Origin of the sequence: Vibrio sp. 1731, from assembly GCF_033339955.1 — a bacterium.
In the GTDB taxonomy this organism is placed as follows: Bacteria; Pseudomonadota; Gammaproteobacteria; order Enterobacterales; family Vibrionaceae; genus Vibrio; species Vibrio alginolyticus.
This window is the reverse complement of sequence record NZ_JAWOVO010000004.1, coordinates 228113-285783: the sequence shown is the minus strand read 5'-3', so window position 1 is coordinate 285783 and position 57671 is coordinate 228113. Positions and strand designations below refer to the sequence as shown.

The following is a 57671-nucleotide window of genomic DNA, read 5'->3' as shown; positions in this document are numbered from 1 at the left end:
GCTAACCACAGCCAGCGAACTCCAGATTGCTTTAACGTCAGTGCTTTTTCACTCATTACTTTACCTACAAACAGCCCCAGTAAATACTGGGGCTGTTAATTTTAAAAAAAGTTCAGTCGTTCTAGGCAATTACGCGAATTTACGTACTTCACCTTCGCCGTCTACGTTAGACACACAACGACCACAGATTTTCTCGTGACCTTCAATTGTGCCTACGTCTGGCGTGTGGTGCCAACAACGATCACACTTCTCGCCTTCAGCTGCTGCTACTTCAACAAATAAGCCTTCGATATCTGTGGCTTGTGCTGCATCCGTCTTCTCACCTAGAGGCTTAACTTTCGCCGCAGAGGTTAGTAGAACAAAGCGCAGTTCATCTTCAAGTTTGTTGATCTTCGCCGCTAGTGCGTCATCAGCAAATAGAGTCACTTCAGCTTGTAGTGCACCACCAATGGTTTTCTCTTTACGCGCATCTTCTAGAAGTTTGTTTACCGCACCACGAACCGCTTGGATCTCAGACCAGAATTCGTTGTTCAGCTCTTCACCTTCAGCAAGACCGAATAGACCGTCGAACCACTCACCAGTGAATACGAACTTGTCGCGTTGACCTGGCATTTCGTTCCAGATTTCATCTGCAGTGAACGACATGATTGGCGCCATCCAACGAACTAGCGCTTCTACGATGTAGTAAAGTGCAGTCTGACAGCTACGTTGAGCGTTGCCGCCACGTTTTGCTGTGTACTGACGGTCTTTAATTACGTCTAAGTAGAAAGAGCCCATTTCGATTGAACAGAATTGCATTAGACGCTGAGTTACACCGTGTGTGTTGTACTCTTCGTATGCTTTAACAATCTCTTCTTGTGCTGCTAGTGCACGACCAACTGCCCAGCGATCTAGCGCAACCATCTCTTCAACAGGAACGATGTCTGTTTCAGGGTTGAAGCCGCTCAGGTTAGCAAGGAAGAAACGCGCTGTGTTACGGATACGACGGTACGCATCTGCGCTGCGTTTTAGGATTTCATCAGAAACTGCAACTTCACCAGTGTAGTCAGTAGATGCAACCCATAGGCGAAGAATGTCAGCACCTAGCTTGTTGGTTACGTCTTTTGGCGCAACCACGTTACCGATAGATTTAGACATCTTACGACCCTGACCGTCAACCACGAAACCGTGTGTCAGTACTTGTTTGTAAGGTGCTTCGTCTTTCATCGCAATAGATGAAATTAAAGAAGATTGGAACCAACCGCGGTGTTGGTCAGAACCTTCTAGGTATAGGTCTGCACTGTTGCCGTTGTACTCTTCACGAGCATCAACAACAGAGAAGTGAGTGACACCTGAATCGAACCATACGTCTAGCGTATCTAGCACTTTTTCGTATTGGTCAGCGTCAGCACCTAGTAGTTCAGCGGCATCTACATCCCACCATGCTTGGATGCCTTTCTCTTCAACCAGCTTAGCGACTTTCTCGATCAGCTCTAGCGTGTTTGGATGAAGTTCTGCTGTTTCTTTATGAACAAACAGAGCAATTGGCACACCCCAAGTACGTTGACGAGAGATACACCACTCAGGGCGACCTTCGATCATGCCTTCGATACGGCTTTGACCCCACTCAGGCATCCACTCTACGTTCTTGATTGACTCTAGTGCTTTAGCACGTAGGCCAGCTTGGTCCATAGAAACGAACCATTGAGGTGTAGCACGGAAGATGATTGGAGTCTTATGACGCCAACAGTGTGGGTAGCTGTGCTCGTAAGCGTGGTGGTGTAGTAGTGCACCTTTTTCTTTTAGTACTTCTACTACTGCATCGTTCGCTTTAAATACGTGCTGACCAGCAAATAGCTCTGTATCTGGTAGGTAAACACCGTTTGAGCCAACTGGGTTTGCTACTTCTAGGTTGTACTTGTTACCAACCGCGAAGTCTTCTTGACCGTGACCAGGAGCAGTGTGAACAACACCAGTACCTGAATCAGTCGTAACGTGATCACCAAGGATCGCCGGTACAGTGAAATCGTAGAATGGGTGTTGGAATTGAGAGAGCTCTAGATCCGCACCTTTAGCAAAGCCAAGATTGTGGAAGTGCTCGATACCAGCACGGTCCATTACGTCTTTCGCCAGCTCAGCAGCAACGATGATACGCTCAGCGTTGTCGCCTTCTGTTTGGATAAGCACGTACTCTAGATCATCACGTAGACATACTGCGCGGTTTGCAGGCAGTGTCCAAGGTGTTGTTGTCCAGATAACGATAGATACGTCACCGTGACCTTCATGACCTTCTGTCAGTTCAAATTTAGATAGCAGTGCCGCTTCGTCAGCCGCTTTAAAACGAACGTCGATAGATGGCGATACTTTATCTTTGTATTCTACTTCCGCTTCAGCAAGAGCAGAACCACAGTCTGTACACCAGTGAACAGGTTTGAAACCTTTTAGAAGGTGACCATTGCTTGCAATCTTACCAAGAGCACGAATAATGTTCGCTTCAGTTGCGAAATCCATAGTGCGGTATGGCTTGTCCCACTCACCCATGATGCCAAGACGTTTGAAGCTCTCTTTCTGACCTTCAACCTGACCTGCTGCGTATTCACGACATTTCTCGCGGAATTCCGCTGCTGTCACTTTTTGGCCTGGCTTACCTACTTTCTTCTCTACCATTAATTCGATTGGTAGACCGTGGCAGTCCCAGCCTGGGATGTAAGGTGCGTCAAAACCTGAAAGTGTTTTGGATTTAATAATAATGTCTTTAAGAATCTTGTTTAGTGCGTGACCAATATGAATGTCACCATTTGCGTAAGGAGGGCCATCGTGCAATACGAATGACTTTTTGCCTTTCTTAGCTTTACGGATTTCACCGTAAAGATCTTCTTTGTACCAACGCTTAAGCATTTCTGGCTCACGATTGGCCAGGTTGCCGCGCATTGGAAACCCTGTTTCAGGTAAGTTCAGGGTATCTTTATACTCACTCATCGATTCTTAATTCCGTTATATTGGGCGAAAATTAGACATTATGTTGAACGGTGGAATAAACCGCTCAACGCTTAAGCTGACGCAGCCACACCCTTGCTGCTTCAGCATCCAATTCAATTTGTTGTTTAAGTGCTTCAAACGACTCAAACTTTTGCTCATCTCGAAGTTTATGCAAAAGTTCCACTTCTAGTTGCTTGCCATATAAATTGGCATGAAAGTCGAATAAGTGCACTTCTAACTGTTGGCGAACACCATTGACGGTTGGTCTTTGACCAATATTAGCAACACCACCAACTGGCTTATTTCCTAAGCCAAGCGCTTGAACAACATAGACTCCGGAAACCGGAGAAACACAGCGTTTCAAAGGAATATTTGCAGTAGGGAACCCAATGGTTCGACCTAGCTTTCTTCCATGAGAAACACGACCGCTGATGCTGTAGTTTCTTCCCAGCATCTGTTGCGCGGAATGCAAATCGTCACGCGCCAGCGCTTGACGGATAGCCGTACTGCTGACACGTAATTGTTGTAAACAAAAGCTCTGGGTACTTACGACATCAAAGCCGTATTTTTCCCCTGCTTCCTGCAGCATTGCAAAGTTACCTGTACGGCCTTTGCCAAAGCAGAAATCATCACCAACGACAAGAAACTTAACACCCAAACGCTCGACCAACAAGTCACGGATAAACTCTTCCGCGGTTAAATTTGCAAAATGGCGATTGAAATTGACACACAGTAAGCGGTCAATATCGAGCTTACTCAATTGCACGAACTTATCGCGTAATCGAGTCAACCTTGCAGGTGCCTTGTCTTTGGCAAACAACTCCATCGGCTGAGGTTCAAAGGTCATCACAACAGAAGGCAAGGATAGCCTGTCCGCTTGCTCAGACACTTGCTGCAATACTTGTTGATGGCCTTTATGGACACCATCGAAATTGCCAATAGTCAGCACACAACCATGATGTCGCGGGTTGATATTGTGAATGCCTCTAATCAGTTCCATTGGATACTGCTTTCTGCCTCTGTTTTACTTTACACTGTGTGAAACTGACGGATTATATACTAATCACCCTCAGTCTGTCCCAGCTTTTAGGTCTTTTAAACGCGCACCAGTTAAAAATAGAACCACTAGGTAAACTACGGCTCCTAAACCGATCAACATCCCTAGCACCGCGCTTCGGTGAGCAAAGCTCCAGCCGAGCCATACTGACATATCTTCCAGTTGCCATAAGATTGCCGCCACCATCGCCGCGCCAGCAATAGCTAAACGTATAATAAAGAAGACGGTTCGCTTAGTGATTTGGTATACCTCTGCGATGTGCAGGCCACGATACAGCAGTGCCATATTCACAAATGCCGATAGTGCCGTCGCGATAGCCAAGCCAACGTAGCCATAGAAGTACGCAAAAATTGCATTAAATACCATGTTGGTCACCATCGCAATGATGCCGTATTTCACTGGCGTTTTAGTGTCTTGACGCGAGTAATAACCCGGAGCGAGCACTTTAATCAGCATAAAGTTCAACAAGCCTGAAGCGTAAGCAAAGAGTGACAATGATGCTTGATGTACGTCTTGTGGCGAAAACTCACCTCGCATGAATAACACCATCAACATAGGTTTTGCCAGTACCATCAAACCAAGCATTGCAGGAAGGCCAAGTAAGATCACCATGCGCACCCCCCAGTCCATGGTTTGTGCGAATCCTTCATTTTGTGCGTCAACATGTTTGCGTGATAATGCTGGTAAAATCACCGTTGCAATAGCAATACCAAACAGACCTAACGGGAATTCCAACAAGCGATCTGAATAGTACAACCAACTGATCGAACCGGTTTGCAGAAAGCTGGCAATAAAAGTATCAAACAACAAGTTGATTTGGCTTACCGACACACCGAACAAAGCAGGAATCATTAAGGTTCGGATCTTCACCACGCCCGGATCGCGCCAGCCCCATTTCGGCTTAACCATAACCCCCGCTTTAATAAGGAAAGGGATTTGAAATAAGAACTGAACCAAACCACCAAGGAAAACACCGATGGCAAGACCAATCTCTGGCTGTGGCATCTGCGGCGAGATAAACCATGCTGCCAAAATGATCATCACATTGAGGAAGACAGGAGTAAACGAAGAAACCGCAAACTTACCTAGTGTATTGAGAATGGCTCCCGATAGGGCAACAAAAGTGATGAACCATAAATAAGGAAAGGTAATCTTGAGCATCACGCTAGCAAGTTCGAACTTCTCAGCCGCGGGACCACCATGCATCCAGTCTAGGAACCAACCAAAACCAAACAGTGCAGTCACCACTCCGGAACCTAGAACACCTAAGATGGTAACAATTGAGACTATCACCCCTAATGTACCCGCCGCACGAGCAATGAGCTCCCGAGTTTTATTCATGTCGCCTTGAGCATGGCTTTCCGTTAAAACAGGTACAAACGCTTGGGAAAAAGCACCTTCAGCAAACAAACGTCGTAAAAAATTAGGAATTTTATTGGCGAAGAAAAAGACGTCTGCGCTTGCTCCTGCCCCCATTAAATTTGCCACTACAACATCACGAACTAGGCCAAGAACGCGGGAAATAAATGTCATAGCACTGACGATCATGCCAGACTTGAGTAGTCGTTTACTCACTGTAACCTCGGAATATCACCATAAGACAGCTAACCCTATACTGTTTCTCTGACAGGTGCTGTAAATAGACGTCAAAAATCTATCCGCGGGTTGTAAGGAATAAGTGTGCCTTTCGCGGATAATTATTAGCATTGGTATAAAAATGCTGTTAGAATCCCCGCCATCTTAACCGCGATAACCTCTCTTACCAAAATTTGTTTTGGCTTAGATCGGTTTTTGCACAAATCATTTGACATTTAAGCGCAAATGAGGGATATTCCTCGCCCTTAAATTGTCACAGAACTAAGTTTTTGGGAGTTAGACCCTTGGCAAATAGTAAATCTGCTAAGAAGCGCGCTATCCAAGCTGAGAAACGTCGTCAGCACAATGCTAGCCGTCGCTCAATGATGCGTACTTACATGAAGAAAACTGTTGCTGCTATCGAAGCAGGCGACAAAGAAGCTGCAACTGCTGCATTCGCTGTAGTTACACCTATCCTAGACCGCATGGCAACTAAAGGCCTTATTCACAAGAATAAAGCAGCTCGCCATAAGTCTCGTTTCGCTGCACAAATCAAAGCTCTTTAATAGAGTCCTGATTTTACAGTGAAGAAAAAACCGACCTTGTGTCGGTTTTTTTATATCTACAAAATTTTCTTAATAAAAAAAGCTGGCAATGCCAGCTTTTCTTTTTCTGAATGTCCCATTTAAAGACATCAGCTTATTCATTACCCATATAACGCTCAAACTAGAAAGCACTAATAAAACACTTGAGAACAAAGCAAATTGGTCGATGAGTAGTACCCTATCATCAAAAGTTTAACGCCACTCTCAAATATTCCAACAAGTTAGATTCACACTCTAAGATGAGCAGTATATTAGGACTATTTAATTAATGTTGAGCACTCTCAGCACAATAAAGACTATGCAGTGTTTTTATTAACGCTTTCACTTCATCACTCTTTAATGTGTAGTACACCGTTTGTGCTTCTTTCCTTGTCGTGACTAACTCATCACGGCGAAGCCAAGCAAGATGCTGAGATAATGCCGACTGGCTTAGCTCTAACTTTGCACACAGCTCTCCCACGGACAGCTCTTGGTTATGCAGCATACAAAGGATTTGTAGGCGTCTCTCGTTTGCCATCGCTTTGAGCAACACGACGGCTTTTGCGGAGTTCTGCTCCATTTCTTGTAGATTCATGTGTTGGACCTCTAGCTACAACTTACTTATTCCAACCCTGGCCAGCTTGTTGTGTTGCACTGATTTATATATCTAAGAAAATCAAGATACACTTCCAGAGTCTTCATTATTAGAACCTCTAATTTAGTTGTTAGTGATACACCAATATTATCCACCAAGGATTTTAATTGGTGCGCCATCAATAATTAATAGTTTTGCTCACTAAAACAAGTATCTTGCTTACTTAGATATTATTTAGAATTATATTTTTATTGATAGTAATCTATTTATTTACGCAACGATACGGGTTTACTCAAACATTTGACTGAAATCAGCATCACAAACATTTTTTACCGCGGGGTGTTGGATCATTCGTTCCGCAAAAATCACGTAGTACTCTTCTTTTAGCCCATCGACATGGCCAATTAGCTGTAAATTTCGGTCGTCTTCAATCTCCGACATGTATACGGTCGGTGCCAAGAAAATCACATCATCGTGGTACCGAGCAAAAGCTTTCATCAACGCAACATCATCAAACTCCCCCAGCACATTGGGTTGAAGGCCTTGACGATCAAACCATTGAATAACTTTACGCCCCATAGCCGTTCGGCTCGCGGGAATCAGAAGTTTTTTTTGTTCCAAGATCTCAGGGAATCGCACATTTTCAATTTCAGAAGAAGCAAAAAAGCTCATGCTACTTTCACCCAACTTTTTGCTATAAAGGCCAGGACTTTGAGTAGAATCAACGGGACAATCCGAAAGGATCATATCTAGCTTGTGCTGAGAAAGGCGTTCAAGTAGCAGTTCGTGGGTCGATTCATAACAGCGTAAATGAATACTGTTATCTTCCGGGACGGTCGTCATCAGTACTTTACTGACCAAGCGTTTAGATAATGCATCGGCTACACCAACTTCAAATAGAATGTTCGAGTGCTGGCTGTAATTGACGATATCTAACATCTCATAGCTCAAACCGAACATCCGGTCGGCGTACTTAAACACAAGCTGACCTAACTCAGTGGGCTCAACTGTACGACCATTGCGCTTGGTTAACTTTCCTTTCATGCGCTCTTCAAGCGCTTTAATCTGTCCTGTCACGGTTTGCGGTGTCAGGAAGAGCGCGTCAGCCGCCTTAGTTACAGAGCCCTGTTTGCACACCATCCAGAAATAATAGAGATGGTTGTAGTTTAGATGTGACATGATCGAGTCCCGAAAAGAAAGTGATACTTTTTATACCAAATGTGACAGAGACAAACAATAAACTCGACAAAACCATACAATACCTTACAAAAGTATAAGTTTTACCGAAAGTATAAAGTCAACACTGTCATAAAAGTTGAACTGAGGCGCATTTTCTCTACAAAAAAAACGCAAAAATCAAATAAAACGAAATCAAAATTTAACCATTAAAATCAATAGGTTAAAAATTAATTTTCTTCCTCTTTTACGCCATTATCAAAAAGAACAATAAAAATCTCTCACAGCAAGAAATCTGTAATATTACTGAAATATTTATTCTCTAACATCGCCCGCAGATTCAACTACAGACCGAAAAATGAACTGAAAGGTCAACGGAGAAAATTATGATGAACCAAGCTACTTCAACAGTGGCACCAATTTCGAGCACAGCTCGTTGGTTACGCTGGGCTAACTTGGCATTCATGTTATATCTGCTTCTTCTAGCAGTATCTATGGTTGGTAGTGGCTTTAAATGGGCAACTGGCGATCAAGCTAAGGTGCTATTTGAATTTGCCGCACACCCAGTTGCAGGTCTAATGATCGGCTTGGTGGCAACAGCCTTAATTCAGTCTTCAAGTACTGTAACGTCTATTATTGTAGGCTTGGTTGCAGGTGGCTTACCTGTAGAAACCGCTATCCCTATGGTGATGGGTGCTAACATTGGTACCACAGTGACCAATACGCTTGTGTCTCTTGGCCACGTGCGCTGTAAAGAAGAGTTCAAACGTGCATTTGCAAGTGCAACCATTCATGACTTCTTCAACTTGCTTGCTGTCGCTATTTTCCTTCCGTTGGAAATGATGTTCGGCATTTTAGAGAAAGTTTCTCACTGGCTTGTTTCTCCACTGCTTGCTACTGGTGATATGAGCATTAAAGGCTTCAACTTTATTAAACCAATTACAAAGCCAGTCGTAGGCGCAATTAAAGAGCCACTTTCTACCTTCGGTGATACTGTTGGCGGCGTCATGCTTATTGCTTTGGGTATTGCGACTATCTTCGTTGCAATCACAGTGATGGGTAAATTAATGAAGAGCCTAATGGTTGGTCGTGCACGTGAAATTTTGAAAAACGCCATCGGTCGTGGTCCTATTCACGGCATCGTATCAGGCTCAATCGTGACCGTTCTAGTACAATCTTCCTCAACCACGACAAGTTTAATGGTTCCGTTGGTTGGTACTGGCGTGTTGAAAGTACGAGATATCTACCCTTTCACTCTGGGTGCTAACATTGGTACTTGTATTACGGCACTACTAGCAGCGACAGCGGTATCTGGAGAGTTCGCAGTATTCGCACTTCAAATCGCTCTAGTCCACTTAGTATTTAACATCATGGCGACGCTGTTTATCTTTGGAATTCCATTCCTACGTGAGATTCCGGTTAAAGGCGCTGAGATGATTTCTGAAATGGCTATTAAGAATAAAGCAGTTGTTGGTGGTTACCTAATGTCAGTATTCGTTATTCTACCAGGTGCAATTCTAGCCCTAACAACGTAACAACAACGACATACCATCGCTTATTGTTTAGGCTCCACATCGTGGAGCCTTTTTTATGATAATTAAACTGTTCAAATCGATTGTCCGGTGATAATTTGAGCCACATCAGCATGATTATGCTGAGCTATCTCATTTGGAGTCGACAACATGACGCAGCTTAATGACGCTATTTCTGATCAGCTACTCGCAATAGACGAAAACCTAACCCAACTGGTTGCTGATATTGATATCCTCAGTAGCGTGAATCCTCTTAATTATGCTCAAGAAAGAGAACGTTTCATTAAAAACAAATATTCTCAAGAGCCTAGTTTTCAATATTCAATTACTAACGTAGATACCCACAGCGCAAAGCGACGTCTATATGAGCTACCTCTAGAAAACATTCAAGACACCCAATTGCAGAGGCTGTACGCGGATGTAATTCAGTCTTATGCTGATAAACTAGATCAAGTGAATACCATAGGTACGCAAGAGTTTCTTTATAACTCCTTACGCTATTATGGGGAACCGAGCGCCAAAGATATTGCCAACGCCCATTTCATATTGCACCTTCCTACAGAAGAAGAAAAAGAACCTCAGCACGATAGCCGTGCAATAGCACGTTTCATGCAAAATTTTGCTCAACGCAATGGGTATGAATGTGAAATACAGGTGTTGGACGGGATGTTAGCAAGCGCACTAGTTTCAGGATCTCGAGTCAAAATTAACCACGCGGCGTACATCACCACTGATGAGCTGGAGGCTCTTGCACATCATGAAATGGGAGTACATCTCCTAACTACGCTTAACGGTCGTCAACAACCGCTAAAAGTCCTGAGCTTAGGTTGTCCTGCCAATACCAACACTCAAGAAGGGCTGGCTATATTATGTGAGTATCTGTCAGGACATTTCAGTATCAAGCGCCTAAGAACCTTAGCCTTACGAGTTCTGGCAGTAGAGTCGATGATCAAGGATCGCGATTTCCGCCATACGTTCATGCTATTAAAAGAACAGTATAAAGCTTCTGATCTTCAAGCATTTACAACGACTGCCCGAGTCTATCGAGGTGGAGGTTTAACGAAGGATTACTTGTATCTTAGAGGATTCCGAGAGGTGCTCAATGCCTATGATAGATTGGGCGATGACTTTTCACTATTGTTGTGCGGGAAAACAGAGCTGAAGTACTTTGAGCTTATCCGTTCATTAGTGAGTAAAGAAATATTCACTCAACCTAAGTTTATTAGCCCGGCACTGTCCACACCGATGCAGACCAACCCAATTCACCGTTATATTGTCAGTGCACTAAAATAATACCTTCTAAGTACAAAAAAGAAAAAAGCTCCATTCGGAGCTTTTTCTATATCTTGAAGAACGATACTCGTTACACTGAGAATGGGTAACGAATAGGATCGTGATGCTCGTACCCTTCAACCCAAAAGTCATCCAGTGTGACCCATGTTTCCAAATCTTCTAGAGATTTAATCTCTGGGTTGATATGGAACGTCGGCGCTTTTAATGGCTCACGCTTCAACTGAACATCGCGCATAAGTTCAAGCTGGTCTTCATAAATGTGAGCATTCACAATCTTATGAAATGCCTGACCAGGTTTCTTGCCCGTAATTTGCGCCATAATCGCCAAGAACACGTAAACTTGAACCATATTGAAGTTTAAGCCAAGCGGTACATCACACGAACGCTGAGTACTATTCAGGTAAAGCGTATCATCCAGCAATGAAAAATGGTGACTGTACATACAAGGACGCAAGCACCCCATGTGGAACTCACCCGGGTTGTAGAAGTTCAAGATTTCACCGCGATCATCAACACCACGCGTTAAGTCATCCACTATCTTACGTAGCTGGTCAACATGACCACCATCAGGTTTCGCCCAGGCGCGCCCTTGAACCCCATAGACACGGCCCATGTCGTCTTCACCTTTACGGTATGGGTTATTCAACCAGGCATCATTTAGGTTGGCATTGGCATCCCAGGTTTTCGTGCCCAGCTTACGAAAATCTTCCGCATTATCGTAACCACGAATATACCCTAATAGCTCTGCAACGGCCGCTTTCCAAAAACTTTTACGTGTGGTGACCAACGGAAATTGATTGTTCGCAACATCGTAGGTTAAATCCGCGTTGATTACGGTCAGGCAGCGCTTGCCTGTACGCTCATTTTCAACCCAAACACCTTGGTCAACGATGCGTTGACACAAATCTAAATACTGTTTCACACCAATACCTTACTTCGTCTTTTGTGGTAATTCGTCTTTGTAATGACCACGTTTGTATGCCCAAACCATCATGAGGACACCGATAACCACCATTGGCAGGGATAAAATCTGTCCCATGGAAATAAAGCCACCGAATAAACCCAAATGAGCGTCTGGTTCGCGCACGTACTCAACTAAGAAGCGGAATGTACCATATCCAGCTAAAAATAGCCCTGAAACAGAACCTAGAGGACGAGGTTTCTTGATGAACCAATTCAAGATGAAGAAAAGGACGATACCTTCAAGCGCCATTTCATAAAGCTGCGATGGATGACGTGGCAGTGGACCGCCATTTGGGAAAACGATCGCCCAAGGCACATCCGTTACTCGGCCCCACAACTCGCTGTTCATGAAGTTACCTAAACGCCCCATACCCAAACCAAATGGCACAAGCGGCGCGATAAAGTCTGCAACACCGAAGAAAGTTCGCCCGTTTTTGTGTGCATACCAGAACATCGCAGTAATCACACCCAGTAAGCCGCCGTGGAAAGACATACCACCGGTCCACACTTTAAATAGATACAAAGGGTCAGCCAGGAAGAGCTCAAAATTGTAGAAAAGCACGTAGCCTACACGGCCACCAATCACCACGCCAAGGAAGCCTGCGAACAACAAATCAGAAACCTGCTCTCGTGTCCAACCACTTCCAGGCTTATCTGCACGTCGGTTCGCTAACCATAGAGCAAACATAAAGCCTACAAGGTACATCAAACCGTACCAACGAACCGAAACAGGACCAATAGAGATTAAAACCGGATCAATATTGGGAAATTCAATATATCCCTGAGACATAAATCATTCTCTTCTTATCACAACAAAATAAATATACCCAAGTAACCTCTAGATGCTTGGTTCAGCGAGAATGACTTGGGTACAAACTTAGAGCAGCATGGTCGCTGCAACAAACATTAAGAACACCGCGAATATCTTTTTTAATACCGCAGTTGGAAGGTTAGTTGCCAGCTTCGCACCCACTTTTGTTGTGAGCATCGAGGCCATAGCAATAGCTAATAAAGCAGGAAGATAAACATAGCCAATACTGTATGAAGGTAAGCCTTCCACTTTATAGCCATGTAAGATGAAGCCGATCATACCAGAAATAGCAATCACGCAACCACAAACGGAGGATGAACCCACCGCTTTACGCATCTCTATCCCGTGTTTATTTAGAAATGGTACCGACAGTGAGCCACCACCAATACCAGCAAGGCTTGATACGACACCAATTCCCGTGCCGTAAACTACAGTCACAGGGCTGCTCGGCATAGGTTTACTGCTCGTAACTTTAATGGAACGAAACATTTGTACTGACAGGCAAAGAACAATGACACCAAACACTTTCGGCAAATAGTGTGTAGGGATCCACTCAGCAATATTGGCACCAACAAAGCCACCAATGACCACACCAGGCATCAACCATTTTACGACAAACATATCGACATTGCCGAGCTTAAGGTGATTCATCGCCGATGAGCCAGACGTGACAATAATACTCGCTAACGAAGTGGCTAAGGCCATGTGCATACTCATTTCTGGAGAGATCCCAGCAAGAGGAAGCAAATACAACAAGGCAGGAACAACAATCAAACCACCACCGATACCGAGTAACCCCGCCATCACACCCACAAAAGCGCCTAGCGCCAACAATAACAAAAATAAAGAGACGGTCACGATTTCCTACTTTTTACCTGCACGGATAAAGCCCGCAAAACCCTGTTGGATGAAGAAGTCATGCATCATTTGATGAATGTCCTCCCCGTAGGACTTTGTCATTGCTTGCTCCGCTAATTTTTCTAATTCTTCTTGTTGGCTATGACGAATCAAATATTTCACCTTAGCCACGTTGGAGGTGTTCATACTCAAACTGGTATACCCTAACCCAAGTAAGAGAAGAGCGCCAAATGGGTCGCCAGCTAACTCACCACAAATACACACTGGCACCCGATACTTATCGCACACGTCATGGATTTGCTTAAGCGCTAACAGTACCGCAGGATGCATAGATTCATAGACATCCGCGACGCGCGAATTGTTCCTATCTACCGCTAATAAATACTGAGTTAAATCGTTTGTCCCGACAGAAACAAAATCAACACGGTGAGCGATCGTTGGCAACAGATACACCATCGATGGTACTTCAATCATGACCCCAATTTGTGGGAATTGAATTCTATCATCAAGCAAAACGGCTTCGCTGTGAGCTTGATTAATCAAGCTAATGGCATCGTCTAGCTCTTTTACCCCTGACACCATTGGCAATAAGATACTTAAGTTTCCGCTTTCTGCACTCGCTCTTAACATTGCACGCAGCTGGATCAAGAAAATGTCTGGATGATCCAATGTAAAACGAATGCCACGCCAGCCTAGAAACGGATTATCTTCTTCGATGGGCAAATACGGCAAAGGTTTGTCACCACCAATATCCAAAGTACGCATCACTACTCGTTGATTCGGATAGCTGTTAAGTATTGCTTGGTATTGATGATACTGTTCATCTTCCGAAGGAAAGTGATGCTGAAGTAAAAATGCAATCTCAGTTCGGTACAACCCAACACCATCAACACCTGTGTTGATGGCAATATTACTGTCTGCACTGAGTCCCGCATTCAGCATAATTTCGATATGGTGATTATCTTGCGTAACCGCAGGGAGTGCGAGGTCCTTGTTTACCATGGCAAACAGTTCAGACTCTTCGCTTACTAAGCTGCGATACTCTCGCAACAACTGGCGGTTTGGCTCTAAGAAGATCTCACCCGTATAGCCGTCGACTATCCCGAGTTTGCCATTCACCACATCCGGATTAATGTTGGCGCCCATGACTGCAGGGACCCCAAGAGCTCGAGATAAAATGGCAGCGTGAGAGTTTGCGCCTCCCTCTAATGATACGACGGCTAACAAAAACTCTTTAGGTACAGAAGCGAGCAAGGTGGCAGTGAGTTCGTTCGCCACCAAAATAATGGGACGATCAATTGCAGAATTTTCTTGCTCACTGTTGTGCAGAAAATAGAGCAGCCTTTGCCCTAACTCTCGGATATCTTGCGCTCTTTCACGCATGTATACATCCGACATTCTTGCAAATCGATTCGAGTATGACTCTACAACTTGGCGTAACGCCCAGTCTGCCCTGTCTCCTTTTTCAATCTGCTTCTTCAAATCACCGCGAAGCATCGGATCATTCAGTAAGTGAGTAAACAGATCGAAGATCGCCAGCGCATCTTTGTTGATTTCACTGTCCAGTTTTTTCCGCATGCGGCGAAAGTCATTTAACGCTCGCTCTATGGCCACCAGTAGTGTCTCGTGCTCGCGTTCCTTATCTAACGTGGACGAAGGGAAAATATCCGATAAACTCGGCTGGGTATTGTCGAACCAAAACTCTCCAATCGCGACACCAGTAGACGCAGGCAAACCTTTTAATACCGTGGGTTTAGATGCTAACTGCCAATGCCCAAGATTCTGCGCATGTGCAATGAGCACCGCTAACTGAGCGGATAAGGTAACAAGAAACGATTCTTCCATTTCACTAAACAAGCGCGGCGTTTTTTGTTGGATCACCAACACACCTAAAACTTGTTTACGATGAATGATTGGAGTAGCTAAAAAAGAGTGGTAAATCTGTTCGCCGAGTTGAGGAAAGAATTTGAACTCGGGGTGTTTTGAGGCTTCGGCAAGGTTAAGGGGTTCAGCGCTTCGTTTTACCAACCCAACCAAGCCTTCATTGAAGTTGATATGAATACTATCACCTTCAAAAATAAGGCCTTGAGTTGCCATTAACTCAAGGCGCTGCATTTCTTCATTAGCAAGATAGATAGTACAGCACTCAGTACTAAGGGCAGCACAAGTCTCTTTCACCAATATATCGAGTGCCAGATGCACATCATCGACCCTGGAGACTTTCTCAACTATTTCCCTTAGCTGACTGAGCATGATTATCCTCTACGTTGCTTTTTTCTTTTCCCTTTCGCTTTTCTCTCTCGAAAAGGCATGGCTAAGGATGCAAATTCTTTCATCGCTCGTCGATAAACATCTCGCTTGAAAGAAACAACTTGCCTAACTGGATACCAGTAACTTACCCAGCGCCAACCATCAAATTCAGGGGATTTTCCGCGTTGCATATTAATGCGAGACTCATCGCATTCTAATCTCAGCAGAAACCATTTCTGTTTTTGGCCGATACAAACAGGCTTGGAGTCCCAACGCACCAATCGCTTTGGTAGCTTATATCTTAACCAATGACGACTTGTTGCAATGATCTTAACGTCTTTTTTCGTTAAACCGACTTCTTCGTATAACTCCCTGAACATGGCTTGTTCAGGGGTTTCACCTTCGTCAATCCCACCTTGTGGAAATTGCCATGAGTGTTGCCCGTATCGTTTAGCCCAGAAGACCTGACCATGGTTATTACATATCACAATACCAACATTAAGTCGGTAACCATCGCCATCTATCACTGGCTAACCTCTATGAATAAATTTTTTATTACCGTGATTTTTCCACATATCCCCATTACTAGCAAACTTACTGATGTGATATGAGCAAGATTTATTACCTTTTCAGCATTTTTGGATATCTTTTAATCAAACCATACCTTATCAACACAAGAGTGAGACATTGCCCACATTTATTCACCTTTTCTGTGAATAACTTTGTGAAGAATTCAATTCAAATGAGTAATTCAGTTCAATCCCATCAAATGAAAAACAAATGAATAAACAAAAAAACAAACATAAAGCATTGATAAAAAAGTATTTATTTTTAAAAATAACGATAATTCGATCTTCAATTTCTTGATGATCTTTTCACCAAACTCAGATCGGTCAAAGATCCACCAACAGGCTATTTATCCACACTTACCTGCTATTCGTTTAGATGATTACAACAAAATCAACCCCAAAAATGCATTTTAACCCCTGTTTATTCATACAGACCTCGTCAGGATCTTATCAATACCTCCTCCACCTGTGGATAAGTTATGAATTGATCGTTCTTACACCGCCTCGGTGAAATCTTAAACAGTAGATTTGGTCGGAGTTTGATAAACTATATTTTTTGTAATACCACCTTGTAACTATGAAACCAGAACCACAAACAGAAGCAGAGCTATTGGAACGAGCGCATGATATGGCAGGACTCAGTTTTGCTGAGTTGGCCGCCGAGGCGAATATGATTGTTCCTGAAAACTTAAAACGTGATAAAGGTTGGGTGGGTCAATTACTCGAATGGCACTTGGGCGCTCCAGCTGGCAGTAAACCTCAACAAGATTTCGCAAAACTAGGGATCGAGTTGAAAAGTATTCCGATCAGTTACTCTGGCAAACCTTTAGAAACAACCTTTGTTTCTGTGGCCCCCCTCACTGGTGTTCATGGTCTTACATGGGAAACAAGTCATGTTCGAAACAAGCTATCTCGTGTGCTTTGGGTACCCGTAGAAGGAGAACGAGAAATCCCACTCGCTGAAAGACGTGTGGGCAGTCCACTCATTTGGTCACCAGATGAAGAAGAAGAACGGATTTTGCGAAATGACTGGGAAGAGTTAATGGAGATGATCGTCTTGGGAAGATTTGATCAAATTTCCGCCAGACACGGAGAAGCGCTGCATCTTCGCCCTAAAGCCGCAAATGCAAAAGCGCTCACCGAAGCATATAACTCAAATGGTAAGCCGATGAAAACTCTGCCCCGAGGCTTTTACCTTAGAACACAGTTTACTGAACAGATCTTACTCAAGCACTACATTAACACTCAACCAGAATAAAACTATATCAGCTATTTAGTGCGTCACGAGCGATAACTCAATATCGCAGTACGAGGCTGCCTCTTCAGTGCCACATTCGTCATACGCATTACGCAGCCTTAAATACGCTTTATCGACCCCTAGCCTCAATAATTCTTCTTTTACTAAGTCTAGAGAGCCAAAATGTATCGGGTCTTCACCGTCTTTAATCGGCTCAAGTTGATGCTTGTACTCCACAGCTAAAAGATAGTCAGAGACATCAGAACACCCAATCACAAATACTTTGGGAGTTTTATAAGTATCTTTATGTGGACCATGTAGCCACATGTCCAATTGATGCTTCTGCATAACATACCTCCTTCACACGATTATTTAAGTGTAGTTAGGCTAACTGTAGCTTTCGAGTTTGCTCTCCCTTTATACGTAAATCATTTGCGATTGCGGCTAAAAATCCCCTATATTGGAGTCACTTATTTAGTCGGTAACTCTTCAAGGACGTGATATGCAATACACAAAACTACCGCACTCATCACTTGAGATCAGTAAAATCTGCCTCGGCACTATGACGTTTGGCGAGCAAAACACAGAAAAGGACGCCTTTGAACAGCTCGACTTTGCCCTCGATCATGGGGTGAACTTCATCGATACCGCAGAGATGTACCCTGTACCGCCAAACTCGGAAACACAAGGGCTCACCGAGCAATACATCGGTAATTGGTTAGCAAAAAGCGGCAAAAGAGAGAAAGTAGTACTGGCAACAAAAGTGGCAGGCCCTCGCAATGTTCCTCACATTAGAGACAACATGAGCCTTAATCGTCGCCACATCCATACAGCAATTGATGACAGCCTTAATCGTCTACAAACCGATTATGTCGATTTGTACCAACTACATTGGCCGCAGCGTCAAACCAACTGCTTTGGTCAACTCAACTACCCATACCCTGACAAACAAGAAGAAGTCACGTTAATTGAAACGTTGGAAGCGCTTACTGAATTAGTGAATGCAGGTAAAGTGCGCTATATCGGCGTATCCAACGAGACGCCGTGGGGTGTGATGTCGCTATTGCGTTTGGCAGAAAAACACGATTTGCCAAGAATTGTCTCCATTCAAAACCCATATAACTTATTGAACCGCAGCTTCGAAGTTGGCTTGTCTGAAATCAGCCATTACGAAGGCGTTCAGTTACTTGCCTACTCTCCTTTGGCATTTGGCTGCTTGAGTGGTAAATACCTAAACGGGGCAAAACCTGAAGGCGCTCGATGCACTAAGTGGGAGCGTTTTGCGCGCTACTTCACTCCGCAAGGTGTTAAAGCGACCGAAGCTTACGTCAATTTAGCTCAAGAGCATGGTCTAAACCCTGCACAAATGGCGCTCGCGTTTGTCAATCAGCGTCCATTTGTTGCTTCTAACATTATCGGAGCAACAAACCTAGACCAATTAAAAGCCAATATCGACAGTATTGATTTGCAACTTAGCGACGAACTACTTACTGAAATTCAAGCAATAGGTACAACTTACTCGAATCCTTGCCCTTAACAGTACCACCTTCAAACGAAAACAGCTGATCTTCAAGATCAGCTGTTTATCCAATGAAGTCATACTTCATATAAAAAGTTAAGCGTGTTGAATGACTCGTTAGCAACTCAGTCAGCCCAACACGCTAACGATTACGTCATTATTCGCGACGTTAAGACTCGACGAAGGTGACGAACTCGACGTTCAACTTTTACTGCATCCGGAACATTGGCACGTGTAGAACGACCATCGCGATCTAAACCAATATCTCTCAATAGATGAACATTCGTCCATGGAATATCATGAGCAGTTCGGCGTATGGTGCGCTGCCATTGCTTTTCTTCGCGTTTAAGGTCTGCTTTCAATAGCAAAGTGGCCAATTGTAGGTAAATAGAGTGACGCATAATATTTTCTCCGATTATCGATGTATTCGACTGGGAAAAATAGTGCGTAAAATGAACAGAAATATTCTGTTGATACTAAGCCGCTACTTTTCCGCAGCCTAGTAATAAATATGATAGGTTACGGATTAATTTTTATCTTGTGAGCCAGTGGTATTGGTATCATCCGATTTAAGGGTTATCGGAGCGATAGGCATACGATCAGCGCAAGCAGTGGTGTTAACAACGTAATGTTTCATCTTGCGCCTCCTAGCTAAAAATTAATCCGTTTATGAAAGGTATAACTCATTGAGTGACGGTTAAATTGTAAGCTTTGATGGATATATATCAAACATTTTTTGCCTTTTTGATTAAAAACAAATCAATACACCGCAATTTAGTTTCATATACTTTTACGTATAACATATTCACCTGAGGAATATATAAATTTGCGGATTTTATAAATCAAACTAAACAAAAATAAAAAGAGCGGCTCTGTGGCCACTCTCTTTTATTGTATTTATTCGCCTATTTAACACAGGGAAAGGCCAACTACATGGCTTGTTCGGAAATCAAGTTATGTTTATTAAGTAGTCGATACATGGTTGCACGCGAAACTCCGAGCTCTTTCGCCGCATTTGAAACTTGACCAGAATGAGATTCCAAAACAACCAGCAACGCATCACGTTCACTCTTCTCTCGGATTGATTTCAAGCTGCGCTTTGAGTCATTACGTTGAGGTAAATCTAAGTGATGCTCTTCAATCATTACGCTGTCGGACATTAATACCGCTCGCTTCACTTGGTTCATCAGCTCACGCACATTTCCAGGCCAGAAATAACGTGTCAGTGCCTTGAATGCATCCTCAGAAAAGCTTTTTGCTTGCGAGTTGTACTCTTTTGAGAACTCTTGTAAGTAGAAACGAGCCAGCAATGCGATGTCACTCGCACGTTCTTTCAAGCTAGGGACATTGATGCGCAAAACGTTGATGTAATGGTAAAGCTCTTCATTGAAGTCACCGTCAATCAAAGCTTTTTCAACATCTGACGAGTTAGCAGCAAGAATACGCACGTTAACCGCTTTTACGCCATCTTTGGTATCAATGGTGCCTTCTTGCAAGAATCTCAGCAGATTCATTTGCTGCTCTTTTGAAATGGTAAGAATGTCGTTAAACAACACGGTGCCGCCATCTGCTTGTTCAAGCAGGCATGCTTCCATATCTTCATCGGCGTTAATACCAAATACTTCAGCTTGGAAACGTTGTTCATTGAGTGCGCGACAGTTAATTGCCATAAACGGTTTATGAGAGCGTGAAGAGACTTTATGGATGGCCCTAGCAACCGCCTCTTTACCAGTCCCACTTTCCCCAGAAATCAGAATGCTGACGTCTGTTGGACCGATGCGCTTCACTTGATCGCGTAAACGTTTCATCGGGATAGATTCACCGATCAGACCCATATCTAAACTGCTACCAAAACTAGGCCAAACTTTTTTCTCCAACTTAAGCATGCCAAGCTGGTGACCTATTGTGCTTAATAACTGTGCATCTGGGATCGGCGCTGTAAAAAAATCGATACAAAAGTTAACAATGAACTGGCATATGGTGTCAGTGCCAAGCTGAGATTCACGAATAAACGCTAACCAACGTACGTGTTTGTGAGAGCTGACTAAGTTCGCCAAACCATTCAAGCTGAACTCGTCATGGCTGAGATCAACAATACCGATACATGGACCAATATCTTCTAACAGCGTATTAGCTTTGCGTAAGTCACCTACTTGGTGACACTTCCAGCCCACTTGCTCCAGTACCGATAACCAAGGCTCATAAGTACCGCCAACTACCACAAGCGATCCCGGGATGGAATCCATCTTAAACTGCCCAGCCATTCTCTAACCCTTTTTCATTGTTAATAGAAATTTTGTGCCACAAACTTATCTTTGCGAGCGGGTAACATTATCGAGACTCCGCCCCCTCACGTCTGTCTCAGTATTAAGACTATGCAATAGATTGAGATTTGGCGAATGTTTATTTGCATATCCCATTAAAAGGCAAATGCAACAACTTGAATCAGCTTAACTAAAAGGCAAAAAAAAACCACCCGAAGGTGGTTTTTTACTCATCCTATCGAATTACGCTTGCGGGCGCATTGCAGGGAATAAGATCACGTCACGGATAGTGTGCGTGTTAGTCAGTAGCATAACCAAACGGTCGATACCGATACCTTGGCCTGCTGTTGGCGGTAGGCCGTGCTCTAGAGCAGTGATGTAGTCTGCATCGTAGAACATTGCTTCGTCGTCACCAGACTCTTTCGCTTCAACCTGTGCTTTAAAGCGTGCATCTTGGTCTTCAGCATCGTTAAGCTCTGAGAAACCGTTCGCTACTTCACGGCCACCGATAAAGAATTCAAAGCGGTCTGTAAAGAACGGGTTGTCATCGCTACGACGAGCTAGTGGAGAGATATCTGCTGGGTAGCCAGTGATGAACGTAGGCTGCATTAGCTTAGGTTCTGCTGTTTCACCAAAGATCTCTTCAAGAAGCTGACCACATGTCCAGAAAGGTTCTACTTCAACGTGAACAGATTTCGCGATAGAAACCATTAGATCACGGTTTTGTAGGTCTTCTTCTGTTAGCGCTTGGATTTGCGCGTGGTCTGGGTTGTAGTGCTTGATTGCTTCGAACATGCTCATACGAGTGTAAGTACCACCAAACTCAACCGTTTCATCACCGTAAGGCATTGACGTTGAACCTAGAACTTCTTGCGCCACTGAGCTTAGTAGTTCTTCAGTTAGGTCCATCAGATCTTTGTAGTCTGCGTACGCCATGTAGAATTCCATCATTGTGAATTCTGGGTTGTGACGTGGAGAAAGGCCTTCGTTACGGAAGTTACGGTTGATTTCGAATACGCGATCAAAACCACCAACAACTAGACGCTTCAGGTATAGCTCTGGCGCGATACGTAGGTACATTGGCATGTCTAGTGCGTTGTGATGCGTGATGAATGGACGCGCACTCGCACCGCCAGGGATAACGTGCATCATTGGCGTTTCAACTTCCATGAACTGCTTAGAGATCATGAAGTTGCGGATTGCAGACATTACTTTAGAACGTACTACAAACGCTTGACGAGAGTCTTCGTTAACGATCAGGTCAACGTAACGTTGGCGGTAACGCATCTCTTGGTCAGTTAGACCGTGGAACTTCTCTGGAAGTGGACGTAGTGCTTTGGTTAGCAACTCGTACTCTTCCATGTTCACGTATAGGTCACCTTTACCAGACTTATGAAGTGCACCTTTAACACCGATGATGTCACCGATATCTAGACCTTGGTATTTTTCTTTAAGTACTTTTTGAACCGCTTTGTCAGCGTAAGCTTGGATACGGCCAGAAGTTTCTTGAATTACCAAGAATGGACCACGTTTAGCCATGATACGGCCAGCGATTGCTACTACGTGGTTAAGCTCTTCTAGCTCTTCCTTCGTCTTTTCACCGAACTCTTTCTGAAGGTCGCCCGCTAGTGCGTCACGACGGAAGTCGTTTGGATGGCCGTTCGCTTTGCAGCTCTTTCGGATTGCATCCAGTTTAGCGCGGCGTTCAGCAATCAGCTTATTTTCTTCTAGTACAGTTTCGTTTTGAACAGCATCAGTCATTTTCGATGTATCCTGTTTTTGTCGGTGAAAAGCTTTATAGACCTGATTTCAGGCTAGCTTCAATAAATTTGTCCAGATCGCCATCAAGAACCGCTTGAGTATTACGGTTTTCAATGCCCGTACGGAGGTCCTTAATACGTGAGTCATCCAATACGTAAGAACGGATCTGGCTACCCCAGCCAATGTCAGACTTAGCGTCTTCATTAGCTTGTTTTTCCGCATTTTGCTTTTGCAATTCAAGCTCAAATAGCTTCGCTCGAAGCTGTTTCATTGCCTGATCTTTGTTCTTATGTTGAGAACGGTCATTCTGACACTGAACCACTGTGTTCGTAGGTACGTGCGTAATACGTACCGCAGATTCTGTGGTGTTTACGTGCTGACCACCTGCGCCTGACGCACGGTAAACGTCAATGCGTAGGTCGGAAGGATTAATGTCGATGTCGATGTTTTCATCAATCTCTGGATAGATGAACGCAGAAGCAAATGACGTATGGCGACGACCGCCTGAATCGAACGGAGATTTACGAACAAGACGATGAACGCCCGTTTCTGTACGTAACCAACCGTACGCATACTCACCAGAGATGCGAACTGTTGCCGACTTAAGACCCGCGACTTCACCTTCAGAGACTTCAATCACTTCAGCTTTGAAGCCCTTCGCTTCTGCCCAACGTAGGTACATACGCAGCAGCATGTTAGTCCAGTCTTGTGCTTCTGTACCACCAGAACCAGCTTGCAAATCGATGTAACAATCAGAGCTATCGTGGTCGCCAGAGAACATACGACGGAATTCAAGCTTTTCTAGCTTCTCTTCCAACTCAGCAAGTTCTGGTTCAATTTCGTCAAATGTTTCTTGATCTTCTTCTTCTACAGCCAGCTCAAGAAGACCTTCTACATCTTCCACACCTTGCTCTAGTTGATCAATGGTTTCAACAACCGCTTCTAGTGATGCACGCTCTTTACCCAGTGCTTGCGCACGCTCAGGTTCGTTCCATACATCTGGTTGTTCAAGTTCTGCGTTGACTTCTTCTAGACGCTCTTTCTTCGCGTCATAGTCAAAGATACCCCCTCAGGACATTTGTGCGCTGAGACACGTCCTGCAGACGGTTTTTAATTGGATTGATTTCAAACATGTTTACTCAACATTTTAGAATAGAATTTAACCGAGAAATTCTACTGAAAAATGTGACCGAGATACAGGAAAATTTCGGATGAGAAATCAGATTGCGGTGAGAGAGAGCACGGTCATAAAATTTTACGCCCACTTAGGGGCAACCGTACTCTATAAGAAAGGTTAATCTAGGTATTACTTAGCTTCGATATGGTCGATCATCAATTGCAATGATTGATTACCACGAAATTCATTCACATCCAGCTTATACGCGAGACGTACTGTTTTAACCGATGCATCTGGCCATCGACGTAGATCAACATTGAATGCAATGCCGTCGATCATCACATTGGTAGGGTGACCTTTATAAAGCGGCTCTAACATCAATTTAAGATGCTTCTCACCCACCAGCTTTTGATGCAGTACTTTAAACTCACCATCAAAGATTGGTTCAGGGAAGGCTTGTCCAAAAGGGCCACCCGATCGCAGCAGTTCAGCAACATGCATAGAGAACTCTTCCGGCTTAAGTTCACCATCTGACATGATCACGCCTTTTAGCGCCGCTTCATCGAGTTCCTTTTTTACCACTTCATCAAACAAACGACTGAAACGCTCAAAATCCTGCTCTTTAATCGTTAAGCCTGCTGCCATGGCGTGTCCACCAAACTTGATGATCAAACCCGGGTTTTGCGTGTCGATGAAATCCAACGCATCGCGCATGTGTAGCCCCGGAATAGAACGACACGAGCCTTTAATCGTCCCTTCTCCGCCATCAGCAAATGCAATGACTGGACGGTGAAACTTCTCTTTAATGCGCGAAGCCAAAATACCAATCACACCTTGATGCCAATCACGTTGGAATAAGGCTAGGCCATAAGGAAGCTCATTGCCTTCACCAAACTGAAGGCGCTCACAGAAAGCCATCGCTTCTTGCTTCATGCCTTCTTCAATCTCTTTACGAGTCTGGTTCAAGCCATCCAATTCACTTGCCATGCGACGAGCTGTGTGGATGTTGTTACACATCAGCAGTTCAACACCGAAAGACATGTCATCAAGACGACCTGCAGCATTAATACGTGGACCTAAAGCAAAGCCAAAATCGGACGCAACTAAACGACGCGCATCGCGCTTCGCGACCTCAATTAACGCTTGGATGCCGGGACGCGCTTTGCCCGCACGAATACGTTGCAAACCTTGGTGTACAAGAATGCGGTTGTTTTCATCCAATGGAACGACGTCGGCGACGGTACCCAGTGCAACAAGGTCAATCAGTTCCATCAACTTGGGCTCTTGCATCCCCTGTTCTGCAAACCAATTGTGTTTTCGCATATGAACGCATAGTGCCATCATGAGATAAAACGCGACCCCCACACCCGCAAGCGCTTTAGATGGAAAGCTACAGCTCTCAAGGTTTGGGTTCACCATTGCATCCACATCAGGCAACACTTGTCCTGGTAAGTGGTGATCGGTAACGAGCACGGTAATGCCATTTTCTTTTGCGTAACGCACACCTTCGATTGATGAGACGCCGTTATCCACCGTCATGATCATCTCAGCGCCAAGCTCTAAGGCTTGGTCAACGACTTCTGGACTTAACCCATAACCGTCTTCAAAACGATTTGGCACTAAGTAATCCACATTGTGACTACCAAGCATACGCAGCGCGAGTACTGATAATGCTGAGCTTGTCGCGCCATCAGCGTCAAAATCACCGACAACGATGATGCGTTTTTGTTCTTTTATCGCCTGAAACAAAAGATCGACAGCTTGCTCAATCCCCCCGAGTTTTTGATATGAATGCAACCCACGGGCCGACGTTTCTAATTGTGAAAGATCCGTTATCCCACGGTTGATGTAGATACGTTTAAGAATCGGAGGAATGGAATCAGGAAGAAGGGAAAGATCAGGTTCAGGACGTCGTTGAATTTCTATCATGCTTGAAAGAGCCGACAACTTTGCCGGCTCTGCTCCTAATGGATTATAGTTGCTTTAAACGTTTCAATAGCTCTGCAGGTGGTAGGTAGCCACCAACCATTTCGCCATTCGGTAAGAAGATTGCTGGCGTACCAGAAATACCCAATTGGCGACCTAGATTGTAATGCGCCTGGATGGTTTCTTTACATTGTTTTAAGTCTTTCGCAGGGTTATCAAATGTACGATTCACTTTCGCGTTGTGCATTGCCGACGCCGGATCTTCAGCACACCAAATCGTTGCCATTTGCTCTGCCACAGGGCCAGTTGCACCTTGGCGAGGGTAAGCCATGTAACGCACTGTAATACCTAGGTCATTATAGCCTTGCATTTGGCTATGCAGACGCACACAGTAACCACAGGTGATATCTGTGAATACGGTCACAACATACTTTTCATCGTCGGCTTTGTATTCGATCATGCTATCGGAGAACTGCGCAATTTTCTCGGCGTTAAGCGGCGCTTGACGCTCTGCTATGACATCTTTGTAACTGCCATCATCATTAATGGCATAAAGCGTACCGGCGATAAAATGGCTACCATCATTTGAAGCAAACAGGATCCCGCCATTGGTTTGAATTTCCAATAAGCCAGCGACGTCTGATGGTTGAATATCAACGATAGATAAACCAAGCTTTGAGAACTTAGTCTTTAATGCTGCTTCATCAAAGCCGCTTTGTGCAGCTGGCGCCACTTGTTGTGCAGGAGTCTCCGTTTGAGCCTGACTTTCTTCTGCACCACAAGCGGTAACAAAAAATGGTAAAGTCAGCAGAGTTAGTCGGCGTAATACGCTCATGAAATTCACCTTAATGTAAAATCGTTTTTCCAAGAAGACATGGATGAATCTAACCATTGTTATGCTCTTGGGTGGTGTTGACTGTGGATCTGCTTCAATCGTTCAGTCGCCACGTGAGTATAAATTTGCGTGGTCGATAAGTCACTATGTCCTAAAAGCATCTGTACGACCCTGAGATCTGCGCCATAGTTCAATAAATGCGTGGCAAAGGCATGACGCAGTACGTGCGGCGACAGCTGATCAGTATCAATCCCTGCTATCAAAGCATAGTACTTAATACGGTGCCAAAACGTCTGACGAGTCATTTGTCTTGCGCGTTTACTAGGAAAAACAATATCAGATGATGTATCACCAAGTAACGCAGGGCGCCCTTGTTGAATGAACGTCTCGATCCAATCGACCGCGTTTTCCCCCATAGGAACCAGACGTTCTTTACCACCTTTACCAGTCACGCGCACCACCCCTTGGCGCAAGCTAACATTTTCCATGGTCAAACTGACGAGCTCTGTCACACGCAACCCTGTCGCGTAGAGTAGCTCTAGCATCGCTTTATCGCGCAATTCTATAGGGTCATTCGGGTCTGGCGCTTCGAGCAACGCGTCCACTTGCTCTTCACTAATATCTTTAGGTAAACGTTGTGGCAGTTTAGGACTAACCAAGAGCGCACTCGGGTCATCAGCGCGCACCTTCTCACGATGCAGGTATTGGAATAAACGGCGAATCGCCGACAACATACGCGCACGAGACGTCTGTTTGTAATCTAAATCTACAAGGTGGCTTTGATATTCTTGCAAGCCAGACAAACTGATAAAATCAAGACGGTATCGATGTTTTTCCATCCACACGAGCAGCTTCATTAAATCGTTTCGGTAGGAAGCCAACGTGTTCTCTGATAGGCCACGCTCCATCCACATCGCATCTAAGAATTGCTCAACAAGCGAAAAATCTTGTTGATTGACAGGCTGTTGTGCCGTCATGAATGCTTCCTTATCTGTTTATATTTACAGTATTTAGATTAAAGCACCTGCCAATCCAATACCATAAAAAATCATCCCACATAGGATATTCGCTGCAATCTTCCTCAATTTATGGTTAGAATCTTCCACAACAGCAACACAAATAACGACGAATATAATGAAAATCGGACTCTTTTACGGCTCAACGACCTGCTACACCGAAATGGCAGCAGAGAAAATTCGTACCCTTATTGGTGAAGACCTTGTCGACATTCACAATGTGAAAGAGACACCGTTATCACTAATGGCGGACTACGACTTATTACTCCTTGGCATCTCAACTTGGGATTTTGGTGAAATTCAAGAAGATTGGAACGCGATTTGGCAAGACATCGCGACCACACCACTGAAAGGCAAAATTGTAGCGCTGTTTGGTCTGGGTGACCAAGAAGGTTACGGAGAGTGGTATTTAGATGCGATGGGCTTACTTCACGATGAATTGCAAGCCACAGGCGCAACCTTTATCGGTTACTGGCCAAATGAAGGCTACGAATTTGAAGCATCGAAAGCATTGATCGAAGATGGCAGCAAGTTTGTTGGACTTGCGTTAGATGAAGACTCACAGTACGAACTGAGTGATGAACGCATCGAAAAATGGTGTGAACAAGTTCTTGTGGAATTCCACGACACGCTTTAATAGCGCAAACACGTCATCATTAAAAAGTAAAAAGCCCGATGAATTACTTCATCGGGCTTTTTATTATCTTGATAACGCGAAGTGATTACGCGGTTTCTTGTGCTAGCTCTGGGCGAGGTTTCGCGATGAAGAACATGCACACGATAGCCGCAAATGTTGGAAGCACCCAACCCATGCCGACTTCGAATAGTGGCAACATGTTAAACGCAGAAACATCAATACCCGATACTTTTGCCGCATCAACTAACGCAAACAGCAGAGATACAAGCAGTACTGCACGGTAAGCAAAGCGTGGATTCGGCAGTTTGCTGCGCACAAATGTTAGTGCAACCAACGCAATCGCAACAGGGTACAGCGCAAACAATACTGGCACTGACAGAGAAATCAGCTGCGCAAGACCAACGTTTGCAACCAATGCACAAACAGAACCATTAATCAGTACCCATTGCTTGTATGACAGTGGTGTTTTCGAGCTGAAGAAATCTGAACACGCAGAAATCAAGCCAATCGCGGTTGTCAGACACGCTAGCAATACGATGACAGACAGAACGATTTGACCGTATGGACCAAACAACGCTTGAACGTATTGGCTAAGCACTAGGCCACCATTATCAGCACCAGCAGCAACCGTTGCACTCGTCGCACCTAAGTAAAATAGTGAGATGTAAACAAACGCAAGACCAGCAGCAGCAATACAACCTGCATAGATCAGATATTTAGTAGTTGCAGAGCGCTCAGTAATGCCTTTACCGCGCAGTGCATCAACCATCAGCATACCAAACATCAATGACGCGAACGTATCCATTGTGTTGTAGCCTTCTAAGAAGCCTTTGGTCAGAGGCTGCGTTAGATATTCACCGTGCGCGCCAATCATATCGCCCTGAGGATCAAGGAAGACAGCGACAGCAAGAATGATCAAACCAACGAACAATGCTGGTGTCAGTACTTTACCGATAAGATCGATCAAACGGCCTTGGAACCATGAGAACATCATCGCTGCGATAAAGAAGATCACTGAGAACGCTGTCAGATGCGTTTGTGACGCCTCAAGGAAGAAAGGTTTCACCGCCATCTCGTAAGCCACTAGGCCTGTACGAGGCGCTGCAAACGCTGGACCAATGATGATGAAAATCAGTGCAGCCATAAGAACTGCCGCTTTTTTCGGAAGATCTTGCGTCAAGTGATCCCAAGAACCACCAGCAACAGCAATAGCAACGATAGTAATAAGAGGTAGACCTACCGCTGTTAGCAAGAAACCAAACATAGCTGGCATTAAGTTTTCACCCGCTAACTGACCCGCTAGAGGTGGAAAGATAATATTGCCCGCACCTAAAAAGAACGCAAATAGCATAAAGCCTACTGCGATAATATCTGTTAGTTTTAACGTCTGCTTCACAGATAACCCTTGTCTTTTAATTAATGAATGTTGTGTATGCTTAGACCACTTTTTGTATACCTAAAGTCAATAAGTACACGTGGTTCAATCTATAAAATTTTCGCCGCATAATGACGAAAGACTCATCATTTGGCAACCTTTAAGAAAAAAACACCATATTAATTTAGTTTTCAAACTTAAAAGCAGTGGATATAACCAGATCCAAATAACAGACCAGTTCTTTATCTCGATCAATTAACAATACAATTTAATAACCAACAAAACAACAATCTATACAATTAATAAACAATAGAGCAATCTACTTAATTATTGAGCAAATATAAAACAATCATGAAGAACCAAAAACTGAAAACTAAAGGCTTCAATTTTAAGCAATTTTGTATTGAGGGCGGCGAGAGTGGTATGCCAGTCAGCACAGATGGGGTAATGCTTGGTGCTTGGATTCAAAGCCCTAACGACGCTAAAATTCTCGATATTGGCACTGGCACTGGCCTGCTTGCCCTGATGTGTGCTCAACGCTTTACAGAAGCTGAAATAACCGCGGTCGATATCGAATTAACAGCCGTTGCTGCCGCGCAAAAAAATATGGCCCAGTCTCCTTGGTCAGATCGTGTAAGTGTGCATCACACCGACATACTGCACTTTACGCCGACACATCCATTCCAACGCATCATTTGTAACCCGCCCTACTTCAACAGCGGCGAGCAATCGAAACACAGTCAACGTGCAACCGCGAGGCACACTGATACGCTAGGCCATAACGTATTGCTGCAGCGTTGCTATCATTTGCTTGATGACGAAGGGAGGGCTAGTTTTGTGTTGCCAATCACCGAAGGCGAGCAGTTCATTGAGCTAGCATTAAACCAAGGTTGGTATCTATCGAGGATCTGTCGCGTGCAACCGTCAGAAAAGAAACCAGTACACCGATTGTTATTTGAACTGTCAAAACGACCTTGCGATTCGCAAACGTCACATTTAATTATCCGTTCAAATGACGGCTATAGTGATGATTTCATCCAGTTAACTCGCGAGTTTTATCTTAAGATGTGAAATAACATGTGATCCTTATCACCAATCACTTTATAATGTGCGACCTTTTTGTATTCTATGCTGTTGTGGCGAACCATTAACCAAGCTTTGCTTGTGGAGAACTCATTGTGATCAGAACCTTTGCTGAACTTGATCTAGACCAAAACCTACTTGAAGCCATTGAAGAGATGGGTTACGAACGCCCAACAAAAATTCAGGCAGAAGCGATTCCACAAGCGTTGGACGGTCGTGACATTCTAGCGTCAGCGCCAACAGGAACTGGTAAAACGGCCGCCTTCGTCCTGCCAGCATTGCAATACTTGCAAGACTTCCCTCGTCGTAAGCCTGGGCCTGCGCGTATTTTGATCCTAACGCCTACTCGCGAACTGGCGATGCAAATTGCCGATCAAGCACGTGCTTTGGCAAAAAATACCAAACTCAACATTTTCACCATCACTGGTGGTGTTCAGTACCAAGAGCACGCCGACATCCTTGCAACAACGCAAGACATTGTGGTTGCAACACCTGGCCGTTTAAAAGAATACATTGATGCAGAACGTTTTGATTGTCGTGCAATCGAATGGTTAATCCTTGATGAAGCAGACCGTATGCTAGATATGGGTTTTGCTCCTACTGTCGATCGCCTATCTAACGAATGTCGCTGGCGTAAGCAAACCCTTCTGTTCTCAGCAACGTTAGAAGGGAAAGGCGTAGAAGGCTTTACCGCTGATCTGTTGAATGACCCAGCAGAGATCGATGCAAAATCGCCGCTGCGTGAGCGTAAGAAAATTGCTCAGTGGTACCACCGAGCTGATGATGCTGAACACAAACTAGAATTACTAAAACACATTATTACTCAGCAAGCTGAGCGCACTATCGTCTTTTTAAAGACTCGTGAGCGTTTGGCTGAGCTACGAGCGCAGCTTGAAAGTGCACAGATTCCATGTTCTTGGATTCAAGGTGAAATGCCGCAAGATCGTCGTAACAATGCGATTTCTCGCTTCCGCGATGGAACTGTGAACGTGCTGCTCGCGACGGACGTTGCTGCGCGTGGTATCGATCTTCCGGATGTATCACACGTTATCAACTACGACATGCCGCGCACGGCTGATGTTTACCTTCACCGTATCGGCCGTACGGCTCGCGCAGGTAAGAAAGGTAACGCTATCTCAATCGTAGAAGCACACGACCAACCAATGATGGATCGCGTTGCACGTTATGTGAAAGAAGACATCAAAGAGCGTTTCGTGAAAGAGATGCGTCCTAAACACAAAAAGCCTGTGTTTAAGAAGAAAAAGAAAAAAGACGACAAGAAAAAAGTAGCGAAAAAGAAAACCGCTAAGAAGAAGTAATCTTGTTGGGACGAAGTAGCTCAAGCTAAAAAACAAAGGGTTGGCAATGCCAACCCTTTTTCGTTTGTGCTGATAGAGATTAACGTAGACTACGTCTCAATTAGCTTTATTTTTGCTCTTCGCGTTTAAATACTAACTCTGTTGGCGTCGATTCATCTTCCACAAAGTAGTAACCCGCCGTATCAAACTTAGTCAGGTCTGCCACGCTCTCAACACGGTTTTCAATGATGTAACGCGCCATCATACCGCGCGCTTTCTTCGCGTAAAAACTGATGACCTTGTATTGACCATTCTTACAATCTTTGAATACTGGCGTGATCACTTGCGCATCTAAATTCTTTGGCTTAACCGCTTTAAAGTATTCATTTGATGCAAGGTTGATAAGGACATTATCGCCTTGAGCAGAAATCGCTTCGTTAAGCTTGTCCGTAATAACATTGCCCCAAAACTGGTACAAGTTCGTACCCTTGTCGTTTGCAAGCTTGGTACCCATTTCAAGGCGGTATGGCTGCATCAAATCAAGTGGTTTTAGTAAACCATAAAGACCCGATAGCATACGCAGATGATCTTGAGCATATTCGAAGTCCGCTTCAGATAAACTTTCGGCGTCTAGCCCTGTGTAAACGTCACCTTTAAATGCAAGAATGGCTTGTCGTGAGTTTTCAGTGGTAAACGTTTCACTCCACTCTTGGAATCGGCCCACATTTAAATCGGCAATCTTGTCGCTCACTTTCATTAAAGAGGCAACATCAGCAGGAGTCAGTTTGCGGCAAACATCGATAAGCTCTTTTGAGTATTCGACCAACTCAGGTTGAGTAAATTTTTCTGTCGCTAACGGAGACTCGTAATCAAGAGTCTTCGCTGGAGAAACTACGATAAGCATGACTTTCCCTTCTCTAATTTTGTTTTTAATAGGGTACAAAAAAAGCCATGCATTGTCTGCATGGCTTTTTACATCGTACTAATAGCTTTCAACTATGAGTGATAGCTCACTTAGTCTTTTTTATCGTTGTACCAAATGCCTTCTTCAAGCTGAGATTTCAGCTCTGGGAAATCATTCGCATCAAATGTTGGCACTTTGCCTTCACCAAGCTGGCGATTGTAATCTTTGGCCAGTTTAATCACGATGCCAGATAGCAAGATGATCGCCACCAAGTTGACTATCGCCATCAGACCCATAGAGACATCAGCAAGCGACCATACGACTGGTAACGAAGCTAGTGCACCAAACATCACCATACCAAGAACAATAACGCGGAAAATGCTTAAGCCCGCTTTATGATTGTGCTCTAGGAAGATTAAGTTCGTTTCAGCATACGAGTAGTTTGCAATGATTGAAGTAAACGCAAAGAAGAAGATTGCCACAGCAACAAAGATGCCGCCCCAATCGCCAACTTGTGAGCTCAATGCACGCTGAGTTAGCTCGATACCCGTCACTTCTGTTGCTTGACCGACATACTCACCAGACATCAGGATGATAGCCACTGTTGCAGAACAGATAACGATCGTATCCATGAACACGCCTAGCATCTGTACGTAACCTTGAGACGCTGGGTGTGGTGGGTAAGGTGTTGCTGAAGCTGCCGCGTTAGGTGCAGAACCCATACCTGCTTCATTCGAGAATAGACCGCGCTTGATACCGTTAATCATTGCCTGTGCAATTGCGTAGCCAAGACCACCTGCTGCTGCTTCTTGCAGACCAAATGCACTCTTAAAGATAAGCATCAATACATCAGGTAATTTCTCTAGGTTAGAGAACATGATGAACAGCGCTAGGGCTAGATAAAGTAGTGCCATGATCGGAACGATCATCTCAGCAACTCTTGCGATACGCTTGATGCCACCGAAAATAACAATTGCAGACAGTAAAACAACGGCAATACCGACATACAAGTTATTCCAACCAAATGCGTTGCTCATTGCATTGGCAATTGAGTTAGCTTGTACGGCGTTGAATACCAAACCAAAAGCGATGATTAGGAAAACTGAGAACAACACGCCCATCCAACGCATGCCCAGGCCTTTTTCCATGTAGTAGGCAGGGCCACCACGGTAGTTGCCATCATCATCTTTGGTTTTGTATAGCTGCGCCAGTGTGCTCTCAGCAAACGATGTTGCCATACCAAGCATTGCAATCAGCCACATCCAGAAGATCGCACCAGGACCACCCGCAGTCAATGCAACTGCAACGCCCGCCATGTTACCTGTACCAACACGTGCAGCAAGACTAGTACAAAGCGCTTGGAAAGAGGAAATACCAGCTTTGTCTGCTTTACGGCTGTTCTTAAGAACAGAGAACATGTGGCCGAAATGGCGGAACTGAATGAACCCTAATCGAACGGTGAAGTAAATACCAACACCAACAAGAAGATAAACCAGAATCGAGCCCCAGAGGAGATCGTTCATCAAATTGATTAAGTCTGTCATGTGTACCTCAAAGTGAGTTGCGCCAGTCTATGCGTCCTAGCCATCCACCAAATTGCCTGCTAAGTGTCAAAGTGTGCTTAGCTTTTTAAGTAATGTTTATGGGCAATCTAGAATCGTAAACGTCGCTTCATGCATCCATTTTACGTACCAGCGTATTTTTTGACGGGCGGATAATGCAACCTAGGAGCGCAAAAATCAATATGCAACAATGAGAATAACGTTGTTATTTTTCACTATAAAGTCACCAAAAAGTAACATAAATAGAAGACTTAATACTCAAACTGCGCAACATTTCAATTACCAAACACCAACATAAATAATTATTCCTCATTAAATAGAATGGTAAACCGTATAAACAAGAACAAGCTAGTATTCACAAGGTGTTACATAAATTTACGCTAGTGACTTACCATCTAATTGAACACTATTTCATCAAACTGATTTTATGCAACTTTAACCTTTGCGCAGTGCACCCATTCATCAAATCGAATTAACATAGAAAATCTCTCTATTTAATCGTTTTCTTGAGATCGTTTGTGCATTTTTTATCCACATCGTTGCAATAAAAAGTGTGATTTTGAGAATATTTTTGCACGAAAATGTCATGCTACCGACACAAATGCGAAATATATCATGGTTATTCTCACGGCTATTGTGGTACTAAAAAAACTCCACAAGGACTGGTTACAACAGTTTAGCTTAAGAAAGGTAAAGGTGGCTTATGGAAGGCTTTCAACTAGATGACATTTTTAATCTGGATACTACCTCAACAACCAAATCTCGTGCCAAACCAGTAAAGCGAAAGTGGCGTGAAATAGAAGAGATGAACGACAGACGCAATTTGCTTAAAGAGCTGCGCGAACTTGATGTCTGTACCGATTATAACTTGGAAGACATTAAACTCTAATTCAAACAAAAGGCACCTTACAGGTGCCTTTTGTTTTTTGTTTACAGTGACCGTAAACACCGTGAGTTTATGTACCAAGGTTTAAGTATGAATACCATTATTACTCAATGAGAATCTTCCGTACTTTTTGCCGAGAAATATGCACACTAAATTTTCGGTTGATTCCCAATAAATAAGAAATGTATCTCACAAACCCGAGAGACGGCTTTCGCTCGCTCAGGTTTCATCACTCAGGCTTAAACATACTCAGTATCACTTTGACGAACACGTTCGGCCAACTGCTTATAACGATCAGCAATCGTGTCACCAAACACAGGGTCATCCTCACTGACGCTCCATAAGCTCTCGACATGCTGCCAATCTTCTGTGGTAAATAACTCTTCAATGAGAGGCAAAATTTTTCGCTCTTCTAGCTCCAAGTGGTGCCTTTGCGATTCTATGAAATCTTCTAGGTGAGCGACAAACATGTCTTGTGGCACAACAGCATCCTGAAGGATCATCTCTATCACGGATGAAAACTCTCTGGTTTTACTCGCTAACTCTAGATGTTCTTTCTCTAAATTTTCCATGGTTTGTTGCTTACCATAGTGTTCAAGAAAGTGGTGATAGAGGATATCTTCTTTCGGGTGGTGTACTTTCTCCGAATGATTAGAGAGGTAATCAACAATCTCGCTTACTAACGCATAGTTGATTACACGTTCTTTTTTTATCTCATTAAGCTTATGGCGCAGTATCGCCAACAGACGAACCATATAACCATGTTCGCGTCGAATTCTTTCGATCATCATAGCGTCTCTCCTTAACACCTACTTTTAGTAAGTGTACATGAGAAATTTACTATCAGCCTCGAGCGTGCTCAAAAAAACAGCGATCATACCATCCATGATCGCTGTCTCTTCATTTATACCGTTAATGGCAAATGCCAGTTAATTGGTGCTTTTTCTTGTGATGTAAGCAACTGGTTTGCTTGAGAGAAATGCTTACAACCGAAAAAGCCTCGATGTGCAGAAAGTGGCGATGGGTGTGGGGCAGCTAACACATGGTGCTTATTGCGATCGATAAAACGACCTTTCTTCTGTGCATGTGAACCCCACAGCAAGAACACTACACCTTCTTGATGCTGATTAATGGCTTCAATCACTCGATCAGTAAACGTTTCCCAACCTGTCTTTGAATGTGAATGCGCTTTACCTTGCTCCACCGTTAATACCGTATTGAGTAACAATACGCCTTGTTCAGCCCAGCTTTGCAAAAAACCATGCTGAGGGATTTGGAAACCTTCAATATCTTGCGCCAGCTCTTTATACATATTAACCAGTGACGGTGGCGTTTTAATGCCAGGAAGTACAGAGAAACACAGGCCATGCGCCTGATTTGGGCCGTGGTATGGGTCTTGTCCTAGAATCACGACCTTAACGTCTTTGAACTCGGTAAAACGAAACGCGTTAAAGACATCTTTTGCGGGAGGAAAAATAGCTTTGCCTGCGGCGCGTTCGGCTTCAACAAAATTCAAGGTGTCTACAAAGTAGCTCTGCTTTTTCTCTTCGCCGATCACATCGTGCCAAGTGGGTGACTGATTCATGGAAAGTTCCTGTCCTAAATTTTGCTTCTATTCTAACGAGCGAAACTCAAACAAACAAAAACTTACCACGAACTTGAGACAAGTAATAAAAGACTAATGCTTCTGTGGCGTTCGAAAATGCCCCTGTCCGGTAATGTGACGATTAGGCATCGGTAAGCGAAGCACGCGACGAGTGAAAGCATAAGGAGTAAAAGAGAGTGGTCGAGACATGTTGGCATCCTTCTTTGCTAATTCAGAGATTGATGTTCAATGACTAAGAAAGAAAGGTGCCAACTTTGTGGTTACGCCATTAACTGGCAATGGCCGCTAAATGGAATTGACGCAACGTGTTGATCTCTTGCTGCCAAATATCTGGATCAATTGTTTCCAAAATCAGAGGGATACCATCAAAACGAGGGTCTTTCGCGATGTACTCAAAGCAATCCCACCCGATCTCTCCTTTACCTAGCGAATGGTGGCGATCTACTTTGCTGGCAAACTCTACTTTTGAATCATTTAGATGCATTGCTCTTAAATAGTGCATACCTACGATACGGTCGAACTCTGCAAAGGTGCGCTCGCAATCTTCTTTTGTACGTAAGTCATAACCAGCCGTAAAGGTATGGCAGGTATCAATACAAACGCCGACACGATCTTTATCTTCCACTTGCTCGATGATTTCAGCAAGGTGCTCAAACTTCCAGCCTAAGTTAGTGCCTTGACCTGCCGTATTCTCGATAACAGCGATCACATTCGGCACCGCTTTATGCGCAAGATTGATCGACTCGGCGATCGTTGCGAGGCACTCCTGTTCAGAGACTTTCTTTAGGTGACTACCCGGGTGGAAGTTAAGCAAAGTCAGCCCTAACTGATTACAACGCTCCATTTCATCAATAAATGCCGCGCGGGATTTATTCAGCTTTTCTTCTTCCGGCGCACCCAAGTTAATCAGATAAGAATCATGGGGAAGAATATGTTCTGCTCCGAAACCCAGCATTTTACAGTTCGCTTTAAACGCACTGATGGTTTTTGCTTCTAAAGGCTTCGCCACCCACTGGCGTTGGTTTTTTGTAAATAGTGCGAATGCATTCGCGCCAATTTCACGAGCTCTCAACGGAGCTTGATCGACCCCACCAGCAGCAGAGACATGTGCACCAATGAGTTTATTCCCAAGCTTGTTTTTCATGTTTGTCATTTAATCACTTTAGACTTTCAGTATTGCTACCTAAATACAGATAGTTGCGTTAACCAGTTTAAACTTTAATCTCAATTTGTAGTAAATTTACAACAAAAATAGTTATTAAATATTTTTTATATTATCAAATAAATTGTAATTAGTTTGTTTTCAAAGGTTTTATTGATTTAACTCAATAAAATTACCTTAATAAAAATAATGTTTTTGGTTGTTTTTTGACTTAAATCAATATTAAAATAGTGGATATTAGCTATATAATACTCAGCTCAACGAAAATTCGAAAATTAACACCAATAATCACCACGTAAGTGGTCTAGGAGATAGTGATGATCCAAGGTATCCAAATTACAAAAGCGGCAAACGACGACCTACTAAACTCTATCTGGCTATTAGATAGCGAAAAAAATGAAGCTCGTTGTGTTGCTGCAACTGCTGGCTACGAAGCAGACCAAGTTATCGCAATCAGCGACCTAGGTGAATACGAAAGCCGTGAAGTTGCAATCGAAACTGCTCCTCGTATCGAAGGCGGCCAACACCTAAACGTGAACGTGCTTAAACGCGAAACACTAGAAGATGCAGTTGCACACCCAGAGAAATACCCACAACTAACTATTCGTGTTTCTGGTTACGCAGTACGTTTTAACTCGCTAACTCCAGAGCAACAACGTGATGTAATCGCTCGTACTTTTACTGAGACTCTATAATCTCTCAGTAAACTAGCTCGCTAGAATTTAAAAAGCTTGGTCAGCAATGACCAAGCTTTTTTGTTTCAGAATCCTTCTAACCCCTTTCTATAATGGAAAGCAACTCGCCTCTAAGGTGCATTTCTTTGCGAAGGATCTTTCTGAAACGCTTGCGCTACAGAGGTTGGATCAAGCCTATCTCTTTGCAGTGACGCCCCTTCTGCCCACCAAATCAATTGATGCATAGTGCGATTCATATAGTTGTCCCACTGCGTCTGCTCCGACTCATCCGCAACAACACCGTGCTCATCAAACACCTCTTGTGCTTTTGGAATATGGATCATTGCCGACACGGGTAAGCATCCCAACTCGGATAAGAAAGTGCGCATCGAAACTGCAGCACGAGCGCCACCCCATTGCCCAGCAGAGTAGGTCACGATAGCACTCGGCTTGTAAGAAAACAGCGAACTGCCGAAATGGTTAAGCATGTTCGCCAAGGCAGGACTCATCGAATGGTTATATTCCGGGCTAACCATCACATACCCATCGGCCTGTTTGATTTTGTCTGCCAGCTCACTTAGGTGCTGCGGAACTTTAGAGCGGTGATAAGCAAACTCGGGCTTAAACACATCGCCAAAGTCGTAATTCAAAGGGTCGATGATTTCGACCGTATGTTGCGAATGTTGACTCGCGATGAGTTTTTCACACGCTTTACTGACTCGCATTCCTAAACGGGCTGGTCGTGGTGGCGTGCTGTTTCTCACTGAGCCAAGAAAAATCAAAAAATGCATGCTTCTCTTTCCATCTCATTTAGTTAAGTTCGTTTCTCAATCATAAAGAGAGTCAAAACTTACCGACAATAAAAAAGGTGAATGATTACTCATTCACCTCTCGTTATTTCTGTTTTTGATACTTACTATACTTTGAAGCTTACTGCACGCGGCGCAGTACTTGTTTCAATGCGTCAAAGTCTGCGTCGAGCTCTTCCGATAGCAGCTCCATCGCAGCGTGCTTCGCTAGTGGCGCAGGAAGCTCGATATCGGATTCTAGAATATCATCCACGACTTCTTTGAACTTCGCAGGGTGAGCAGTACATAGGAACAGACCGGTTTCACCGTCTTGCAATTGTTCTTCAAGCACTCGGTAAGCAATCGCACCATGCGGTTCGCATAGGTAGCCTAGAGCATGTAAATCTTTCACTGACTGTGCGCTTTGCTCATCAGATACTGCGCCTTTACCTAACGTCTCCAAGCCCCACTCTTTCACGCGGCACAGCTCTTCAATACGAGGCCAGTTGTTTGGTTGGCTCACGTCCATCGCGTTCGATGTTGTTGCGACTGTTGGTTTTGGCTCCCACTTACCTGTTTCTAGGTAGCGAGGAACAGTGTCATTGGCATTAGTTGCCGCGATAAAGCGTTTGATAGGCAAGCCCAGCGCTTTTGCCAGTAGACCAGCAGTTAGGTTACCAAAGTTACCACTTGGTACTGATACCACTAGGTTTTCACGCTCTTGCTTGCTCATTTGCGCAGCTGCTTCAAAGTAGTAACAGATTTGCGCCATCAAACGGCTGATGTTGATTGAGTTTGCAGAGTTCAGACCGATCTCTTCACGCAGTGCAGAATCATCAAAAGCTTGCTTAACCAGTGCCTGACACGCATCGAAGTCTCCATCGATCGCGACAGTATGGATGTTCTTACCAAGCGTACAGAATAGCTTCTCTTGCAGTGGGCTGATCTTACCTTTCGGGTAAAGAATCACAACGTTGATGTCTTCCATACCGTAGAAAGCATGCGCAACGGCTGCGCCAGTATCGCCAGAAGTTGCTGTCAGAATGGTGATCTTGCCACCGTCCGAAACGGCTGCAAGAGATTGCGCCATAAAGCGACCACCAAAGTCTTTAAACGCAAGCGTTGGGCCATGGAACAGCTCCAGTGCGTAAACACCATCTCTTACTTGGTTGATAGGCGCAGGGAATTGGAATGCAGCATCAACAAGAGCATTCACTTTCTCCTCTGTAAGTTCATCTCCAATTAACGCCGATAGAATCTTAGTGCTACGAGAGACAAAGTCTTCTGCAAGCAGCGCATCGATATCTTCAAATTTTGGTAATTCCGATGGGAAAAATAGGCCTTGATTGCGACCTAACCCTTGGCGAACGGCTTGGCCAAAGGAAACTTGTTCATCATTTTCTTTTATATTGTAAAGCTTCATAGCTCACTTCCTGTTACTTTCGAACCCTGCTTATCTAGACGACAAACGTGGACGAATCCTTCTTCGTTTTGTACGTAGTTTTGTTCTAACCAGCGAGCAACTCGCTCAGCGACATCTTTCTCTTTGCAAATACTGAACAGTGTCGGACCACTGCCAGAAATACCGGTTGCCAATGCACCCGCAGACGCTGCGTATTGACGTGCATTCGCAAAACCTGGAAGCAGTTTCTCACGATACGGTTCTGCGATCACGTCTTTGATCATTTTTGCAGCAAGTTCTGGCTGACCAGAATGACACGCATGAATAAAGCCCGCAAGGTGGCGACCATGAGCAATGATATCTTGTCGGCGGTATTGAGATGGTAGGATCTCACGCGCTTCCGCCGTTGATACCTTGATACCCGGATACGCCATCACCCAGTACCAATCATCAAAGCAAGGCACTTCTTGACTGATGATACCCAACTCTTCAAGCATCAGTTGCACACCACCAAGGTAACATGGCGCAACGTTGTCGTAGTGAATACCACCAGAGATCTTGCCTTCCATCTCTCCCATCAGCGCCAATAATTCTGTCTCGTTAAGTGGCTGTCCATGGAATCGGTTCAATGCATCTAATGCAGCGACGATAGAACATGCACTTGAGCCTAAACCAGAGCCAATTGGCATGTTCTTTTCTAGCGTCATCTCAAGTGGTTTTAGCTCAACGCCTTTTTTGTCTAACTCACGAGCAAACACAAGCCAACAGTCGTAGACGATGTTCTCTTTTGGTTCAGTTGGCAATTTCTCAACAAAATCACCCGCCGTTTTAAGGCTGAACGGATCAGCCCCAGATTTCACCAATACACGATCACCCAATAGTGTGCCATCCACTGGAGACACGGCAGCCCCCAGCACATCAAAGCCAACGCTTACATTACCAATTGATGCTGGGGCATAAACCACTACATCCATATCACTTGAACTCATTATTGTTATACCCCTAGTTTCCAACCTAAAGTACGCATCACGTCAGAAAATACACCCGCAGCCGTTACTTCGGTGCCTGCACCATAGCCACGTAACACTAGTGGGATTGGCTGATAGTAACGGCTGTAAAATGCCAGTGCGTTTTCACCGTCCTTGATTTTATACATTGGATCGTTTTCATCCACCGCTGCGATGCTTACTGTGCACTTGCCCTCATTAATCTCACCAACGTAGCGCAGTACTTTGCCTTCTTCCGCTGCCTTTGCAGATAATTCTTTAAAGTAAGCGTCTGCTTCAGGTAAACGCGCCATAAATTCATCAACGCTACCAGAATCATCAAAACCTGGTGGCAGTGCTTGATCAACCACAACGTCTTCTAGTTCTAGAGACATGCCTGCTTCACGAGCTAGGATCAGAAGCTTACGCGCGACATCCATACCAGAAAGATCATCACGAGGATCCGGTTCAGTAAAACCATTTTCTTTTGCGATATTAGTAGCTTCACTTAGGCTCATACCTTCATCTAACTTACCGAAGATGTATGACAGAGAGCCAGAAAGAATACCGCTGAAGCGCTCTAGCTCATCACCCGCTGAGATTAGGTTTTGCAAGTTTTCGATTACCGGTAAACCCGCCCCCACAGTTGTTTCGTACATCAGCTTGCGACGAGAGCTGCGCGCAACATCGCGAAGCTGATGGTAGTAAGCCATGCTTGCTGTATTTGCTTTTTTATTTGGTGTAACGACATGGAAACCAGCAGCTAGGAAATCAGCGTATTGATTCGCAATATCTTCACTTGATGTACAGTCAACCAATACTGGGTTGATGATGTGGTTACGTTGAACCAAAGAAATCAAACGCGCTAGGCTGAACTCTTCTGTCGCTGCCGACATACGATCACGCCAATGATCGAGTGGCAGACCTTCACTATCAAGCAGAAGACCTTTGCTGTTTGCCAAGCCACACACGCGAATAACGATGCCTTTTTCCGCAAGCTTCGCCTGTTGACGCTCGATCTGATCCACCAGCTCACCACCAACGCCACCAATACCAACCACGAATACGTCTAAGAAGTGCTTAGAGTTGAATAGGTTTTCGTGACACGCTTTGATCGCTTCAGAGATTTTATCTTCAGGAATCACGGCTGAGATAGCACGCTCAGATGAGCCCTGTGCGATGGCTACAATGTTTACGTTCACTTCAGCAAGAGATGAGAAGAAGCGAGATGCAACACCGCGCGATGTACGCATGCCGTCACCAACCAACGTTATGATTGAAACATTATCAATAAACTCGACCGGCTCTAATAAGCTATCTTTCAGTTCCAACTCAAACGCATCGGCCAGTACTTGTTGCGCTTTTGCTTTATCTTCTGCCTCAATACAGAAGCTAATGCTGTACTCAGAAGAAGACTGAGTAATAAGAACAATAGACACACCAGCGGAAGACATTGCGCCAAATACGCGGCTTGCCATGCCAACCATACCCTTCATACCTGGGCCGGAGACGTTAACCATAGTTAGGTCGTTTAGCGTCGTGATACCTTTGATCGCCAGATTGTCTTCACCAGTGTCTTGCCCAATCAAAGTTCCTGCACCTTGTGGGTTAAAGCTGTTTTTGATCAGACATGGGATGTGGAACTGTGCGATTGGGGCGATGGTTTTCGGGTGCAGAACGGAAGCACCGAAGTAAGAAAGCTCCATCGCTTCTTGATAGCTAAGAGATTTAAGTAGGCGAGCATCTTCGACTAAGCGAGGGTCACAGTTGTACACACCATCTACGTCTGTCCAGATCTCACAGCAATCTGCGCGCAGACACGCCGCAAGAACCGCCGCCGAATAATCAGAGCCATTGCGACCAAGTGTTACCAATTCACCTTTCTCGTTACCTGCGGTAAAGCCAGGCATGATGTTCACATGACCTTGAGGAAGAGGATTCTGGCGGAAGTTCTGAGTCGAAACGTCTACATCAACCATGGCTTCAAGGTGATCACCTTTTGCGTATAGGTATTCAACTGGGTCGATAAGATGTGCAGGCTGGCCTTTGGCTTCTAACACCGCTTTCATCAATTGAATCGAAACGCGTTCGCCTTTGCTAATAATACGTGCATTAACATTGTTTGGGCACATGCCAAGAAGATTGATGCCATGAACGAATTGGCGTAATTGAGAGAGAGAAGTTTTCACTTGGTTATCGAAAGCTGAACCATCGATATTGGGTAGTACTGCTTGGACTTGAGTGAAGAGCGTTTTAAACGACTCCTCCAACTCTTTGATTTGTAGTTCTGCTTCACCATTGCGCAATGCGCCTTCAATGACCGCAACCAATTTGTTTGTTGTTTTACCAGGAGCGGAAAGAACAACCGCCACTTCTTCTTGTTGAGCGTTATTGGCAATAATGTCTGCCGCTCTCAAAAAGCGATCTGCATCAGCTAGTGATGATCCGCCAAACTTCAATACTCGCATCCCTTCCTCCGGTATATCTTCTTAAATTTGTCTAAATTCTGGATAAAAAAGCATAAAAAAAGGCCTGTATCTTGTTGGATACAGGCCTTTTTTGTGAATTTCTTTCGCTCAGCAGCCTGCCCCAACATGTGTCGTGTCGGTAATAATAATGGTCGTGGTCATTACTACTAGGCTGTTAGATGGCATAAATAAATATTCAACGTTAATTGTGTTTGCTTAACTCTACGTTTACCGAGTTTCTGATACATAGTCAACAAAAAATTGTTTGTTTTTCCATCTTTCAGAGAATTCTGCTAAGCAATGTCATTGATATTTATAGTTAATTACACATTATTGATCATTTAAAAATCTACAGTTAGTTTTTGTAAAGGACTTAACCATCATCACCAGTTCGGTTTTTTATCTAATAACTAGTCTGATCTTTGCCATAAAACGTACGATCAAATAATTCGAGAGGGTTGTGACACATAACAACAACTTAACTGTGACTTATGTTCATAGGATCGAATTATTTAGAAAATAGGTGAGCTAGCTTTCATATTCTATGCTTTAATAGTGAGAAGCTTTGGGCGCATACTAATAAAAAAGTTGACACAAGGAGTGGTGAACATGAAAAGAGGGCTTTTTCTGTTGCTGTTTTTTGTGCCTGGTGTTTGTCTAGCAAACGAGCTTCCGCCGCTTCCAGGTAAAACATCCCCTTCTCCTCATAAACTATTCATTTCCAGCGACAGTTATCAGTCTGACAGTTTTGATGTTTGGAATATCGATACGGGTTACGCTTACGAACTTTTTGATTCGGTAGACGTTTATGTCGGTGCGCGAGTCAATAACTCTCCTACCAAAAATCAAAGTGGTTTTTTGAGTGGGATCAGCTATCACTTTAATGATCGTGTCACGCTGAAAAGTACAGTTCGCTCTTACAAGAACGAAACAGCGGAAGGTATTCGCCAAGACGACAGTAGCCTCGCGGCTGAAGTATCAAGTCGCGTAAAAATTACCGATAAACTGGATCTTCACGCGACTCTTGATTACCAAGATTGGCAACAAGGCTTTGAGGTTGGTTTAGGCTTTCGTTTTTAGAAGTCCAGCTTTTGCTTAGAAATCAACACACCGTTCCAGTCCGCGTAAACGTAGTGCTTAGGTTGAACGATTTGGTTTTGCATCGTTAAGGTTACGTTTACCTCTCCTATCCCGCGTTTCTCTGTTTTAAACGGGTTAGTTCCAAGAGCTTGAACGCCAATGTCCATTTGAGATATTTGTGCTACGTCGCGTATTGCACCATAGACAATGATGCCTTCCCACCCATTTTCTATTCCGAGTATCGCTAATTGATCGCCGAGTAATGCTCTCTGACACGATCCATGCCCGTCAACAATCAATACTTTACCCGTTCCATCTTCGCCCAGTACTTCACGCACTTTCGAGTTATCGTGATAGCAGCGCACCGTAACGATTTCACCGTAAAAAGCGCTACGTTGACCAAAGTTCTGCAATGGTAAAGTAAGCAAGCTCACTTGGTCTTCAAATTGGTCACAAATATCGGGTGTAATGTCTCTCATATTTCCTCCGTGAATTTTCTCACCCAAGCGTTGCTTCAGTGAGCAGTATCCTTTTCTATACCTTTTATACGAGCCGAGGCTTAATGGAGCCTAACGTATGCAAAACTTTCGGCTGCGAGCACGCAATAAGATAAAGTTGGTCATTAATGACGTAATAAATCGCGTTTTGTTGAAAGTCATTCGCCAATTCAACGGCTACCTCTGGCGACAACTCGACGGCAAAGCTTTCCTCATACCATGTAAAAGCGCTATCACCTACCGTGACAGGCGCGTAATTAACGTGCTGTAGCTGTTTTTCTAACGCGTGATTGTTTATGCTGTTCTCTTCTTTGGACCTCAAGTTACTGTATGGGTTCCAAGCGGTTATCACAGCATAGTTTGAAACACGCCACTCGGCTTCGAATCTGAAAAAAGATTCTGAATAAGCATTCCATAACGATGCGTCTATGTTCGTATTACTTTTTTCTATCATAAGTCTTAAACGATTAATAACAGTTACATTTCATCAATTGATATAAATCAACAAACTGAATGGAATTAACATTTGAGCATTGTTAGCATGCTGTTAACAATATAAAATCCGCTCAATATCTTAGGGTGTTTACGTTTCAGGCCCCACTGAAAGCAGGAAATGAAAGGTAAACAAGCCCTTTAGAATAAACGTCGCCATTGGATACTGGTGAGTTGGCAAAATTCCATGGAGGGCGGATAACTGAAAGAAGTGTTTTTTTGATCAACTTGATTTATTATCAAAATCACATTACCTGTATGTTATATTTTTGCCTAGAATTTATTCTATTAGCACAATTTTGTCACAAATTTAGGTACCGCCAATGCAAACCCCGCAGATTCTTATCGTTGAAGATGAGCAAGTAACTCGTAACACTCTTAAGAGTATTTTTGAAGCAGAGGGATACGCTGTTTTTGAAGCCAGTGACGGTGAAGAGATGCACCAAGTGTTGTCTGATAACTCAGTCAACTTGGTTATTATGGACATTAATCTTCCAGGCAAGAATGGCCTTCTACTAGCGCGTGAACTACGCGAGCAAGCGAACATTGCTTTAATGTTCCTGACAGGCCGTGACAATGAAGTAGACAAGATCCTAGGTCTTGAGATTGGTGCAGATGACTACATCACTAAACCATTCAATCCACGTGAGCTAACTATTCGTGCACGTAACCTACTTAGTCGCTCAATGAGCTCTAACGCGGTGCAAGAAGAGAAGCGCTCGGTAGAAAAGTATGAATTCAACGGTTGGGTACTAGACATCAACAGCCGCTCTCTAGTAAGCCCTGCTGGTGATAGCTACAAGCTACCTCGCTCTGAGTTCCGCGCACTACTGCACTTCTGTGAGAACCCGGGTAAGATTCAAACTCGTGCAGATCTTCTTAAGAAGATGACTGGTCGTGAACTTAAGCCACACGACCGTACTGTAGACGTAACGATTCGTCGTATCCGTAAGCACTTTGAGTCTGTTTCAGGCACGCCAGAAATCATCGCCACTATCCACGGCGAAGGTTACCGCTTCTGTGGCGATCTAGAAGACTAGATTTAACCGCTAATATGCGAAGGGCTTGCTCATTGAGCAAGCCCTTTTTGTTTTAGGTCTAACGACTAATGCAACATCATTGCGGTTAATAAACCTTGTTAATCTTCACGTACTTTTCGACTAACCAACGCTGTTTACCCGCATCGTCTAGAAGCACTGCGATATCAACCGATTTTTCTGTGTTCACATCAATGTGAGACGAGAACGCCACCTCCCATCGGCTTTCACTGTGCGTTCGAGTATCTAAAGACGCACTGTCCACCAACCACTCTTTTTGCCCCTGTTTAATAATAAGAGCTTCTGCCGTTAGATTTGCAGGAAGTAACAGATCTCCTTCGAGGTAAAGTGCACCTTGAATACTTTGCTCTTCCACGTCCCCAATATTCGGCATGAGGTTCACCCATAAATTACTTTTGAGCTCAACATTAACCTCATTAATCGTAATCTGACTGTTTTGTTGCCAATTCACATTTGGAACGGAACTACAGCCTGCCATCAATGCCATGGCTAATGCCAATGGTGCGATTCTTTTCATGTTATTTCCTTTGTTCCAACCAACTTTTGAGGACTTGAATATCGTTTTGGTATTCATTTTTGATCTCTTCAACCCAGTCTGAAATGTTTTCCCACCATGCTGGCATATCAGGCGATTGCGCTTTTTGCGCCACACTTTGGATACGTTTCAGGCCAATTGAACCTGCAGCACCTTTGATTTTATGCGCTTCAGAAACAATCCCATCTTGATCTTTCGCTGTCATGTTCGAATCTAAGACATCAATATAGTCTGGCATCATATCTTCAAACATTTTTATGCTGTCGTAGACAGGTTTTGCACCAACAATGTCGACGTAAGACTCTAACATATCCATATCGAGCAAATGTGTCTCAATCACAGGAGAAGGGACTGGCTCTTCCACTATTTCGGGACCGCTCACCACTTCCTTAGGTTGTTCTAACTGGTGAGCGAAGAATTTATCAATCACTGACTGAATAGCATTCACTGCCAGCGGCTTACTGATCGCATCATCCATGCCGTTATCTAAGTATTCACGACGATCTTTCATTACATTAGCAGTTAAGGCGACCAATGGAGGAAGATTGTTATAATGCTTGCGGTAATAATTGGCGACATCAAAGCCCGTCATATCAGGCAGTTGGATATCCAACAACGCTAAGTCGTATTTTTCTGGCACAAAGTTCACTAACGCTTCTTGGCCCGTCATTGCCACGGTGACAGAGTGCCCTAGGCTCTCTAGTAACGATTTAGCCACAGTTACGTTAAGCTCGATGTCTTCGACCATAAATATGTTGAGGCGCACATTGTCGCGTTTCGCATCAATGACTGGCTCAGCTAGTTCAACAATCGGAACGTGGATCGATACAGTAAAAGTGCTACCAAAGCCTTCCTCACTGGTAACCGTAATGTCACCATCCATCATATTGATCAGTTGCTTAGATACCGCCAAACCAATACCTGTACCGACCGCATGCAGGTTGTCCTTGCCTGATTTCACTTGGTAGTACATCGCAAAGATCTTATCTAGCTCTTCGTCTGGGATACCAATACCTGTGTCTTCCACTTCCATAATAATGGTCGCAAAATCGTCTTCGACATCCGCGCTCACTGTCATCACAACGCCACCTTCCTTGGTGAACTTCATTGCGTTGCTGACTAGGTTCCAAATCACCTGACGTAGACGGGTTGCATCCACTTCAATTGCTTTTGGCAAGTCGCTTAAACGTTCTAAGTCAAAGCGTAACCCTTTTTGTTCAGCCATCAGAGCTGAGATACTCTCAATCTCTGCGACGAAGTCTTCGAAGTTAAGTGGCGCAGGTAATAGTTCTAACTTACGGCGATCAAATTTATCCATATCGATAATATCGTTGAAGATGTTACCTAGAGTAATCGCACTCACATTGATGGTCTGCATGTGTTTACGCTGCTCTTCTGTCAACGGACTATCTAGAAGCATACGACTTAAGCCTACAATGCCATTCAGCGGCGTTCGCAGCTCATGACTGATGGTTGAGATGAAGGTAGTTTTGTCGCGGCTTGCTTTCTCTAACGACTCTTCATGGCGCTTACGTTCAGTGATATCACGACCGAACCCAACGAGACCAAGGTGGCGGCCATCTTTGCTGTAAAATGGCACTTTACGCAGCTCAAAGTAATGCTTGCGACCATCTGGGTATTCGAGCCATTGCTCGTAAGTAATTGCTTGATTATCGGCAAAAACCTTTTGGTCAGTATCAACGATATGCTCGGCGATTTCTTTGCTATACACATCCCAAGGGCTTAATCCGACTAACTGGTGCTCTTTCTTGCCCGTTAGCTCTTCCATCGCGCGGTTACAGCCAGAGAAAACACCATCCGCATTGCGGTAGTAAATTAAGTCTGGTGAGGCATCAATAAATGAACGCAGTAATGCGGTACGTTCTGCCAACTCTAATTGAGTACGTTCGCGTTGGAACACCTCATTTTCGAGGTCTTGCATCGCCTCTTCACGTGCTTCTTCCGCTTTAATACGCTCTTCAATTTCTTGGTTAAGCTTTTCAATGTTTTGTTGAAGTTGGTAATTCAGCTCTTGATCTCGCGAACGCATGTCCTTCAGTTTGGACACCAGCTTAGTTAAACGCTGGCGAGACTCTTCTAGTTGATCGACAACCACAGAGAGGAAGTAAACCGCCCAAGGGGTGATCAATAGACCAAAAAACACCGAACGGACAATGTCGATATCATCTACTCGCCCTTTGAGAGCTAAAGTAATCCCTACCTGCACCACAACAGCTAATGCCACCAGCGCAAGGGCTAGCAAAATAGAGAAGCGAACAATCCCCAGTTTGACTAGCAAGTCGACATAATACTGGGCGAGATTTTTCATGGGTTTCATTAACTACTCCATGGTGGTGGCTAGATAGCGCCATTCGATGATGAAAAACAGGTAAATGCACTCGACCTAACGCAATTTAGGTCTGTTTGATTAGTGAAAAACACACGGTGCGATCTGCTCTTGTGATACGAGATAAAAAGATAAACCAACGAGCGCACAGGCTTGTGTAAGTTTAACGTGTTTAATACGGTGATTTAAACAATCAGCTATCAACTTAGAGCAAGCGGTCACAAAGCGTTAGCAAGAACTGGGGTGAATACAAGTGCGATTACGTCCATCAGCTTTAGCTTGATATAACGCACTGTCAGCCATAGCGATGCCCATTTCGGGTTCATCACCATGCTGAGGAATGTAAGAGACCAGACCGATACTGACGGTAAGGCGTTCAGATGCTTCTGAACTGTCGTGTTCCATATCAAGCTGTAGAATTTTCTCATGAATACGCTGTGCTACGTTGCGCGCACCTTCCGTGGTGGTATTCGGCAAGATAAAACCAAACTCCTCGCCACCATAACGCGCAACACAATCCGAAGAACGATTGATGACTTGTGTAAACACGGTAGCAACACTGACTAACGCTTCATCACCTTGTTGGTGACCGTAACAGTCGTTGTAATCTTTGAAAAAGTCGATGTCACATAACATGATGGTGAGCGGCAGCTTTTCTCTAGCATGGTGGTACCACAATACCTGCAGTTGTTCATCGAAACGGCGTCGGTTCGATACTTGAGTTAAGCTATCCATAAAGCTCAATTTTTCTAACTCTAGGTTGGCTTTTTCCAACTTTTGTTCTGCAAGATAACGCTCAGAAATATCACGCGCCATGATCAGCACACCATTCGTTCCTGATGCTTTATCTTTAAAAGGCGATTTCACCACATCAAACCACGTACTTTTACCATCACTACTCACGACTTTATCTATGTATCGAACTGGCTCTAACTGGCGTAATGCTTCTAAGTCACTGTCTGCTAAGCGCGCGTACATCTCTTTAGGAATCACGTCTTGGAGGCGCTTACCTATCAAATCAGAAATTTTTGAAATTCCTAACGCCTTAACAAAAGGCTGATTACACGCTTGATAGACCATGTTCTCATTGAAAATACCAATAGAGTCCGGACTGGCATCCAGAATCGTTTGTAAGATAGTATCTCTTTGCGCTAGCGCCACCTCTGTATCTTTGCGACGCTCCATTTCATCTCGCAGATTCTGTTGCATCTTGTGCCATTCAGTCACGTCATGACTAATAGACAGCGTACCGATAAGCTCACCACTCGGCGAAACAAGAGAGTTTTGATTGACTTCCAGTAAGCAACTTCGACCTTGTGGATCCGTTGTCCATTTACGTTCGCTTTTTCTGGTCATCTCACCCAAGGTCTTGGATGCGCAAGCTTCTTCCCTTCGCCCTTGCCAGAATTGATCAAATGCTCGATTGGTCGTTAACAGATTGCCTTGGCGGTCTTGGGTACAAATCAGCTCTGAAAGTGAGTCTAATGCCGAACGTGCGATGATTAATTGTGCAAGTTCTTGTTGCTGCTCTTGGTGAGTGGCTTGATATGGCTGAGCATAAAGAATCCAAACTCGATGATTGCGCAATAAACTCTTTCTGCCTGACAGCTCCACTTTAATAGATTCACTATCAGATAGTCGCCAGTCAAAAGCCTGCTGACGAAAATGACGACTAGAGAAGCGATCGAGAAACTGCTCAAGCTCATGAATATCGAATAAAGCAGGATACAAATACCCCGTTCCCAAAGAGCGAATGCCTAATAACTGCATCGCAGCCCGGTTAGATAGCAAGAGCTGAGCATGGCTAGTGTCCACCACTATGACTGGATAGGGAGAATCCGTTACTAGTTGCTTAAGTGACGTCTGAAAGTGCAAATAGATCAGTGCTAACGCGCACACGCCTGCGATTAATAACAAGACGACATAGCCATAACCGCCTTGACCACCCCAAAGCCAATTGAGTAACTGATCCATCGTTTAAACCTTCAAAGAACACTGGTTAAAATATATCAGTTATTTATTGAGCGATCTGCTATTAATTCCGGTTTAGTATAGATAAAGGCATTCCCCGTAAGGCTCCCTTGCGCACCATGAGCACTGAGATCTCGACCAATTTCCGTCATCGCTAGCCAACGGTTTTCACACCACAGAGGCGATAATAACGTGGGCCTCCTAGCTGCTGATGAAACGCGATGATAAATCACATCTGGTGGTGTCATACGAATCATTTCACTGGCGATCGCAACATATTCTTCTAATTCAGGGGCTTCTAGCTTTCCAGCACGCCAAGCTTTCGCCATGGTGCTACCTTCGACAATATGCAAGCCATGTAACTTGATGCCATCCGTTCCCACGGCCAACACTTTTTGCAGCGTTTCAATATTTTCGGCGCGGGTTTCTTTGGGTAAACCCACAATTAAGTGAGTACAAACCTTGATTCCGAGTGTTCGCGCACGCTTAGTGATTTCGGCATAACACTCAAAGTCATGACCACGATTGATACGTTTTAGGGTGTCATTGTTGGCGGTTTGAAGACCTAGTTCTAGCCAAATTTCATAACCTTGCTGTACATAGCCCGACAGTAAATCCAATACCGCATCAGGGACGCAATCAGGACGCGTCCCCACACAAAGACCAACCATGTCTGCAGCCTTTAGTGCTTCCTCATACATGTTTTTGAGAACTTGTACTTCGGCATAGGTACTGGTGTAGGCCTGAAAATAAGCTAGATATTTTTTCGCTCTGTGAATTTCACCTGCGCGATCTTTTAACTGTTCGTGAATGCTTTTTATCTGGACTTCTTCATCTGCAAACGAAGCCACATTGCAAAATGTACATCCTCCCCGCCCAATCGTGCCATCGCGGTTAGGGCAACTAAATCCACCGTGCAATGTTAACTTATGAACCTTTTCACCGTATCGACGCTGAAGATCTTGGCCGATTGTATTGACCAACTCATGTAACTGCATAAATTCTCACCAACAATAAATCGTAATCAATCTCACTACGATCTGTGTAAATAAATTACATCCCTGCAAGAAAAAACACACAATATTAATCAACTCAAACACCCATCATGCGGGTCAAAATCAATAAACTTGCATAATTAAAGACAAAAATCGTTCACGTTGCGTAAATGTTAAACTAAAAATGCATAATTAAACGAAAAAATTGGGTCACAACGCCGACTTTTTCATTGCATTCTGAAGTAACAAAATTGTAGGATACTTACACAACCCCGTTATTTTTGTGACTTTTATTACAAAGCACACTGCGGGATTTGTCGGTGTTATCCCACTCCTACCTATATAAATCACTAGATAGTGATAATAAATAAAGGGATACCACCAAGGATTGTTTTTCTCGCAAAACTTTTCCTGCGAGATACGGAAAGGAATCAAGACCGGTCAACCTAGATCGGTGGCGATAATAAATATAAAGGACAAGACGTAATCAATAGTCTAGGTAGTATTTGCTGCCCGGTACTTTTGCGTCGACATTGAACTGGAAGGATGTATCTATGGTAGATAGAGAGCAAAATCCACAGGGTCTGTACACTCCGGAACTGGAGCATGACGCTTGCGGTATCGGTTTTGTTGCTCACCTTAAAAACCGTAAATCTCATGAAGTAGTGACTCAAGCATTGGATATGCTTGCTCGCATGGAACACCGTGGTGGTCAAGGTTGTGACCCATGCAGCGGTGATGGTGCGGGTATCTTGCTACAAAAACCTCATGAATTCCTATTAGAAGAAGCCGTTAAGCTAGGCATTAAACTGCCTTCGTTTGAAAAGTATGGTGTTGGTGTCGTTCTTTTCCCGAAAGACGAATACAAACGCGAGCAATGCCGTGACATTCTAGAACGTAACGCACAACGTCTAGATCTTGAAGTTATCGGCTACCGCGTTCTGCCAACCGACAACTCAATGATCGGTGCAGACCCACTAAGCACAGAGCCTCAGTTTGAGCATGTGTTTATCTCAGGTGGCCCTGGCATCACACCTGAAGAACTAGAACGCAAACTGTACGTGCTTCGTAACTACACAGTACGTGTTTGCCTAGAAAGCGTTTCGAACATTGGTGACGACTTCTACATTAACTCCATGTCTTACAAGACATTGGTGTACAAAGGTCAGTTAACGACCGAGCAAGTACCTCAGTACTTCCTCGATCTGCAAAACCCGACCATGGTGACTGCACTGGCACTGGTACACTCTCGTTTCTCTACCAACACCTTCCCGAAATGGCGTCTTGCACAGCCTTTCCGTTACATTGCCCACAACGGCGAAATCAATACAGTTCGCGGTAACTTGAACTGGATGAAAGCCCGTGAAGCAATCCTAGAGTCAGACCTGTTTACTCAGGCTGAAATCGACATGCTTCTTCCAATCTGTCAGGAAGGCAGCTCGGATTCATCTAACTTTGACATGGCACTTGAGCTCCTAGTTCTTTCTGGTCGCAGCCTGCCACACGCATTGATGATGATGATCCCGGAAGCATGGCAAGAAAACAAAAACATGGATCCTAAGCGTCGCGCGTTCTATCAGTACCACGCAAACATCATGGAACCATGGGATGGTCCAGCTTCAGTATGTTTTACTGATGGTGTTCAAGTTGGTGCGACACTCGACCGTAACGGTTTGCGCCCTTCTCGCTACACAGTGACCAAAGACAACTTCCTAGTAATGGCATCAGAATCTGGTGTTGTGGATATTGAGCCAGAGAACGTAGAGTTCCGTGGTCGTCTGCAACCAGGTCGTATCTTCGTTGCGGATCTAGAGCAAGGTCGCATCATTTCTGATGAAGAAGTGAAAGACACCATCGCAACGGCACAACCTTACGAGAAGTGGGTAGAAGAAAACCTACTGAGCTTGAAGAAGCTGCCTGATGCGAGCAACCAGTTCAGTCAACCTAAGCCAGAACATCTTCTACACCGTCAACAAGCGTTTGGCGTAAGTACTGAAGAAGTGAACGAAATCATCGTTCCAATGGCGAATGATGCGAAAGAGCCATTATCAGCAATGGGTGCCGACTGGCCTCTTGCGGTTCTATCTCATCAATCTCAGCACCTTTCAAACTACTTCAAGCAGCTGTTTGCACAGGTAACTAACCCACCGATCGACCCGATCCGTGAGCGTATGGTTATGTCGCTGAACACTTACTTGGGTAAAGACCAAAACCTTCTGACTGAAACACCACTTCACTGTCAGAAAGTAGAATTGGAATCACCTGTTCTGGCGAACTCAGAGCTTGAAAAACTGCGTGCGATCGATAACGAGCACCTACAAGCGAAAACGTTGGATATCGTATTCCAAGCCAATGAAGACCAAGGCAAGCTTGAGCGCGCACTAAAACGCATCTGCCAATACGCAGAAGATGCAGTTATTGATGGTTACTCAATCATCCTACTCACTGACCGTGCAGTGAATTCAAACCACGCGGCGATCCCAGCAATGCTGGCAGTTGGCGCAGTACACCACCACTTGATCCGTAAAGGTCTACGTGCGAAGTGTGACATCGTGGTTGAAACTGGTGACGCGCGTGAAACGCACCACTTTGCAACGCTACTTGGTTACGGTGCGAATGCGGTTAACCCTTACCTAGTGATTGAAACCATCATTGAACTTCAACGTACGAAGAAGTTGGATCCAGAAGCGAACCCTCGCGATCTGTTCAACAACTACCGTAAAGCGATCAATGGCGGCCTTCTGAAGATCTTCTCGAAGATGGGCATTTCAACTCTACAGTCGTACCACGGCGCGCAAATCTTCGAAGCATTGGGTATCCACAAATCCGTGGTCGACAAATACTTCACTGGTACGGTTTCTCGTATCCAAGGTCTCACCCTTGATGATATCGCCAAAGAAGTGCTGATCCGTCACCGCATCGGTTACCCACAACGCGAAATCCCAATTCAAATGCTGGATGTTGGTGGTGTTTACCAATGGAAACAGCGTGGTGAGAAGCACCTATTCAACCCAGAGACTATTTCTCTACTGCAAGAGTCTACGCGCAACAAGAACTACGATCAGTTCAAGCAATACGCGACTGCTGTAGATAAGCAAGGTGACAACGCGGTAACCCTGCGTAGCCAACTTGAGTTCATTAAGAACCCAGCCGGTTCTATCTCTATCGACGAAGTCGAGCCAATTGAGAGCATCGTGAAACGCTTCGCGACGGGTGCAATGTCATTCGGTTCTATTTCTTACGAAGCACACTCCACACTAGCTGTTGCGATGAACCGTCTTGGCGCGAAATCGAACTCTGGTGAAGGTGGTGAAGATCCAATGCGTTTCGAGCGCAAAGAGAACGGCGATTGGGAACGCTCTGCAATCAAGCAGGTGGCTTCTGGTCGTTTCGGCGTAACCTCTTACTACCTAACTAACGCTGAAGAACTGCAAATCAAAATGGCTCAAGGTGCGAAGCCAGGTGAAGGTGGTCAGCTACCAGGCGATAAAGTAGATGACTGGATCGGTGCAACGCGTCACTCGACTCCAGGCGTAGGCCTTATCTCGCCACCGCCACACCACGATATCTACTCAATCGAAGATTTGGCTCAGCTTATCTACGACTTGAAGAACGCGAACCGCGCGGGTCGCGTAAACGTGAAGCTGGTATCAGAAGCAGGCGTAGGTACGATCGCTTCTGGTGTAGCGAAAGCGAAAGCGGACGTTGTACTAATCGCAGGTTTCGACGGCGGTACAGGTGCATCACCAATGTCTTCAATCCGCCATACAGGTCTTCCTTGGGAACTTGGCTTGGCAGAAACGCACCAAACGCTACTAAAGAACGGTCTACGTAACCGTATCGTGGTTCAAGCGGATGGTCAGATGAAGACACCTCGCGACCTTGCAGTGGCAACACTACTTGGTGCAGAAGAATGGGGCGTGGCAACCGCAGCATTGGTGGTTGAAGGTTGTATCATGATGCGTAAGT

49 protein-coding genes and 1 other annotated feature (2 of these 50 running past the window's edge) are annotated in these 57671 nt (G+C 44.4%); of the genes, 13 read left to right on the top strand and 36 right to left on the bottom strand.

What is annotated here, in order from left to right; genetic code table 11:
* The 4 genes from lspA to murJ all read right to left on the bottom strand — a co-directional run.
* On the bottom strand, nucleotides 1-56 hold the beginning of the coding sequence (gene lspA, locus R7035_RS07285) for a signal peptidase II (RefSeq protein ID WP_005385948.1). It extends 451 nt beyond the left edge of the window; only the first 56 of its 507 coding nucleotides appear in the window; it begins with the start codon at nucleotides 54-56; its stop codon lies off the left edge, out of view.
* Between the two features lie 73 nt (nucleotides 57-129).
* Entirely contained in the window at nucleotides 130-2958 is a 2829-nt protein-coding gene (gene ileS / locus R7035_RS07280; RefSeq protein WP_017821497.1) for an isoleucine--tRNA ligase, read from the bottom strand.
* 64 nt (nucleotides 2959-3022) lie between these two features.
* Nucleotides 3023-3958, bottom strand: a complete 936-nt coding sequence (gene ribF / locus R7035_RS07275) for a bifunctional riboflavin kinase/FAD synthetase (protein ID WP_017636167.1) — start codon at nucleotides 3956-3958, stop codon at nucleotides 3023-3025.
* A 69-nt stretch (nucleotides 3959-4027) separates the two neighbouring features.
* Nucleotides 4028-5590, bottom strand: coding sequence for a murein biosynthesis integral membrane protein MurJ (gene murJ / locus R7035_RS07270; protein WP_025998736.1), 1563 nt, complete (start codon nucleotides 5588-5590; stop codon nucleotides 4028-4030).
* A 305-nt stretch (nucleotides 5591-5895) separates the two neighbouring features.
* On the opposite strand from murJ, the gene rpsT reads away from it, so the two are divergent.
* Nucleotides 5896-6156: a 30S ribosomal protein S20 gene (gene rpsT / locus R7035_RS07265; protein WP_005381938.1), complete on the top strand. Its 261-nt coding sequence runs from the start codon at nucleotides 5896-5898 to the stop codon at nucleotides 6154-6156.
* A 304-nt stretch (nucleotides 6157-6460) separates the two neighbouring features.
* On the opposite strand, the gene R7035_RS07260 is transcribed toward rpsT, so the two are convergent.
* Together R7035_RS07260 and nhaR are read right to left on the bottom strand one after the other, a co-directional pair.
* Entirely contained in the window at nucleotides 6461-6769 is a 309-nt protein-coding gene (locus R7035_RS07260; RefSeq protein ID WP_005381940.1) for an ArsR/SmtB family transcription factor, read from the bottom strand.
* Nucleotides 6770-7057: 288 nt separating this feature from the next.
* The gene (gene nhaR / locus R7035_RS07255; RefSeq protein ID WP_005381942.1) at nucleotides 7058-7948 is read right to left on the bottom strand and encodes a transcriptional activator NhaR; all 891 of its coding nucleotides are present in this window, start codon (nucleotides 7946-7948) and stop codon (nucleotides 7058-7060) included.
* A 386-nt stretch (nucleotides 7949-8334) separates the two neighbouring features.
* Here nhaR and R7035_RS07250 point away from each other — a divergent pair, with 386 nt between their 5' ends.
* Both R7035_RS07250 and R7035_RS07245 read left to right on the top strand, forming a co-directional pair.
* On the top strand, nucleotides 8335-9480 hold the full coding sequence (locus tag R7035_RS07250; protein ID WP_025768431.1) for a Na/Pi symporter: 1146 nt from the start codon (nucleotides 8335-8337) through the stop codon (nucleotides 9478-9480).
* 147 nt (nucleotides 9481-9627) lie between these two features.
* Nucleotides 9628-10770 (top strand): flavohemoglobin expression-modulating QEGLA motif protein, encoded by a 1143-nt coding sequence (locus tag R7035_RS07245; protein ID WP_262651894.1) that lies wholly within the window; start codon nucleotides 9628-9630, stop codon nucleotides 10768-10770.
* A gap of 70 nt (nucleotides 10771-10840) precedes the next feature.
* On the opposite strand, the gene R7035_RS07240 is transcribed toward R7035_RS07245, so the two are convergent.
* The 5 genes from R7035_RS07240 to rppH form a co-directional block, all read right to left on the bottom strand.
* Entirely contained in the window at nucleotides 10841-11692 is an 852-nt protein-coding gene (locus R7035_RS07240; protein ID WP_005381947.1) for a thymidylate synthase, read from the bottom strand.
* A gap of 9 nt (nucleotides 11693-11701) precedes the next feature.
* Nucleotides 11702-12523: a prolipoprotein diacylglyceryl transferase gene (gene lgt, locus R7035_RS07235; protein WP_005381948.1), complete on the bottom strand. Its 822-nt coding sequence runs from the start codon at nucleotides 12521-12523 to the stop codon at nucleotides 11702-11704.
* 87 nt (nucleotides 12524-12610) lie between these two features.
* The gene (locus tag R7035_RS07230) at nucleotides 12611-13402 is read right to left on the bottom strand and encodes a sulfite exporter TauE/SafE family protein (RefSeq protein ID WP_005385965.1); all 792 of its coding nucleotides are present in this window, start codon (nucleotides 13400-13402) and stop codon (nucleotides 12611-12613) included.
* Between the two features lie 6 nt (nucleotides 13403-13408).
* Nucleotides 13409-15655, bottom strand: coding sequence for a phosphoenolpyruvate--protein phosphotransferase (gene ptsP / locus R7035_RS07225; protein ID WP_186584460.1), 2247 nt, complete (start codon nucleotides 15653-15655; stop codon nucleotides 13409-13411).
* Between the two features lie 2 nt (nucleotides 15656-15657).
* Complete coding sequence (rppH, locus tag R7035_RS07220) at nucleotides 15658-16179, bottom strand: RNA pyrophosphohydrolase (RefSeq protein ID WP_005381953.1); 522 nt, start codon at nucleotides 16177-16179, stop codon at nucleotides 15658-15660.
* 619 nt (nucleotides 16180-16798) lie between these two features.
* On the opposite strand from rppH, the gene mutH reads away from it, so the two are divergent.
* Nucleotides 16799-17479, top strand: a complete 681-nt coding sequence (gene mutH / locus R7035_RS07215) for a DNA mismatch repair endonuclease MutH (protein ID WP_017821501.1) — start codon at nucleotides 16799-16801, stop codon at nucleotides 17477-17479.
* A gap of 15 nt (nucleotides 17480-17494) precedes the next feature.
* Here mutH and R7035_RS07210 read toward each other — a convergent pair whose 3' ends face one another.
* Nucleotides 17495-17806, bottom strand: a complete 312-nt coding sequence (locus R7035_RS07210; RefSeq protein ID WP_005381772.1) for a DUF6482 family protein — start codon at nucleotides 17804-17806, stop codon at nucleotides 17495-17497.
* Nucleotides 17807-17960: 154 nt separating this feature from the next.
* Here R7035_RS07210 and R7035_RS07205 point away from each other — a divergent pair, with 154 nt between their 5' ends.
* Nucleotides 17961-18995 carry an NADP(H)-dependent aldo-keto reductase gene (locus tag R7035_RS07205; RefSeq protein WP_005381774.1) on the top strand — a complete coding sequence of 345 codons (1035 nt, stop codon included), beginning with the start codon at nucleotides 17961-17963 and terminating at the stop codon, nucleotides 18993-18995.
* Nucleotides 18996-19126: 131 nt separating this feature from the next.
* Here R7035_RS07205 and R7035_RS07200 read toward each other — a convergent pair whose 3' ends face one another.
* The 7 genes from R7035_RS07200 to xerD all read right to left on the bottom strand — a co-directional run bounded on the left by R7035_RS07200 (nucleotide 19127) and on the right by xerD (nucleotide 27857).
* A complete protein-coding gene (locus R7035_RS07200; protein WP_005381776.1) occupies nucleotides 19127-19378 on the bottom strand; it encodes a hypothetical protein in 252 nt (83 codons plus the stop codon).
* Nucleotides 19379-19906: 528 nt separating this feature from the next.
* Nucleotides 19907-21241 (bottom strand): cyclic-di-GMP-binding transcriptional regulator VpsR, encoded by a 1335-nt coding sequence (gene vpsR / locus R7035_RS07195; RefSeq protein WP_017635067.1) that lies wholly within the window; start codon nucleotides 21239-21241, stop codon nucleotides 19907-19909.
* 243 nt (nucleotides 21242-21484) lie between these two features.
* The gene (gene lysS / locus R7035_RS07190) at nucleotides 21485-23002 is read right to left on the bottom strand and encodes a lysine--tRNA ligase (RefSeq protein ID WP_005382861.1); all 1518 of its coding nucleotides are present in this window, start codon (nucleotides 23000-23002) and stop codon (nucleotides 21485-21487) included.
* Between the two features lie 34 nt (nucleotides 23003-23036).
* Nucleotides 23037-24135, bottom strand: a protein-coding gene (prfB, locus tag R7035_RS07185) for a peptide chain release factor 2 (RefSeq protein ID WP_100068604.1) whose coding sequence is annotated in 2 segments (ribosomal slippage) — nucleotides 23037-24059 and nucleotides 24061-24135 — 1098 coding nt in all. Because the reading frame shifts where the segments join, the coding sequence is not laid out codon by codon here.
* Nucleotides 24136-24308: 173 nt separating this feature from the next.
* Nucleotides 24309-26048: a single-stranded-DNA-specific exonuclease RecJ gene (gene recJ / locus R7035_RS07180; RefSeq protein WP_318146039.1), complete on the bottom strand. Its 1740-nt coding sequence runs from the start codon at nucleotides 26046-26048 to the stop codon at nucleotides 24309-24311.
* Between the two features lie 43 nt (nucleotides 26049-26091).
* A complete protein-coding gene (gene dsbC, locus R7035_RS07175; protein WP_005381786.1) occupies nucleotides 26092-26880 on the bottom strand; it encodes a bifunctional protein-disulfide isomerase/oxidoreductase DsbC in 789 nt (262 codons plus the stop codon).
* Nucleotides 26881-26939: 59 nt separating this feature from the next.
* Complete coding sequence (xerD, locus tag R7035_RS07170; RefSeq protein ID WP_005381788.1) at nucleotides 26940-27857, bottom strand: site-specific tyrosine recombinase XerD; 918 nt, start codon at nucleotides 27855-27857, stop codon at nucleotides 26940-26942.
* Between the two features lie 157 nt (nucleotides 27858-28014).
* Between xerD and fldB the strand changes: the two genes are divergently transcribed.
* A complete protein-coding gene (gene fldB / locus R7035_RS07165) occupies nucleotides 28015-28533 on the top strand; it encodes a flavodoxin FldB (RefSeq protein WP_262591257.1) in 519 nt (172 codons plus the stop codon).
* An 85-nt stretch (nucleotides 28534-28618) separates the two neighbouring features.
* On the opposite strand, the gene brnQ is transcribed toward fldB, so the two are convergent.
* On the bottom strand, nucleotides 28619-29929 hold the full coding sequence (gene brnQ, locus R7035_RS07160; protein ID WP_005381792.1) for a branched-chain amino acid transport system II carrier protein: 1311 nt from the start codon (nucleotides 29927-29929) through the stop codon (nucleotides 28619-28621).
* A gap of 330 nt (nucleotides 29930-30259) precedes the next feature.
* Here brnQ and R7035_RS07155 point away from each other — a divergent pair, with 330 nt between their 5' ends.
* Both R7035_RS07155 and srmB read left to right on the top strand, forming a co-directional pair.
* Entirely contained in the window at nucleotides 30260-30979 is a 720-nt protein-coding gene (locus tag R7035_RS07155; protein ID WP_262591256.1) for a tRNA1(Val) (adenine(37)-N6)-methyltransferase, read from the top strand.
* Between the two features lie 107 nt (nucleotides 30980-31086).
* Entirely contained in the window at nucleotides 31087-32310 is a 1224-nt protein-coding gene (gene srmB / locus R7035_RS07150) for an ATP-dependent RNA helicase SrmB (protein ID WP_005381797.1), read from the top strand.
* A 106-nt stretch (nucleotides 32311-32416) separates the two neighbouring features.
* On the opposite strand, the gene yaaA is transcribed toward srmB, so the two are convergent.
* The gene (gene yaaA, locus R7035_RS07145; protein ID WP_005382848.1) at nucleotides 32417-33193 is read right to left on the bottom strand and encodes a peroxide stress protein YaaA; all 777 of its coding nucleotides are present in this window, start codon (nucleotides 33191-33193) and stop codon (nucleotides 32417-32419) included.
* A 110-nt stretch (nucleotides 33194-33303) separates the two neighbouring features.
* Nucleotides 33304-34737: an alanine/glycine:cation symporter family protein gene (locus R7035_RS07140; RefSeq protein WP_005381800.1), complete on the bottom strand. Its 1434-nt coding sequence runs from the start codon at nucleotides 34735-34737 to the stop codon at nucleotides 33304-33306.
* Between the two features lie 721 nt (nucleotides 34738-35458).
* Between R7035_RS07140 and R7035_RS07135 the strand changes: the two genes are divergently transcribed.
* Nucleotides 35459-35644 carry a DUF3545 family protein gene (locus tag R7035_RS07135; protein WP_005381805.1) on the top strand — a complete coding sequence of 62 codons (186 nt, stop codon included), beginning with the start codon at nucleotides 35459-35461 and terminating at the stop codon, nucleotides 35642-35644.
* A gap of 236 nt (nucleotides 35645-35880) precedes the next feature.
* On the opposite strand, the gene R7035_RS07130 is transcribed toward R7035_RS07135, so the two are convergent.
* The 3 genes from R7035_RS07130 to nfo form a co-directional block, all read right to left on the bottom strand.
* Nucleotides 35881-36432 carry a hemerythrin domain-containing protein gene (locus tag R7035_RS07130; RefSeq protein WP_005381807.1) on the bottom strand — a complete coding sequence of 184 codons (552 nt, stop codon included), beginning with the start codon at nucleotides 36430-36432 and terminating at the stop codon, nucleotides 35881-35883.
* Nucleotides 36433-36545: 113 nt separating this feature from the next.
* The gene (gene ung / locus R7035_RS07125) at nucleotides 36546-37226 is read right to left on the bottom strand and encodes a uracil-DNA glycosylase (RefSeq protein ID WP_005382846.1); all 681 of its coding nucleotides are present in this window, start codon (nucleotides 37224-37226) and stop codon (nucleotides 36546-36548) included.
* 289 nt (nucleotides 37227-37515) lie between these two features.
* Complete coding sequence (gene nfo / locus R7035_RS07120) at nucleotides 37516-38400, bottom strand: deoxyribonuclease IV (protein WP_005382844.1); 885 nt, start codon at nucleotides 38398-38400, stop codon at nucleotides 37516-37518.
* Between the two features lie 326 nt (nucleotides 38401-38726).
* On the opposite strand from nfo, the gene grcA reads away from it, so the two are divergent.
* Nucleotides 38727-39104: an autonomous glycyl radical cofactor GrcA gene (grcA, locus tag R7035_RS07115; RefSeq protein ID WP_005381814.1), complete on the top strand. Its 378-nt coding sequence runs from the start codon at nucleotides 38727-38729 to the stop codon at nucleotides 39102-39104.
* 110 nt (nucleotides 39105-39214) lie between these two features.
* On the opposite strand, the gene R7035_RS07110 is transcribed toward grcA, so the two are convergent.
* From R7035_RS07110 to thrL, 5 genes are all read right to left on the bottom strand, one after another.
* Entirely contained in the window at nucleotides 39215-39874 is a 660-nt protein-coding gene (locus R7035_RS07110; RefSeq protein ID WP_262591254.1) for an NADPH-dependent FMN reductase, read from the bottom strand.
* A gap of 139 nt (nucleotides 39875-40013) precedes the next feature.
* Nucleotides 40014-41294, bottom strand: coding sequence for a threonine synthase (gene thrC, locus R7035_RS07105; RefSeq protein ID WP_025768425.1), 1281 nt, complete (start codon nucleotides 41292-41294; stop codon nucleotides 40014-40016).
* A complete protein-coding gene (thrB, locus tag R7035_RS07100; protein ID WP_017635074.1) occupies nucleotides 41291-42247 on the bottom strand; it encodes a homoserine kinase in 957 nt (318 codons plus the stop codon). The genes thrC and thrB overlap by 4 nt, the downstream gene beginning before the upstream one ends.
* Before the next feature lie 20 nt (nucleotides 42248-42267).
* Nucleotides 42268-44727 carry a bifunctional aspartate kinase/homoserine dehydrogenase I gene (gene thrA, locus R7035_RS07095; protein ID WP_258644975.1) on the bottom strand — a complete coding sequence of 820 codons (2460 nt, stop codon included), beginning with the start codon at nucleotides 44725-44727 and terminating at the stop codon, nucleotides 42268-42270.
* Between the two features lie 53 nt (nucleotides 44728-44780).
* Nucleotides 44781-44900: a sequence feature (Thr leader region), on the bottom strand.
* A complete protein-coding gene (gene thrL, locus R7035_RS07090) occupies nucleotides 44836-44913 on the bottom strand; it encodes a thr operon leader peptide (RefSeq protein WP_074192076.1) in 78 nt (25 codons plus the stop codon). It overlaps the preceding feature by 65 nt.
* A 423-nt stretch (nucleotides 44914-45336) precedes the next feature.
* Between thrL and R7035_RS07085 the strand changes: the two genes are divergently transcribed.
* Nucleotides 45337-45807, top strand: a complete 471-nt coding sequence (locus R7035_RS07085) for a hypothetical protein (protein ID WP_005381821.1) — start codon at nucleotides 45337-45339, stop codon at nucleotides 45805-45807.
* On the opposite strand, the gene R7035_RS07080 is transcribed toward R7035_RS07085, so the two are convergent.
* Together R7035_RS07080 and R7035_RS07075 are read right to left on the bottom strand one after the other, a co-directional pair.
* Complete coding sequence (locus R7035_RS07080; RefSeq protein ID WP_005381822.1) at nucleotides 45804-46286, bottom strand: putative 4-hydroxy-4-methyl-2-oxoglutarate aldolase; 483 nt, start codon at nucleotides 46284-46286, stop codon at nucleotides 45804-45806. The genes R7035_RS07085 and R7035_RS07080 overlap by 4 nt on opposite strands.
* Before the next feature lie 64 nt (nucleotides 46287-46350).
* Nucleotides 46351-46758 (bottom strand): DUF3293 domain-containing protein, encoded by a 408-nt coding sequence (locus R7035_RS07075; RefSeq protein ID WP_151514429.1) that lies wholly within the window; start codon nucleotides 46756-46758, stop codon nucleotides 46351-46353.
* Between the two features lie 361 nt (nucleotides 46759-47119).
* On the opposite strand from R7035_RS07075, the gene arcA reads away from it, so the two are divergent.
* Nucleotides 47120-47836: a two-component system response regulator ArcA gene (gene arcA, locus R7035_RS07070; protein ID WP_005381824.1), complete on the top strand. Its 717-nt coding sequence runs from the start codon at nucleotides 47120-47122 to the stop codon at nucleotides 47834-47836.
* Nucleotides 47837-47921: 85 nt separating this feature from the next.
* On the opposite strand, the gene R7035_RS07065 is transcribed toward arcA, so the two are convergent.
* The 4 genes from R7035_RS07065 to R7035_RS07050 form a co-directional block, all read right to left on the bottom strand.
* The gene (locus tag R7035_RS07065) at nucleotides 47922-48371 is read right to left on the bottom strand and encodes a hypothetical protein (RefSeq protein ID WP_318146038.1); all 450 of its coding nucleotides are present in this window, start codon (nucleotides 48369-48371) and stop codon (nucleotides 47922-47924) included.
* A gap of 1 nt (nucleotide 48372) precedes the next feature.
* Nucleotides 48373-50727, bottom strand: a complete 2355-nt coding sequence (gene arcB / locus R7035_RS07060) for an aerobic respiration two-component sensor histidine kinase ArcB (protein WP_262651898.1) — start codon at nucleotides 50725-50727, stop codon at nucleotides 48373-48375.
* Nucleotides 50728-50964: 237 nt separating this feature from the next.
* Nucleotides 50965-52710, bottom strand: a complete 1746-nt coding sequence (locus R7035_RS07055) for a GGDEF domain-containing protein (protein ID WP_054728787.1) — start codon at nucleotides 52708-52710, stop codon at nucleotides 50965-50967.
* Between the two features lie 35 nt (nucleotides 52711-52745).
* Complete coding sequence (locus R7035_RS07050) at nucleotides 52746-53705, bottom strand: TIGR01212 family radical SAM protein (RefSeq protein WP_005381829.1); 960 nt, start codon at nucleotides 53703-53705, stop codon at nucleotides 52746-52748.
* A gap of 551 nt (nucleotides 53706-54256) precedes the next feature.
* Between R7035_RS07050 and gltB the strand changes: the two genes are divergently transcribed.
* On the top strand, nucleotides 54257-57671 hold the 5' portion of the coding sequence (gltB, locus tag R7035_RS07045; protein WP_213917040.1) for a glutamate synthase large subunit. 1136 nt of this gene lie beyond the right edge of the window; only the first 3415 of its 4551 coding nucleotides appear in the window; the start codon lies at nucleotides 54257-54259; the stop codon falls past the right edge of the window.

What these genes read in the sequence shown, in the direction of transcription:
- grcA (WP_005381814.1), top strand. Translation starts at nt 38,727, where the DNA reads ATGATCCAAGGTATCCAAATTACAAAAGCGGCAAACGACGACCTACTA.
- R7035_RS07130 (WP_005381807.1), bottom strand. Translation starts at nt 36,432, where the DNA reads ATGATGATCGAAAGAATTCGACGCGAACATGGTTATATGGTTCGTCTG.
- ung (WP_005382846.1), bottom strand. Translation starts at nt 37,226, where the DNA reads ATGAATCAGTCACCCACTTGGCACGATGTGATCGGCGAAGAGAAAAAG.
- nfo (WP_005382844.1), bottom strand. Translation starts at nt 38,400, where the DNA reads ATGACAAACATGAAAAACAAGCTTGGGAATAAACTCATTGGTGCACAT.
- lysS (WP_005382861.1), bottom strand. Translation starts at nt 23,002, where the DNA reads ATGACTGATGCTGTTCAAAACGAAACTGTACTAGAAGAAAATAAGCTG.
- thrA (WP_258644975.1), bottom strand. Translation starts at nt 44,727, where the DNA reads ATGCGAGTATTGAAGTTTGGCGGATCATCACTAGCTGATGCAGATCGC.
- mutH (WP_017821501.1), top strand. Translation starts at nt 16,799, where the DNA reads ATGAAACCAGAACCACAAACAGAAGCAGAGCTATTGGAACGAGCGCAT.
- R7035_RS07205 (WP_005381774.1), top strand. Translation starts at nt 17,961, where the DNA reads ATGCAATACACAAAACTACCGCACTCATCACTTGAGATCAGTAAAATC.
- R7035_RS07110 (WP_262591254.1), bottom strand. Translation starts at nt 39,874, where the DNA reads ATGCATTTTTTGATTTTTCTTGGCTCAGTGAGAAACAGCACGCCACCA.
- R7035_RS07210 (WP_005381772.1), bottom strand. Translation starts at nt 17,806, where the DNA reads ATGCAGAAGCATCAATTGGACATGTGGCTACATGGTCCACATAAAGAT.
- nhaR (WP_005381942.1), bottom strand. Translation starts at nt 7,948, where the DNA reads ATGTCACATCTAAACTACAACCATCTCTATTATTTCTGGATGGTGTGC.
- recJ (WP_318146039.1), bottom strand. Translation starts at nt 26,048, where the DNA reads ATGATAGAAATTCAACGACGTCCTGAACCTGATCTTTCCCTTCTTCCT.
- dsbC (WP_005381786.1), bottom strand. Translation starts at nt 26,880, where the DNA reads ATGAGCGTATTACGCCGACTAACTCTGCTGACTTTACCATTTTTTGTT.
- arcB (WP_262651898.1), bottom strand. Translation starts at nt 50,727, where the DNA reads ATGAAACCCATGAAAAATCTCGCCCAGTATTATGTCGACTTGCTAGTC.
- lgt (WP_005381948.1), bottom strand. Translation starts at nt 12,523, where the DNA reads ATGTCTCAGGGATATATTGAATTTCCCAATATTGATCCGGTTTTAATC.
- R7035_RS07155 (WP_262591256.1), top strand. Translation starts at nt 30,260, where the DNA reads ATGAAGAACCAAAAACTGAAAACTAAAGGCTTCAATTTTAAGCAATTT.
- ribF (WP_017636167.1), bottom strand. Translation starts at nt 3,958, where the DNA reads ATGGAACTGATTAGAGGCATTCACAATATCAACCCGCGACATCATGGT.
- R7035_RS07085 (WP_005381821.1), top strand. Translation starts at nt 45,337, where the DNA reads ATGAAAAGAGGGCTTTTTCTGTTGCTGTTTTTTGTGCCTGGTGTTTGT.
- R7035_RS07250 (WP_025768431.1), top strand. Translation starts at nt 8,335, where the DNA reads ATGAACCAAGCTACTTCAACAGTGGCACCAATTTCGAGCACAGCTCGT.
- R7035_RS07245 (WP_262651894.1), top strand. Translation starts at nt 9,628, where the DNA reads ATGACGCAGCTTAATGACGCTATTTCTGATCAGCTACTCGCAATAGAC.
- R7035_RS07135 (WP_005381805.1), top strand. Translation starts at nt 35,459, where the DNA reads ATGGAAGGCTTTCAACTAGATGACATTTTTAATCTGGATACTACCTCA.
- thrC (WP_025768425.1), bottom strand. Translation starts at nt 41,294, where the DNA reads ATGAAGCTTTACAATATAAAAGAAAATGATGAACAAGTTTCCTTTGGC.
- R7035_RS07260 (WP_005381940.1), bottom strand. Translation starts at nt 6,769, where the DNA reads ATGAATCTACAAGAAATGGAGCAGAACTCCGCAAAAGCCGTCGTGTTG.
- arcA (WP_005381824.1), top strand. Translation starts at nt 47,120, where the DNA reads ATGCAAACCCCGCAGATTCTTATCGTTGAAGATGAGCAAGTAACTCGT.
- R7035_RS07200 (WP_005381776.1), bottom strand. Translation starts at nt 19,378, where the DNA reads ATGCGTCACTCTATTTACCTACAATTGGCCACTTTGCTATTGAAAGCA.
- vpsR (WP_017635067.1), bottom strand. Translation starts at nt 21,241, where the DNA reads ATGGCTGGGCAGTTTAAGATGGATTCCATCCCGGGATCGCTTGTGGTA.
- R7035_RS07080 (WP_005381822.1), bottom strand. Translation starts at nt 46,286, where the DNA reads ATGAGAGACATTACACCCGATATTTGTGACCAATTTGAAGACCAAGTG.
- ileS (WP_017821497.1), bottom strand. Translation starts at nt 2,958, where the DNA reads ATGAGTGAGTATAAAGATACCCTGAACTTACCTGAAACAGGGTTTCCA.
- yaaA (WP_005382848.1), bottom strand. Translation starts at nt 33,193, where the DNA reads ATGCTTATCGTAGTTTCTCCAGCGAAGACTCTTGATTACGAGTCTCCG.
- R7035_RS07055 (WP_054728787.1), bottom strand. Translation starts at nt 52,710, where the DNA reads ATGGATCAGTTACTCAATTGGCTTTGGGGTGGTCAAGGCGGTTATGGC.
- R7035_RS07140 (WP_005381800.1), bottom strand. Translation starts at nt 34,737, where the DNA reads ATGACAGACTTAATCAATTTGATGAACGATCTCCTCTGGGGCTCGATT.
- R7035_RS07075 (WP_151514429.1), bottom strand. Translation starts at nt 46,758, where the DNA reads ATGATAGAAAAAAGTAATACGAACATAGACGCATCGTTATGGAATGCT.
- R7035_RS07065 (WP_318146038.1), bottom strand. Translation starts at nt 48,371, where the DNA reads ATGAAAAGAATCGCACCATTGGCATTAGCCATGGCATTGATGGCAGGC.
- xerD (WP_005381788.1), bottom strand. Translation starts at nt 27,857, where the DNA reads ATGACGGCACAACAGCCTGTCAATCAACAAGATTTTTCGCTTGTTGAG.
- fldB (WP_262591257.1), top strand. Translation starts at nt 28,015, where the DNA reads ATGAAAATCGGACTCTTTTACGGCTCAACGACCTGCTACACCGAAATG.
- R7035_RS07050 (WP_005381829.1), bottom strand. Translation starts at nt 53,705, where the DNA reads ATGCAGTTACATGAGTTGGTCAATACAATCGGCCAAGATCTTCAGCGT.
- ptsP (WP_186584460.1), bottom strand. Translation starts at nt 15,655, where the DNA reads ATGCTCAGTCAGCTAAGGGAAATAGTTGAGAAAGTCTCCAGGGTCGAT.
- thrB (WP_017635074.1), bottom strand. Translation starts at nt 42,247, where the DNA reads ATGGATGTAGTGGTTTATGCCCCAGCATCAATTGGTAATGTAAGCGTT.
- thrL (WP_074192076.1), bottom strand. Translation starts at nt 44,913, where the DNA reads ATGCCATCTAACAGCCTAGTAGTAATGACCACGACCATTATTATTACC.